We start from the raw sequence: 55,199 nt of genomic DNA on the forward strand, positions 1-55,199 counted from the left end.
ACGGGCGCCGCGCAGTCCGTCGGGCCGGTTCTGAAGGGAAATGGAGCCGCCATGATCGACGATGATGCGGTTCACGATGGCCAGGCCAAGGCCTGTCCCCTTCTCCCGCGTTGTCACATAGGGCTCGAGCAGCCGGTTGCGGACTTCAGCCGGAAAGCCGGGGCCATTGTCTTCTATGATGATTTCCAGCCCACGGACTTCCTGCTGGAGAATGATCCGGATATGCCCGGACACATCATGTTCGATGGGCTGCCCCTCAATGGCTTCTGCCGCATTCTTGAGGAGGTTTCCGAACGCCTGGCCAAGCAGGCGGTCATCCCCGAGATAGGGCGCGGTCTTGAGGTCTGTTTCCAGCATTATATCGATGTCAGGGGAGACAACGCTCTGCGAGAAGATTGCCTCCTGCAACAGGTCGCGCATGTCAAACGGGGCGACGCTGGGCTTGGGCATCCGGGCGAACGAGGAGAATTCCTCCACCATGCGAGCGATGTCATCCACCTTGCGCAGGATCGTCTCGATGCAGCGGTCAAACACACCGTCGGGATCGTCGATTTTCGGCCCGTAGCGGCGCTTGAGACGTTCCGTAGACAGCATGATCGGCGTCAGGGGGTTGCGGATTTCATGGGCAATCCGGCGGGCCACATCGCGCCATGCGAGCTGGCGCTGGGCGTTCACGAGCCGGGTGGTATCGTCAAATGTGATCACGCAGCCGCCTTCAGGACCAAGCGCTGTCTTGAGGCGGATGTTGCGCGTCTCTCCGCCGATGCTGAGGTCCAGCGTCGCATCGACCGGCGCGTCACGCTCGATCGTATCGCGGACATACCGCTCAAACTCCGGCGCGACCGACGAGAGCGGCGCGCCTTCGTCAATTCCTGGCAGGCCCAGCATTTCAGCGGCCGACCGGTTGGCCAAGCTTATCATGCCATCGGGGCCGACGCGCATCACCCCCGCGCCCAGTTCGGCCAACAGCGTCTCGACAAACCGGCGCCGGTCTTCTTCGTCATTCCGGGCGCGGATGAGCGCTTCGCGCTGGTTGGCTAGCTGCTCGGTCATGGCGTTGAATGAATGGCCCAGCGCATGCAATTCGTCGACCGGGCCGGAGACCGGCACGCGGACACTGAGATCGCCGTCGCGCACGGTATGCGCGGCCGATGCGAGGCGCCCGATGGGGCCCGTCACGCGCCCGGCTGCCTCCAGGCCAAGACGCCCGGCCAGCAACAGAACCAGGCCGGCAATCTGGGCATAGCCGATCACGAAGATGATTTGCAGCCGGCCGCCGCTTCGTTTAGCGGCGTAGTATTCTTCAAGCGCGGCTTCGGCTTCACGCAGCGAGCGCGCCGCGTTCCGGTCGAACACCTTCACGGCATAGATATAGCCGTCCGTGGGCGCGGAGATGCGAATGAGCGCCGTTGCAAGGCCGCGGCCCTCATAGAGCGTGGTCGCCACCGCGCCTTCATCGGCCTCGAGATAGGCTGACTTGGGTGGCAGCAGGAGAATGGGTTCCTGAACGCTCGCTTCGGCAACGAGATCGACCCCGTCTGCGCCGAGAATGGCGATGGTGAGAAACTCGCGGCTGGCCAGTTCGGAGCGCAGACCGTCGAAGAAGGTGGTGGAGGCATAGTCATAGATGGCCCCGTCCCCATCTTCGGTGGGCGGGGCAATGGCGAGGCTCTGGTCCACCTGGCGGGCGAAGCTTTCCACGTCGAGCGCTGCGAGGCGCATGTCGGAATCAAAGGTCGCCTGGAAGTTTTCGACATAGGTGCGGAAGATTTCCGCATTCTGTTCCATCAGATGGTCGACCCGTTCGCCCAGCCAGCGGTCCAGGCCGCGCGTGATGAAGGTGCCCATGAACACGGCCACGACCATCGCCGGGATCAGCGCCGAGAAACCGAACAGCAGCACGAACCGGCGGGCGAGTTTGCCACTGCCATCTTCCTTGCCGACGCGGATCTGCAGGTATTCGCGCGTTACGATGATGGCGAGTACGATGAGGAGAATGAAGTTCAGGCCGAGCAGCCAGGGCGTTGCGCCCGCCGTCGGATCGTCGGGAACGACCCCGGAAATGGCAATAAAGGTCGCAAACACCGCGACCAGGGCCGCAATGATGAAGAGCCCTTCAAACAGGGCCCAGCTTGCCTTGTTGGCCTGAGAGTTAGCTGCGGTCGTCGACACTCAATTCCGGCTCTGTTGGGGCCCCGCCCCGTTGCAATCAGGACACAGTTAAGTGTCCTGCCAGCAACAGTGGTGCACTTGAGCCACAGATTGGGGTGTCGTCAATCAGTCTTCTGCAATGCCGAGGGCGTTGATCTTGGCCCGCAGCGTGTTCCGGTTCATCCCCAATAGCTGCGCCGCGCGAACCTTGTTGCCCGAGGTAACCGACAGCGCGAGCCGGATCAGCGGCCGTTCCACGCGGTTAACAACGGATTCGTGGACATTTGAGCCCTCCCCTTCACCGCCGGAAACCAGATCGCCCATCACATAGCGGTGGAGGAGCCCCTCGATTTCGGCCTCGAAGCCGAGACTGGCGCCGGTCTGCTCGGCGACGCCCATCCGCATCTCGCGCTCGACATCCATCACCGTGATGACCGAATCGGAGCTGAGCACTGCAAGGCGCAGAACGAGGTTTTCGAGCTCGCGCACGTTGCCCGGCCAGTCATAGGCGGCCATCAGGTCGAGCGCGGACTTGTCGAAGGTGCGCGCGGCGAGGCCCTGGCGCTGGGCGCGGATCAGGAAGGCGCGGGCGAGTTCGGGGATGTCTTCCTTGCGCTGGCGCAGCGGCGGGATGGCAAGGCGCATCACGTTGAGGCGGTAATAAAGGTCTTCGCGGAACTTGCCGTCTTCCACGAGGCGGCCAAGATTGCGCCGGGTGGAGGCGATGAGGCGGGCGCCGCCGGGCTCGCGCAGGAGCTTGACGAGTTGGGCCTGGGCTTCAGCGGGAAGGTCGCCAATCTCGTCGAGATAGAGCGTGCCACCTTTCAGGTGAACCGCGCCGTCATTGCCATCTGTGCCGAAGAGTTCGCGGTTGATTTCGGCCGGCGGCATAGCGGCAAGGTCGAGCGCGATGAACTGGCCGCGCTTGGACTGGCCGAGCTGGTGGATGGCGCGGGCGGCGAGTTCCTTGCCGGTGCCGCTTTCGCCTTCGATCAGAACGGTGAGGTCGGTGTTCATCACCTTGGCGACGAGGCGGTAGACCTCCTGCATCGCATCCGACCGGCCGATCAGCGGCAGGCCCGCATCGGCGACCGCCTTCTGGGCGTCAGGGTGGATGGCGCGCTCCGGCGCCGGCGAGGATTTGAGCGCACGGCGAACGAGGCTGGATAGGACATCAATGTCGAAGGGTTTGGGGAGGTAATCGAAGGCGCCATGCTCGGCAGCAGAAGCGGCGGTCAGGATGGTGTTCTGGCCGCTCATCACGATGAAAGGCAGATCCGGCCGGGCGAGCTTCATCGAGGGCAGAAGATCAAAGATCGACGTGTCGCCGAGATAGACGTCGGTGACGACAACATCGCCCTCGCCATTGCGCACCCAGCGCTGGAGCGCGTCCGGGGAACTGGTGGCGCGCACCTCATAGCCTGCGGACACCAGGGTCTGGTTCACGACGAGCCGGATGCTGGCATCGTCTTCAGCGAGGAGAACAGTCTTGTCGGCCATGAGATTTACGCCTCCGAAAGCGGCAACAGAATGGTGAAACGGGTAGCGCCCGGCTGGCTGTCGACGCGGATCTGGCCGCCATGGGCATTGACGACTTCGCTGACGATCGAGAGGCCGAGGCCCCGGCCGCCGGATTTGGTGCTCTGGAACACGTCAAAGATCGTGGCCTGATGCTCGCGCGGGATGCCCTGGCCGTTGTCTTCAAAGGAAATCAGCATCGCGCGGCGCAGGCCGGACCCGAGCCGGGCCTGTCGCACGGCAAGGCCGGCGGCATAGGCGGTACGCAGGACGACCTCGCCTTTGCGTCCGCCTTCGGAGGCAGCTTCGGCGGCGTTGCGGACGATATTCTGGAAGGCCTGCTGAAGGTGATCGGGATCGCCCATCATGTTTGGCAAGGAGGGGTCAAAGTCCCGGCGGAACTCAACGCGCGCGCCCATCGCGGCGCGTTCCGAAGCGATCACCTTGTCGAGCAGCGCGTGGACGTTGCAGGCCTGCATGCGGGGCGCGGAGAACAGCTCGAACGCCGAGAGGCGGTTTACGAGGCGCTCGATGCGGCGGGCTTCGTCCTTGATAATGTCGAGCAGCTCGCTCTGACCGGCATGGGCCTGGCGCTCGAGCAGCTGGGCGGCGCCGATGATGCCGGCGAGCGGGTTTTTCACTTCATGGCCGAGGATGCGCCCGAACCCGGCTGCGCCGGCGACGCCTTCGCCGGAATCCCGCGACGGGGCCTCCGCCATGGCGAGGATGAAATTACCCCCTTCGACTGTGCGGATGCGAACGTCGCAGATGGTGCGGACCTGCATGGAGGGGCCGGACACCGGTGTGGAGGGCGCGGTGATCTCAGCCGGATCGCGCTCGGCCCGGTCGATCAGCTCGAAGAGAATGGAGTCGTGAAACACCACTTCGCTCAGCGGGCGCCCGACCAGCGCGCGGCGCGAGAGCTTGAACATGTCCTCAACCGCCGGGTTCACATTCGCGATGCGGCGGCGCTGATCAACATGCAGCAGCGCGATGGGGGACAGATCTGCGAGGCCGGAGGGCCGCTCGCCAGTCAAAGTCGTCATGAGGACACCGCCTTCTCCAACACCTTTCCAAGATAGACCTTACGCAGCGCAGCGATCAGCTCTCCGGCGTCCCCTATCCGGCAGAGATCGGCGCGCAGCTGCCGGCGTTCTGTGGCCGGCAGGTCAGTTTCCAGTTCGTCGATGGCGGCAGAGACATGCTTGCGCACCATCCTGAGGCCAAGGCTGGCCCCATAGAGATCGATCGAGTCAGTGATCTGCTCGCAGAGGCTGGCGAGCTGTTCATTGAGGGCGGGCCTGCGCCAGGCGCGGCCTTCCAAGGCGGCGGCGACTTCGCCCACCAGCCAGGGCCGGCCCATGGCCGCGCGGCCGAGCATGACGCCGTAAGCGCCGCTTTGCGCGAGCGCCTCACGGGCCGAGGCGGTATCGGAGATGTCGCCATTGACGATGACGGGCAGGCTGACGGCGTCCACAGTGGCGCGGACAGCAGCCCAGTTGGCGCCGCCTGTGTAGAACTGGCAGCGCGTGCGGCCGTGGACGGTGAGCATTTGCACGCCGCGGTCTTGCGCCATGACAGCGAGCTCGGGGGCGTTGAGGTTTTCATCGTCCCAGCCGAGGCGCATTTTCAGCGTGACGGGACGGCCTGCAGCGCCCTGGAGGGCGGCGTCGATGATTTCGCCTGCCAGCGGCAGATCCCGCATCAGCGCGGAGCCGGACTGGCCACCGGTGACCTGTTTGGAGGGGCAGCCCATATTGATGTCGATGACATCGACGCCCGCCTCGGCCATCAGAACGGCGCCTGCGAGCATGTCTTCAGGGCGGCGGGCGGCCAGCTGGACGATCCAGTAGCCTGCACCTTCATGGCGGCATGTGCGGCGCACAACGTCTGCCCGGGCCTTGGCGAGCATTTCGCCGGCGACCATCTCCGACACTACGGCCGGGGCGCCGAAATGCACCGCTTGCCGCCGCATGGGGGCGTCCGTTGCGCCGGACATTGGCGCCAGCCAGACCCGAGGTGCCTCAAAATTGATCATATCCTTTTGTTTCTCACTTTTCATTTTTTCGCAAGCGCACAAATCATGGGCATTTCTTTCCCTTTTCGGGACATTTCGGAGAGTAGCCAGCCGCGTGCGGGTCGCCTACAAGCCAGATCATGACCGAGACCGTCGCCATAATCGTTGCCGGAGGCCGGGGCCAGCGCGCAGGCGCAGAGCGCCCGAAACAGTGGCAAATGCTGCTGGGAAAGCGGGTGATCGACTGGTCAATTGCCGCATTTGTGGACCATCCGCAGATCTCGCAAGTGGTGATCGTGGCGGGGGATGAGCTGGGTGACTGTTCCGCGGAGCCCAAAATTATTCAAGCAAAACCGGGCAATACGCGCACCCAATCTGTGCTGAGCGGGCTGGCGGCGGCGACTATTTCGGAAGACGCCACTGTCGTTATACATGATGCTGCGCGGCCGGGTATTGATGCGGCAACTATCTCCAGCCTGATCGCGCGCCTGCAGGACCCATCTGTGTCAGGCGCGGCCCCCGCGATGCCAGTTGCGGACGCTTTGAAGACAAACTCGGGACAAAGCTGGACAAATGTGGACAGGACCGGCCTCGTCCGGGTCCAGACACCGCAGGCCTTCCGCCTCGGCGAGATCCGCGCGGCGCTTTCCGCGGCCGGTCCCGATCTGGTCGATGACCTGACCGCCATCGAGGCTGCCGGCGGGAGGGTCGAGATCGTCTCCGGCTCGGCGCGGCTGACCAAGATCACTTACCCAGAGGATTTCGACATGCTGGCCCGCCTCCTCTCCCCCACCGGCGCCCCGCGCATCGGCAAGGGCTATGACGTGCATGAGTTTGAGGCGGGGGATCATGTCACCTTGTGCGGGGTGGCCATTCCCCACATCGCCAAACTCAAGGGCCATTCGGACGCGGACGCGGCCTGGCATGCGCTGACCGATGCGATCCTTGGCGCGGTGGCGCTGGGGGATATTGGGGATCACTTTCCGCCATCGGACCCGCAGTGGAAGGGGGCTGACAGTGGCCTCTTTCTCAAAGAGGCCCAGAGGCTCGCCGAGGCGAAGGGCTATGTCATCGCCAATTGCGACATCACGGTGATCTGTGAAGCGCCCAAGGTGAAGCCCCACCGCGAGGCGATGCGGGCGCGGACGGCGGAGCTGCTCGGGCTGCCGCTGGACGCTGTGAGCGTGAAGGCGACGACGACGGAGGGGCTGGGCTTTACCGGGCGGCGCGAGGGGATTGCGGCGGAGGCTGTGGCGCTGCTGATGCCGAAGGGGTGAGGCAACGGAGCGAGCGAAGCCCTCTTGGGTATCGTCACTCCCGATGGCCGCAGGCCATCTAGGAGCCTAGCTCCTGCCATTGCCGACTGATCTGACGGAAAGTTCCGGAGATGGGCCCTCAGATGCGCTGGCGCGCATCGAGGGTGACGAACAAAAACAGCGTGGGGATATTTTCGGCATCCCCTGCCCTTACCTCGCGGCATTATTTTCAAGGCGGCGCCTTCATGAGAGCTTCCCCGGCAAAAGATAGCCGGGAGGAAGACATGGACGATATTCTGATCACCGAGAAACGCGGGCACGTGACGGTGCTGACGCTGAACCGACCTGAGGCGATGAATTCGCTCGATTATGAGCTTTATGACGCGCTGGAGAATGCGGTGCGCACCTCGGACGCGCGGGCGATTGTGATTACGGGGTCTGGCACGCGGGCGTTCTGCGCCGGGGACGATGTGAAGAAGATCCTCTCCAAGGGCGCGCCGGTGACGCCGGAGCGGGCGGCCAAGGCGAAAGATACCGGCGGGCTGACGCCTGCGGCCGACGCCCTTCTGCATACGGATATTCCGGTGATTGCGGCGATCAATGGCTTTGCGCTCGGCTGGGGCGCGGAGCTGGCGATCATGGCGGATATGCGGGTGATGTCTGACACCGCCAAGATCGGCGAGATTTTCGTGACGCGGGGGCTCTGCTGTGACGCGCCGGGGCTCGGGCGGCTGGCCCAGCTTGTGGGCCGCGAGAAGGCAAGCGAGCTGCTGTTCACCGGGGACGTGATTGACGCGGCCGAGGCCAAGGCGATTGGCCTGGTGGGCCGGGTGGTGGCGCCGGGGGACCTTATGCCGACGGCGCTGGCACTGGCGGAGAAGATCGCGGCGAACCCGCCCCAAGCGGTCAAATCGCTGAAAGCCGGTTTGCGCCGGACGCTGGACCCGGATTGGCGCGATACGGGCAAATGGGCGATTACCGAAATCCGCCGCCTGATGCAGACCGCCGACGCGAAGGAAAGCGCCGCGGCCTTCATCGAAAAGCGAACGCCGGTCTTCACGGGCAACTGATCGGGCGCTAGACAGGTGACCATGTTTCCAGATCGCCTTCGTAACCTCGCCATGCTGGTGCTCGATGATGCCGAGCGGGCCCGCCTGAAGATCGTGACCGCAGAGAGCTGTACCGGGGGGCTCGTCGCGGCGCTGCTGACCGATATTGCCGGCTCCTCCTCCGTGTTCGAGAGGGGCTTTGTGACCTATTCCAACAAGGCCAAGGAAGAGATGCTGGGCGTGCCCGGCGATGTGCTGGCCGATTTCGGGGCGGTCTCCGAGCCGGTGGCGCGGATGATGGCCGAAGGCGCGATGGCCAACAGCCGGGCGAACATCTCCGTGGCGATTACCGGCGTTGCGGGGCCGGGCGGCGGTACACGGATGAAACCTGTGGGCACCGTCCACATCGCCTGCGCGCGGGAGAACCGGGCCGTGCTGCACGAAATGCTGCAACTGGGCGACATTGGCCGCGAGGGCATCCGCATGGCGGCGGTTGAGACGGCGCTGAACTTGATTCAGGCGCAGACGCGGTAGGGTGGGCTGGCTGCCAACTGATTCATTCAAACGGTTTTCAGGGCTGAGAGCGCCCCCACCCTAGCCCTCCCCATAGTCATGGGGAGGGGACCTGTTGCGTTTTGGGAGAGGTAATGTTTCGACTTGGAGCGACGTGCCCCCTCCCCATGACTATGGGGAGGGTTGGGGTGGGGTCCAATCCGGTAAGATGGGTAACAAAACAGACCGGGGACATGGGTAACAGATTTGCGAGGATGACCATCTGGAGGAGATGGTCATGGGTTGGAGGCGGACAGATCCGATGAACGAGCGTGTTGAGTTCATCGCGGCGTGGCTGAAGGGTGAGGACAGTGTGACAGGGCTGTCTGTGCGGTTCGATATATCGCGCAAGACGGCCTACAAATGGATTGAGCGTTACAAGGCTGCGGGGCCAGCGGGGCTTTATGATGTGTCTCGAGCCCCGCTTTGCCCGGCGGGCGGCACGCCACCGGAGCTGGCGTCCCGTGTGGTGACGCTCCGGCGGGCGCATCCTGCCTGGGGGCCGCGCAAGTTGAAGGCGCGTCTGGAGATGGATGATCCGGGTGTTGCCTGGCCAGCGGCTTCGACGATCGGTGACATTCTCAAGCGCGAAGGGCTTGTATCTCCGCGGCGGTTTCGCCGGCGCGCGGCGCCGATGACAACGCCCTTTGCGCAGGCGCATGCCCCCAACGATGTCTGGTGCATGGACTTCAAGGGCTGGTGGCGTACGGGCGATGGCCAACGCTGTGAGCCGTTCACGGTCTCGGACGCCCTGAGCCGGTATCTTCTGGTCTGCCAGCCTGTCGCGCGCACGGGCTATGATACGGTCTGGCCGGTACTGGCAAAGGCGTTCCGGGACCACGGCCTGCCGCGCGCCATCCGGTCAGACAATGGTCCGCCTTTCGGGTCTGTGGCGGCCGGGGGCCTGTCCCGTCTGGCGGTCAACTTTGTGAAGATGGGCATCTTCCCGGAACGGATCACCCCTGGAAAGCCGCAGGAGAATGGGCGCCATGAGCGTCTGCATCTGACCCTGAAGCGCGAAGCGGCCGATCCGGTCTCCCGCACACTTCGGGCGCAGGCCGCGCGCCTTGTCCGGTTCCGGAAATCCTACAATCATGAGCGTCCGCATGAGGCGCTCGGCCAGAAACCCCCGGCGGCGGTCTATGTGCCAAGCCCGCGCGTATGGGACGGCAAGCTTCGCGCCCCGGACTATCCTGGCGCCACCGAAACCCGCGCGGTCAGGCACGCCGGCACCATTAGATGGCGCGGCGCGGAACCCTTCATCTCCGAAGTGCTGATCGGGGAGCGCGTTGGCCTCTTCCGGACCGGCGAAGACCAATACGACGTCTACTTCGGCCCCATCCTCCTCGGACACATCGACCCGAAAAAACGCATGAACCGCATCAAGCCTGGCAGACCACGGAACATACCATGAAAACTGTAACCCATCTCCCCGGTCTCAAATGTTACCTATGTCCCCGGTTGCACAGTGGGGTGGCTCTCGGCTTGATACCCAAGACGTGTTTCACGCAGCACGTTTGGCCGGACGCAGCGGGCGCTGGCCGGTTTGGAAGCTCAAATTCGGGGTGGCTTTATAGCTAGGAAGTGTCGGCGGTTGCCACGAGGGCGCATTCCCCCTTCGTCAGTCCGCTGCGCGGCCTGCCACTTCCCCCGCTTGCGCAGGGGAAGATAAAGCGTTGTGCTTCGGGGAGAAAGTCTGCCGGGACAGAGGTAGACTAGCATGGATCGCTCCACGGTTTGCGTGTCGGGGAAATTAATCCGTAGCCTGCCGGTTCTGTTCCGGCGACATAGTGAATGTCGATCCGGCCCCACCAGGTGATCGAGATGAGGGCGTCGCCGCGGCCGAGCGCATCGAGCCGGCCGGGCAGCTTGCACAATTCCCGGAAGAGGAACCACCAGAACAGCGGGTGCACAGCTTTGAAATAGCTGGCGAACACCGGATGTGCGCGGAGGCGGTTGAAGTGCGACATGGGCGGAGTTTACGCGCGGCGGCGGAGGGGGTGGACAGGATTTCCGGGAGTTTTTTGTAGGGGGTTGATCGGGATGGGGATTTTTTGGGCGGAGGGGCCGCGATTTGTTGGATAGGGTGGAAGCCCTCACCTCCCATCGCTTTGCGATGGCCTGCTCCGGGCGTTTGCAGCCTCTCCCACAGGGAGAGGAATTTAGGGGCTTTATGCCTTGGGCGCGGAGTAGCGCCGCTGCGCTTCTTCCAGAAAGGCGTTCAGTATACGGTCTACGGCCAGGTCGTGGTTTGCAGCCGCGAGGAAGCCGATGATGGGGTTTCTGAATTCGTAGTTGATTTCCAGCGACACATCGGAGGCGCCGTGGACGCTTTCGGTGATGCGCCATTCGGCAAAGAGTTTGCGGAAAGGACCGCGCACGAGCGAGGCAGTGACGCGGCGGGCCGGTTCGTCGGCGACCACGCGGGTGGTGAAGCGTTCGGTGAAGCCCTTGAAGCCGACGACCGCTTCGCCGAGGCATTCAATGACACCGGGGCCGGCGGCGCGCACTTCAGAGACGCGCAGGGCGGTGATCCATTTTATGAAATCAGGATAGCGGGCGATGTCTGACACCAGCGCAAAGCATTGCGGCGGCCCGTAAGGCACACGCAGGGTCTTGGTGAAGCGCGGCATGCCTTACGCTTTGCGGGCGGCGAGAAAGGCTTCGCGCGCGGCGCGCAGCTGGGCGAAGTCTTCGCCCGCATGGTGGCTGGAGCGCGTGAGCGGGCTGGCCGAGACCATGAGGAAGCCTTTGGCGCGGGCGATTTCTTCATACGCCTTGAACTCTTCGGGCGTGACGAAGCGGTCAATCGCGGCGTGTTTGCGCGTGGGCTGAAGATATTGGCCGATGGTGAGGAAGTCGACGCCGGCAGAGCGCATGTCGTCCATCACCTGCATCACCTCTTCCTTGGTTTCACCCAGGCCCACCATCAGCCCGGATTTGGTGAACTGGGCGGGGTCGCGGTCCTTCACCTTTTGCAGCAGGCGGAGGGAATGGAAATAGCGCGCGCCGGGGCGGATGGTGAGATAGAGGCGCGGGACGGTTTCCAGATTGTGATTGAACACGTCGGGCCGCGCATCGATGACGCGGTTTTCCCAGCCATCCTTGCGCAGGAAATCCGGCGTGAGGATTTCAATCGTCGTGCCGGGCGAGCGTTCGCGGATGGCGTTGATCGTATTGACGAAGTGCATGGCGCCGCCGTCTTCCAGATCGTCGCGGTCAACGGATGTGATGACGACATGGGAGAGGCCCATTTCGGCGACGGCCTCGGCCACGCGGGCGGGCTCGTCTTCTTCCACGCCGGGCTTTGGCTTGCCGGTGGCGACGTTGCAGAAGGAGCAGGCGCGGGTGCAGACCTCGCCCAGGATCATCATGGTGGCGTGTTTCTTGTCCCAGCACTCGCCGATATTGGGGCAGCCGGCCTCCTCGCAGACAGTGACGAGGCCCTTCGACTTCACGATATTGCGGGTCTCGTTATAGCCCTGCGAGGTGGGCGCCTTGACGCGAATCCAGTCCGGCTTGCGCAGAACGGGCGTGTCTGGCCGGGCCTGCTTTTCGGGATGGCGCGGGCGCGGGGCGCCGGAACGGGTGTCTATGAGATTGGCCATGGGGAGGAAATGGACCTTCGAGGCGATTCCATCAAGCGTCAGCGTCTGCAGACGACCCATGCAGGAGGTGGGGCGCACTGGCAATATCTGTTGCAGATATGACGCAACATGACAGAATATTACAAAATTCGGCTCAAGCCGGTATGATTCAGGGCGGAAACCTATGCAGCAATCGATCCAGCCACTGGTGCCCGCACCGCTTGCCTACAAGCCGCAGCGCACCCGCACGGACCTGTTTTCCGCGCTGCTTCGCGCCTCACGCGAGTTTGGCGGCGGCAAGACGATTGTGGTGGACGGCGACGAGCGGGCGCTGACCTATAAGGAAATCATCCGGGCGGCTTTCGGGCTGGGCTCGGCGCTGAAAAAAGGCACCAGGAAAGGCGAGGCGGTGGCCATCATGCTGCCGACCGGCGTGGGCGCGGTGATCGCGTTTTATGCCGTCAGCGCGTTCGGGCGCGTGCCGGCGATGCTGAATTTTACCGCTGGCTCGAAAAACCTGAAGGCGGCGATGAAGGCCGCCAAGGTGAAGCGGATCATCACGGCGCACAAATTTGTGGAACTGGGCGGGCTGGAGACGCTGATCGAGGATCTCTCGAAGGTTGCCGAGATCATCTATCTTGAGGATGTGCGGGAGAATCTGTCGCTCGGCAACAAGCTGACGGCGGTGGCCGGGACGCTGCTGCCGGGGCTGGTGGCGGCGGGGCCGAGCCACAAGAAGCCGGCCGTGATCCTGTTCACATCCGGCACCGAGGGCGAGCCCAAGGGCGTTGTGCTGAGCCATGAGAATGTGATGGCGAATGTCGAGCAGGTGCGCGCGCATATCGGGCTTGGTCCTGATACGGATGTACTGTTCAATCCGCTGCCGATGTTTCACTGTTTCGGGCTGACCGTGGGCGCGATCCTGCCTATTGTGGCGGGCATCAAGGTGTTCTTTCACCCCTCCCCGCTTCAGCCCAAGGAAATCGTGCGCCGGATCAGCGAGCACAAGCCCACGATCATGCTGGCGACCGATACGTTCATTTCGCAATATGCGCGGACGGCGGAAGACGGCGATCTCAGTTCCATTCGCCTCGCTGTTTGCGGCGCAGAGCGGGTGAAGGATGAGACGCGGGCTTATGTTCGCCGGAAGTTTGATATCGAGATTCTGGAAGGATATGGCGCGACCGAAGCGTCACCCGTGGTGGCGGCCAATCAGTGGGAAGATAACCGTCCGGGTACGGTTGGGAAGCTGATGTCGGATATGGAATCGCGGCTGGTGCCGGTGGAGGGCATGCCCGAGGGCGGGAAGCTGCATATTCGCGGGCCCAACATCATGCTGGGTTATCTGCGCCCGTCCAATCCCGGCGTGATCGAGAAGCTGATCGATGGCTGGCATGATACCGGCGACATCGTGACCGTGGACGAGGACGGGTTCATCCGCATCATGGGCCGCGTGAAGCGCTTTGCGAAGATTGGCGGGGAGATGGTGTCGCTCGCCGTGGTGGAGAATTGCGCGGCGGCTGTGTGGCCGGACAATATGCATGCGGCGGTTACCCTGCCCGACCCGAAGAAGGGCGAGCAGGTGATCCTGCTGACCGACGCGCCGGAAGCGACGCGGGAGCCGATCCTGAGCTGGGCAAAGCAGCATGGCGTGCCGGAGATTTCCGTTCCGCGCCGGGTGTTCCGTGTGGCCGAGATCCCCGTGCTGGGGACGGGCAAGGTGGATTATGGCGCCGTGGGGATTGCGGCCGAGCGGCTGATGAACGACTGAGCGCGGCTCAGGCGGCGTTGCTCAGCGGCGCCGCGTTTTCCTCATCCATGAATTCGCGGATCAGCGCGCCGGTTTCCTCGGCGCGGGTGACGAGGAAGAGGTGGCCGCCGCCCTTAATGATGCGCAGCCGAGAATCTGGCAGGGCGAAGTTCAGGATGTGGCCGTTGGCGACGGGCACGATGGAGTCTGCATCGCCCATGATGACCAGCGTTGGCATCTTCAGGAAACGGATGAAGGGAAGGCTCGACCAGCCCGCGAAGGCGAGGATCTGGTAGAGATAGCCTTTGGGGTCTGGCGGCATGAGATTGTCGATATGTCCGCCTGCGGATTCATCGGCCGCGTCGCCATAGAGTTTGGCGAAGTTTTCGCGCATGAATTCGGGATCTGAATAGCGGCGCGTATCGACCATTTTCGAGAGCGAGGCCGGGCGGCCGGGGATCATGGTGACGCCGGCTGTGGTGGCGCACAGGATGAGACGTTTGACGCGGCTGCGATACTGGAAAGCGAATTGCTGGGCGAGCGCGCCGCCCCAGGAGACGCCCATGACGTCCATCTCATCGATGCCGTAGCGGTCGACCAGTTTGCGAATCCAGCGGGCGAGCATCCAGTGGCGGTAGGGCCATTGGGTGACGGGGCTAAGGCCGACGCCGGGGACGTCCAGGGTGAGGATTTCCCGGTCCGGGAACATGCCGCCGAGACCGGAGGCCAGCTCCAGATTGGCGCCGATGCCGTTGAAGAAGACGAGCGGGCGGCCACCCGCCTGCCCTGTCGCGGGCCAATGAGCGACGCGCAGGGTGATACCGTCGATGGTTTCCATCGTGATGACGGGTTTGCGGGCGGTGGCGGGCATCAGCGTATCTTTCTCAAACGGCCTAGTCGTTGAAGACGTAGCGGCCTGGCGCTGCATAGATGGGGGGGAAGGCTTCGTTGCCAAGCACTTTAGGTGCAGCTTTCAGGGCGCCGGAGCGTTCTTTGAGCCATTGGCCCCAGAGCGGCCACCAGGAGCCGGCCTGTTCTTCAGCGGCCAGCGCCCATTCATCCGCCGTCGGTTTGATCTCCTTGCCCCGGAAATACTTCGCCTTCGGATTACCGGGCGGGTTGATCAGGGATTGGAGGTGACCGCTGGAAGAGAGGATGAATTCGACATTCTTCGAGCCGAGCAGAGACGGTGTGCGGTAGCAGGCTTTCCAGGGGGTGATGTGATCTGTGACGCCAGCAACGACGAAGGCATCTGCGGTGACCTTGCTGAGGTCTGCCATATGGCCGGAGACTTCAACCGTACCCGGATTATCGAAAGGTTGGCTGAGGGCAATATCCAGATAATCTGAATGCAGCTGGGCCGGGAGGTTGGTTGTGTCGTTGTTCCAGAACAGAACGTCATAGGGCGGAGGATCTTCGCCCATGAGATAGTTGTTGACGACATAGTTCCAAATGAGGTCGTTCGGGCGCATCCAGGCAAACATGCGGGCAAGGTCATCGCCCTTCAGGATGCCGCGGGATTTGGAATACTTGCGCGCGATTTCGAGGCTGCCATCCGACACGATCTGGCCAATGTCGCTGTCGTCGCGCTGGGGGTTGAGCACGCAGACCATGAAGGTGAGCGAGTTGATGCGTTTGTCATCGGCGGCGGCAAGAAGGCTCGCGAAGGTGGCCGTGGTGATGCCGCCCGAGCAGGCGCCGGAGACGTTGATCTTAGGCGACTTCGTGATCTTGCGGATGACTTCGCTGGCCTGGACGAGGCTGTCGATATAGTCGTTCATCCCCCAGTCTTTGTGCTTCTTGGTGGGGTTGCGCCACGAAATCACAAAGGTCTGCTGTTCCATCGCGAGGAGGAACTGGACCATCGACGTCATCGGCGTGAGGTCCATGGCGTAGAATTTGTTGATCTGTGGGGGAATTATCAGGATCGGGGTCTTGTGGACCTTCTCGGTGAGCGGGGCATACTGGATCAGCTCCAGCATCTCGTTTTTCCAGACCACCTGCCCTTTTGAAACGGCGAGATTTTCACCAACCTTGAAGGGACGTTTATCGACCTGGGACGGGAGACCGCCATTCTTGGTGAGGTCGTCGTAGAGGTTTTTCATGCCCTTGAGCAGGGAGAGGCCGCCCGAATCCACGACGCGCTTGGTGGCGGCCGGATTGCCCACGAGGGAGTTTGTGGGCGCGAGGGCATCGGTGATCATGCCCATGACGAATTTGGCGCGCGCCTGTTCCAGCTCGCCCATCTTGATCTCGTTGACCCAGGCGTGGAGGTGTTCCTGGGTGGCCAGATAGGTCTGCATGCCGCGCTTGTAGAAGGGATTATGCTCCCAGGCGGGGTCCTTGAAGCGGCGGTCTTTCTTGTCGGCTTCGCGCTTGGACTTGCCCAGCAGGATCTGGGTGTTTTCGGCCGTGATCTTGCCGGCGGTCCTGGCGGTGGTGACCGGGTTGGTCATCGTGGAGCGCAGCATCAGACCCACGGCGCCGAGCAGTTCCTGGCGGTTGAAGCCGCCCAGCAGCGGGTTCAGCGCGGCGGTGTTTTCAGCCGCATTGCGGGCAATCTCGTCTTTCGGTGACGTCATGGTAGTTCCTCCCCAAAGGCTTCCGGACGTTCACCGGGTTCCTTACCCAGCCGCCGGTTTTAACCATGATCCCTTTCTTTTCCTGAAAGAGAACATGACAAAGTTTATGACAAAATTCGTTCCACAGTCAGTTTTCTCTGTCAAACTACAGTTGTGGCCATGAAAACGCGCGACCGTATCCTTCAGGTGAGCCTGCTTCTCTTCAATGAAGAGGGCGAGGCGCAGCTTTCGTCTGTGGATGTGGCCAACGCGCTCGAGATCAGTCCGGGTAACCTCTATTATCACTTCAAGGGCAAGGACGCGATTATCCGCGCCCTTTACGAGCGGTTTGAAGAGGAGATGCGCGTCATCCTGCGCGGCTCCAGCGGGGGCGTTGCCTCGATTGAGGACAACTGGGTCTACATCTACATCCTGCTGGAAGAGATATACGACTTCCGCTTCTTCTACCGCGACCTTGCCGGGCTGATTGCTCGTTACCCCGATCTGGCTGGCCGCTTTCGCGCGCTGATCGCCGAAAAACGGCAGACTATCTTACGCATCCTGGATGATCTGGCGCGGCTGGACGTGATCGATATAGATCCGCGCCTGATGCCGCCCCTGACCGATCAGATCATCACCACACTGACCTTCTGGCTGGCGGGGGACAGTCTGACCCGGGAAAGCCATGATGGCCCTGCCCTGATCCATAAAACCGTATTCCAGGTGATGTGTCTGATCGTGCCGTATATGGGCAAGGACGGACATGGCGCGCTAAGCGGCATGATCCGCCACTTCAAGGAAACGCAATCTTGAAAAGGACGGTTTGAGAAGAGCGGGAAGCCGTTCTGGCTCCCCGCCCCGTCTCGGAACTGGCTTTAGCTCGCGAGTTTCTTCGCTTGCTTGGCCCACTCGTCCCGCAGCACGCGGCCACGGGCGCCGATTTCAGCGTCGAGCGCTTCAAGCTCGGCTTTCTTCATGGCGGCGATCTGAGCAAAGCGCGTGATGCCGGCTGCGTGCAGTTTCTTCACCATGGCCGGGCCAACGCCGTTGATCTGCGAGAGATCGTCAGCGACTTCCGCTTCGATGGGCTCCATCGCGGCCTTGACGGCCTTACTGGCGCGCGTGGCGACGCGCTTGGCGGTCTTGGCGACATCTGCGCCGGTTTCGGTGGCGACGGATTCGATCTCAGCAGTGAGGCGCGCGATGCGTTCTTTCAGGTGAAGGTCGTTTGCCTTGGTGCGGGCCTTGGCCGACACGGTGGCGACTTCATCTTCCAGCTTTTCTACGCGGCGGGCGAAGGCTTCACGGGCGGTGCCCATGCCTTTGACGCCGAGCAGGTCGCGCATGCGGTCCATGCGGGATTCGAACTGGCCCTGGGCTTTCGACTGGAAGTCGCGAGCCGTTTCGACGGCCTTGGACATGCGGCCGCTGGCTTTGGTGAAGCCTTCGTTGCCGGCGAGGCGGGCGCGAACGTCCTGCTCGATTTCGGCGCCGCGCTTGACGAGGTCTTCAAAGACTTCGGCGGACTGTTTGTTGACGACGGTGGCACCGGCCAGCGCGCTGTCATAGGCTTTGCCATAGGCGCCGACACCGGCGAGCCAGATCTTGTAGGCCATCTCGGTGGATTGGGCCTCGATTGCCTTGCCTGCAGCCTTTGCTTTGGCGCGAGCGGCGGTCTTGGGGGTCTTGGTAGCCATGAGTTTCTCCCTGGCGGCTTGGTTCATGGGATGGGATTTAGGGAAAAAGTCTAGAAAGCGCATACTAATCGCGGCTGCGTGCTTGAATCCCGTCGCGGAAGGCCTCTATCCACTGTGGCAGAGAAACAAAAGGAGACCTCCCATGAGCGCAGTTGATTATCAGGTGGACGGAAAGACCTATGAGGGCTGGCTGGTCATGCCCGAGGGCAAGACGAATGTTCCGGTCGTGGTGATCGCCCATGCCTGGGGCGGGCTGACCGACAATGAAAAACAGAAAGCCGGCATCATCGCGAAGGAGTTCGGCTATGCCGCCTTCGCGGTGGACGTTTACGGCAAGGGCAAGCGCGGCACGAATGTGGAAGAGAACCAGGCGCTGATGAACCCGCTGGTGGGCGACCGGGCCGAGTTGCAGAAGCGCCTTGCGGGCGGGCTGGCCGCAGCCAAGGCGCAGACAGGCGTAGACCCGTCGAAAGCCGCCGCGATCGGCTTCTGCTTTGGCGGTCTTTGCGTGCTGGACATGGCGCGGGCGAACCAGGACGTGCTGGGCGTAGCGTCTTTCCACGGACTTTTCCGCCCGGCGGAGAATATTCCGCAGCCGAAGATCAAGGCGAAGGTTCTGATCGAGCATGGCTGGCTGGACCCTATGGCGACGCCGGAAGATTTCCTGGCAATCTCCAAGGAGTTTGAAGGCGCAGACTGGCAGGCGCATGTGCACGGCAATGGCTACCACTCGTTCACGACGGTGGGCGCGAACAATCCGGACATGGGCACGGTTTACAATGCCGACGCTGACCGTCGCAGCTTTGCGTACCTCAAGACGTTCCTGACCGAACTGTTTGGTTAATCTGGAATCGGATTATCTGAATACGGAAAAGGCGGAAAACCCATCAGGGTTTTCCGCCTTTTTCTTTGGTTGTTTCTGAGGCTCAGTCTGCGCGGAGGGCGTAGCCGGCGGAGCGGACGGTGCGGATGGGGTCTTCCCCGCCGCTCTGGCGAAGCGCCTTGCGCAGGCGGCCGACATGCACGTCCACCGTACGGGCTTCAACATAGACATCCGAGCCCCATACTGTGTCGAGGAGCTGTTCGCGCGAGAAGACGCGGCCCGGATGCTGCATGAAATAGTCCAGCAGGCGGAATTCCGTGGGGCCGAGGTGGATGTCTTCATTGTTGCGGGAGACGCGGTGGGCGACGCGGTCGATCTCGATGTCGCCGACCGTGATGCGGTCTTCCTTGAGGCCGGGACGGATGCGGCGCAGGACCGCGCGGACGCGGGCCATCAGCTCGGTGGTCGAGAAAGGCTTGGTGACGTAATCGTCCGCGCCTGTATCAAGTCCGCGGATGCGGTCGCTCTCTTCACCGCGCGCGGTGAGCATGATGATCGGGAGGTTTGGATTGACACCGGTGGCGCGGACGCGGCGGCAGATTTCGATACCGCTGACCTTGGGCAGCATCCAGTCCAACAGCAGCAGGTCTGGTATGCGTTCGTCGATCATCATCAGCGCTTCCTCGCCATCAGCAGCGATGGCGACGTCATAGTCTTCCCGCTTGAGATTGTAGAGCAGCAGCTCGGAGACGGCGCTTTCGTCTTCTGCGACAAGCACGTAGGGTTTCATCATTCGGCTCCGTAAATTGTTCCGATGGACGTCAGACCTGGTCCAGCTTCGGCCGTTCCATGGTCGACAGGTATTCTCCCACTGCCTGGTAGTAGACGAATTCGGCGATGTTGGTGCAGTGATCGCCAATCCGTTCCAGGTTCTTCGCTATAAAGAGCATATGTGCCCCGGCGCTGATGCGGCGGGGGTCTTCGATGAGGTAGGTGACCATTTCGCGGAAGACCGCGTTGTAATGCTGGTCGATGTCGTCGTCGCTGGACCAGACGTTCTTGGCGAGCGCCGAATTGCTGGAGGCGTAGGCATCGAGCACTTCGTTGAGCTGGCGCGCGACGGGCCGCGACATGCGCAGGATGGCGTTGCGCATTTCCGCGCTGACGAAATCATCCAGGCGCAGGGCGCGTTTGGCGATGTTCTTGGAGAGGTCGCCAATGCGCTCAAGCTCGTTGGACGTTTTCAGGGCAGAGAGGATCATGCGCAGGTCGTGGCCCATGGGCTGGCGGCGCGCGATGAGGCTGACGATCTGCTTTTCGACTTCGGCTTCGATGACATCGACCTGCGGATCGCGGGCGATGACTTCCCTGGCAAGGACGGGATCATTGATGCTGAGCGCCCGGCAGGAGTCCGCGATCATCGTTTCCACGATGCCGCCCATGCGCATGATGTCCGAGGAGAGCTTGTCCAGCTCATCCGAATAGGCAGAGACGATATGATCCGACATATGCTTCTCCCTCAACCGAACCGGCCGGTGATGTAGTCTTCGGTCCGCTTTTCGCGCGGATTGGTAAAGATCTGTTCTGTCTCTCCCATCTCGATGAGATTGCCTAGGTGGAAGAAGGCGGTGCGCTGGCTGACGCGGGCAGCCTGTTGCATGGAGTGCGTGACGATGACGATGCAGTAGCGCTTGCGCAGCTCGTCGATCAGTTCCTCGATGCGGGCCGTTGCCACGGGGTCGAGCGCCGAACAGGGCTCATCCATCAGGATCACTTCGGGGCGCACGGCGATGGCGCGGGCGATGCAGAGACGCTGTTGCTGGCCGCCCGAGAGGCTGGTGCCGGGGGCCTGGAGGCGATCCTTCACCTCTTCCCAGAGACCGGCGCGGCGGAGCGACTTCTCGACGATGGCGTCAAGGTCTTCGCGGCTGGAGGCGAGGCCGTGGATGCGCGGGCCATAGGCGATGTTGTCGTAGATGGATTTGGGGAACGGATTTGGCTTCTGGAACACCATGCCGACGCGCGAGCGCAGGAGCACAGGATCAATCGAGTGATCGTTGATGTCCTGCCCGTCCATGAGGATCTGGCCTTCAACACGGCAATTCTCGATCGTGTCGTTCATGCGGTTAAGGCATCGCAGGAAGGTAGACTTGCCACAGCCTGACGGGCCGATCAGCGCGGTGACCGCGCGGTCCGGGAATGACAGAGAGACATTGTGAATTGCCTGATCCGCGCCGTAAAAAACGCGGATGTCGCGGCAATCAATCCGCGGCGCGGCGACTGGCGGGGCCTCGGCGGAGGGCGTCAGCACAGCCCCCTCGGCCTGCGGTCTGTGATCCGTATCCATTACCATCTCCGCTCGTATTTACGTCTGAGGAATACCACCAACCCGTTCATCAGCAAAAGCACCGCCAAAAGAATGACGATCATCGCGGATGTCATCGGCTCCCAGGCGCGTTCTGCATTGTTTGACCAGGAGAAGATCAGCACCGGCATGACGGTGGACTCATCCGTCGGGCTGGAAGGCACATCGCCCACGAAAGCGACCATGCCGATCAACAGCAGCGGCGCGGTTTCACCCAGCGCGCGGGCCATGCCGAGGATGGCGCCCGTGAGGATGCCGGGCGCCGCGAGCGGCACCACATGATGGAAAACGGTCTGCATCTGCGAGGCACCAATGGCCAGCGCGCCCGAGCGCACCGACGGCGGAACCGCCTTGAGCGCAGCGCGCGCGGCGATGATCACCACGGGGAACGTCATCAGCGCCAGCACAAGGCCGCCAACCAATGGCGCAGACCGGGGCATGCCGAGGAAGTTGATATAGACCGCCGCGCCGAGCAGACCGAACACAATGGAGGGAACCGCGGCGAGATTGTTGATGTTCACCTCGATGAAATCGGTCAGCCGGTTCTTGGGCGCGAATTCTTCCAGATAGACCGCCGCCAGAATGCCGATCGGAATGGCGACCAGCGCTGTGACGAGCATCGTGAACAGGGAGCCGACCAGGGCGGCGAGGCCGCCGGCAAGCTCGGGATAGGTGGAGTCCGAATGGGTCAGCAGGCTCCAGCGGGGCACGCGGGAAATCCGGCCCATCTCCTGAAGGGCAAGCGTCCAGGCGATCTGCTGGTCGGAGACAACGCGCTGAGCTTCGGGGAGCGCGATGATGCGAGCGGTCGCGGTGGCGCCCTGAAATGCGTCCAGCGTGCCGGTGAGCAGTTCCAGGCGAGCGGTGCCAGGCTCGATGCCTTGCAGGCGCCCTGTCGCCGCGCCGGCGGTGAGTAGGACCGAGCCATCTTCAAGGTTTACGCCATCTGATTCCAGCGTGGTCATGGCCGTGCGGATGGGCGTGAAAGCGCCCTGCCCTGTCAGCAGCACGCTGCCATCTTCCTGCGCGGCGACCGATGTGATGCCGCTGACGCGTACGCGGCGCTCGGCGAAGGCCTGACCTTTCAGGTAAAGGTCGAGATCGTCGTTCAGCGGCGCAGCAAGCTCTATCTCGTTTCCGATCAGCTGGGGCCGGGCGGCGACTTTCCGGGCGGCGGGAAGCACGGCCAGACGGGTAATGAATTCTGACACTTCCAGGCGCGTGGCGCGGTCGCGGTCCGATTCGGGGAAGGTTGCGATCAGATTGTCGCGCACCAGTTCCCAGAAGCCATCGACATTGCGGGCAATCTCTTCGGGCGTGTTTTCACCGGGCGGCGCGATGACAGCGGGGTCGAGCGTGATGTCGTAGCGCGCGACATGGTAGGTTGCCGCCGAAATGGCCTGCGAGCCGATGGACAGCGCCAGCATCACCAGCGCGCCGAGCGCCAGGAAGATCGCGCCCATGCCATACAGGCGGAAGCGCACATCCGACGCGCGGCGGCGCTTGAGGCGTTTCAGGGCATCGGGCTTTGAAAAGGGCGAGGCGGCCGGATCAGTCATACTTTTCCCGGTATTTCTGGACCACGCGCAGGGCGATCACGTTGAAGATCAGCGTTACGGCAAACAGAACGAGGCCAAGGGCGAACGCGGAGAGGGTCTTGGGATCGTCAAAACCCGTTTCGCCGGTCATCAGCGAGACGATCTGGACGGTGATGGTTGTGAGGTCAGACGTCGGGTCCATCGAGATGCGGGCGCTTTTGCCTGCGGCCATGACCACGATCATCGTTTCGCCGATGGCGCGGGAGACCGCCAGCAGCAGCGCAGCGATGATGCCGGGGAGCGCGGCGGGGACCACGACATTGCGGACGGTCTCGGACTTGGTGGCGCCGAGCGCATAAGCGCCGTCGCGCAGGGTCTGGGGCACGGCGTTGATCACGTCATCGGAGAGCGAGGACACAAACGGTATGACCATGATGCCCATGACAAGACCGGCGGCGAGCGCGCTGGTCGGCTGGGCCGCCAGCAGCGGTTCGGTGGCGAGACCGGTATTGATGAGCGTCTCGTTGATCCAGATCGCCACGGAGCGCACCGCGGGCGCGACGACCAGCAGCGCAAAGAAGCCGTACACCACGGTGGGAATACCGGCGAGGATTTCCAGGATCGGCTTGATCCACGCGCGGGCCCTGGGGCCGGCATATTCGGAGAGGTAGATCGCCGAGAAGAGGCCGATGGGCGCGGCGACGGCCATGGCGATCAGGGCGATCATGAAGGTGCCGAAGAAGAGTGGCAGGGCGCCGAACTCTGCCTCGGTCTGGGCGTTCCAGCGCGTGCCGAAGAGGAAATCCCAGATCGGGACGACGCGGAAGAACTGGATGCTTTCGTACAACAGGGACACCACGATGCCGACCGTGGTGGCGATGGCGACGACGGCGCAGAGGAACAGCACGCTTTCCATGCCCCGCTCGACCAGCGAGCGTGCCCGGAAGCTGGCGGCAAGGCGGCGGCGGGCAAAGACGAGCCCGCCCAGCGCGCCAAACACCATCAGCGCCAGGGCGCCGATGTTCAGGCCGCCCTGAATCTCGAGATACCGATTGGTGACCGCCGTGAAGACCAGATCCGTGCCGGCATAGTCCGTCGACCGGGCCGCTTGGGCCACGGAGTCGAGATAGGTCTGCATTTCGGCGGCGGAGAGAAGCTCGAAGGCGGGGGGCAGTTCACTTGTCAGCTGGCCGCGAGAGACCGCTTCGGCGCCCAGGGCATAAGCGAGCGCCACCAGAATGGCCGGAAGGACCGCCCACATGGCGACAAAATAGCCGTGATAGTTGGGCCGGGAGTGTAGCTCGGGGGCACCAGACAACAGAAGACGCTCGGCGCGGACGCGGCCGACGAAGAACGCTACGGATGCAAAGACCGCGATAAGCGCGATCAGTAGCCAGCCCATGGGCAGGAGACCGAGCTGCTGAAGCATGAACTTCCTTCCGGGGTGATACGAGCCCCAAATAGAAGAAGGCCGCGACAGTTATGTGACAATCTTCTGTATTTCCTGACGCAGGGGCCCTCTATTGCGTGGGCGCGTCAAAGACGCCATGTGTTCGCCATGACCAACCCTCAGGATTCAAAGGCCATCTGGCACGGAACGACGGTGCTCGCCGTGCGCAAGAATGGCAAACTCGTGATGCTCAGCGACGGCCAGGTGTCGATGGGTCAGACCATAATGAAGGGCAATGCGCGCAAGGTGCGCCGGATTGCGGGCGGGCAGATTCTCGCCGGATTCGCCGGGGCGACGGCCGATGCATTTACCCTGTTCGAGCGGCTGGAGGCGAAGCTGGAACGCTTCCCCGACCAGTTGCAGCGGGCGGCGGTGGAACTGGCCAAGGACTGGCGGACAGAGAAATACCTCCAGAAACTGGAAGCTTTGCTGATCGTGGCTGACAAGCACAGCACGCTGGTGATCACCGGCGCGGGCGATGTGCTGGAGCCCGAACATCATGTTGTGTCGATCGGGTCTGGCGGGAACTATGCCCTCGCCGCGGCGCGCGGCCTCTATGATTATGAGGAGGACGCCGAAACGATCGGACGCAAGGCGATGCAGATTGCTGCCGACATCTGCGTCTACACCAACGGCCATTTCAGCGTGGAAACCCTGGAAATCTGAGGCCGGCGCCGGAGCGGATAACGCTCCAAGGGCGGCGCCCATAAGCTCCATTCAGAGCGGCCATCATAAGGCCCCCACCAGATACAAGATGAGATCGATTAGATGAAACACCTGACGCCCCGCGAAATCGTTGCCGAGCTGGACCGCCACATTGTTGGCCAGAACGCCGCCAAGCGCGCGGTGGCCATTGCCCTGCGCAACCGGTGGCGGCGCAAGCAGGCCCCGGAAAATCTGCGGGGCGAGATTACGCCGAAGAACATCCTGATGATCGGGCCGACGGGCGTGGGTAAGACGGAAGTGTCCCGACGCCTCGCGCGACTGGCCAATGCGCCCTTCCTGAAGGTGGAAGCGACAAAGTTTACTGAAGTTGGCTATGTCGGCCGGGATGTTGAGCAGATCGTGCGCGATCTGGTTGAGGCAGCCGTCGGCATGATCCGCGAGCAGAAGCGCGCGGGCGTCGACAAGGCTGCACGGGACAAGGCGGAGGAGCGGCTGCTGGACGCGCTGGTGGGCGCCGAGGCGCAAAGCTCGACCCGTGAAGTGTTCCGCCGCAAGCTGCGCGCGGGCGAGCTGGACGACAAGGAAGTCGATCTCGACTTTGCCGACACGAACAACCCGATGCAGATGCTAGACCTGCCCGGCCAGGGTGGCTCAATGAGCATGATCAATCTGGGCGACATGCTGGGCAAGGCGATGGGCGGGCGCACCCGTCGGGTGCGAACGACAGTGCGCGAAGCCGCCAAGCCGCTAGTGACCGAGGAAGCCGACAAGCTGGTGGATGAGGAACAGATCGTCCGTGAAGCGATCATGGCCGTGGAAGAAGATGGCATCGTCTTCCTCGACGAGATCGACAAGATTGCCGCGCGCAAGGACCGGGGCGGCGCGGACGTAAGCCGCGAGGGCGTGCAGCGCGACCTGCTGCCGCTGATTGAAGGCACGACCGTTTCGACCAAGCGCGGCGCGGTGAAGACCGACCATATTCTGTTCATTGCGTCTGGCGCGTTCCACGTTGCCAAGCCATCAGACCTGCTGCCCGAGCTTCAGGGCCGCCTGCCGATCCGCGTGGAGCTGGAGCCGCTGACGCGGGACGATCTGCGCCGCATTCTGGTCGAGCCGCAGGCCAGCCTGATCCGTCAGTATGAGGCACTTATGGCGGCGGAGAATGTCACGCTGACCTTCGAGGACGGTGCCATCGACCGGATCGCGGATATGGCCGAGGCGGTAAACAAGTCCATCGAGAATATCGGCGCGCGGCGTTTGCAGACCATTCTGGAGCGGCTGCTGGATGACATCAGCTTTGACGCCCCCGACAAGGGCGGCGAGACCTTCACGATCACGGCAAGTTATGTGGACGAGAAAGTTGGTAGCCTGGCCGGGAATGCGGATCTGTCGAAGTTTATTCTGTAGCCTGGCGGGCTCAGCTCTCGATTGCCGCCCGCCGGATCGGCAGGTTTTTCTTGCCCCATTCCTTCATGATGGTGAGGGCTGGGCGGAGTTCCTCGCCCTTCGCGGTCAGCACATAATCATAGCGTTTCGGCGCTGTGGAATAGGCGTTGCGTTCCAGGATGCCGACTTCGACAAGGCGCTTTAGACGGTCCGCAAGAATGTGCCGAGTCATGCCGCCCGACTGGGCGAACTCTTCGAATTTGGTTTTGCCAAGGTAGCAGTCCCGCAGGATCAGCAATGTCCAACGGTCCCCGACGACGGAAAGGGTCCGGGCAACCGGGCACCAGTTATCGTTCAGCTCTGACCATTTCATTCCGCAAGTGTACCGCACCTTACGGAAAGTTCCAGAAAGAAACGCGAGCCGGGCGGGCGTATTTGGCGCCTTAAGCGCGAATTCCTGCCGTTTCGGCCAATTCCTTATAAGAAACAACCGGGCGGGGCCCGATATGCGAGATCACTTCAGCCGCTGCGATGTGGCCGAGGCGGGCGCAGGTGGCCAGCGGCAGCCCGCGCGCCACGCCGAACAGGAAGCCTGCCGCATACTGGTCACCGGCGCCGGTGGTATCAACAACTGATGCAACCGGCTCGGCCGGTACGGTGATGGGCGCGCCATCGCCGATGACGACGGAGCCCTTGGCGCTGCGGGTGACAGCGGCAATGGCGCAGTCGGCGTGAAGCGCGGCCAGCGCCGCGTCGAAATCTTCCGTTTCGTAAAGTGAGAGAAGCTCAGCTTCGTTAGCGAAGACGATGTCGGCAAAGCCCTTCACCAGATTGCGGAAGCTGGCGCGGTGACGATCCACACAGAAGCTGTCGGAGAGGGTGACTGCGACCTTGCGGCCCGCTGCCTTGGCGATTTCGGCGGCATGGACGAACGCTTCCTTGGCTTCGTCGCGGTCGAACAGATAGCCTTCCAGGTAAAGGATCTGGCCGCTGCGCACGAGGTCTGCGTCCACATCTTCCTTCGAGAAGAGGACGGAGGCGCCCAGGAAGGTGTTCATGGAGCGGTGGCCGTCTTCGGTGACGAAGATGATGGAGCGGGCGGTCGCCGGACCTTCTTCCAGCGGGCGCGTGTGGAAGGGTACGCCAGCCTTCATCATTTCGCGCATGAACTGGTGGCCCAGCTCATCATTGGAAATCTTGCCGATATAGGCCGCCTTTGCGCCAAAGCTGGAGAGGCCCGCAATCGTATTGGCGCCGGAGCCGCCGGAGGTGATGACAGCATCTTTCGCCAGCGCGGTGAGTTCTTCGGCGCGCGGCTCCTCGATCAGCTGCATGGCATCCTTGTGGATACCGAGGCGGGCGAGGAACGCGTCATCAGCGCGGGCAAGAACATCAACGATGGCATTGCCGAGGCCGACGACGTCAAATTTTGCTGCTGTCACGGGGAGCGGCTCCTTGGAAACTCGTGAAAACTCAGGTGGACCGCGCCTTGCCAGACGGGGCGCGTGGACACAAGGCCTGCGGGCCGCTAGAGCGCAGCGCAGGTCGGGATCGCCCCCGGCACAAGCACAAAGAGCCCTGCCCGCCCCATGAAAAAGATCGCTTATCTGGCCAGCCGCGTCACCATTCCCGGTTCAATCATTCGCCGCACGGATTCCTTCGAGCATGACTACACGATGGATGCCCTGCGCCCCGCCTTTGCCGCGCGCGGCATGGAGATGGTGGATGTCTGCTGGGATGATGACACGGTGGACTGGGCGAGCTTCGAGGCGGCCATCATCGGCACGACCTGGGACTATTGGGACAGGTTGGAGGAGTTCCTGGCTGCGCTTGCCGCGATCGAGGCAAAGACGCGGCTGTTCAATCCGGCGGCGCTGGTGCGCTGGAACTGCCGCAAGACGTATCTGCGGGACCTGGAAGCGCGCGGGGCGAAACTGATCCCGACGTTGTGGCTGGACCAGTGCGGCGAGGCAGAGGTCAACGCCGCGTTTGATACGCTGGGCGCGGATACGGTCGTGTTCAAGCGCCAGGTGGGCGCGGGCGCCAAGGATCAGCACAAGCTGAGCCGGGGCGACGCCATCCCCGAGATGAAACACAAGATGATGGCGCAGCCTTTCCTGCCAATGATCCAGAAGGAGGGTGAGCTCTCATTCATCTTCATTGATGGGGAATTCTGCCATGCGCTGGTGAAGCGCGCTCAGCCAGGCGACTACCGCATCCAGTCCAGCTATGGCGGGCGGGAGGGAGTGCTTCATCCGTCGGCGGAAGACCTGGCGGCGGCGCGCGCCATTCTGGGCGCGCTGGACGAGGCGCCGCTTTATGGCCGCGTGGACATGCTGCGCGGCGAGGATGGCGAGCTTCTGCTGATGGAACTCGAAGTGATCGAGCCGTACCTCTATCCCAAGGAAGGCCCGGAGCTGGGCGAGCGGATGGCAGCGGCGATCGCTCGGCGGATCAGCGCGGTTTAGTCTGTGGAGCGGCACGTTATGCCGGTGAGCGGAAACAGCTCACCGCTGGCGCGCTCCTGAACATAGCAATCCCCGTCCATCAGGACGATGTCGAAGATGGTGGGTACAGCCGGGCTGTTGCCCTCCATCGGGCCGGGCCGGGGCGGCAGAACGGAGATCACCGAATCCCTCGTCAGGTCGCCGGGCCCAAGTTGTATCTCGGCGCGGTCAACGGCCGCTGCCAAAACGCCGGTCACCGCCGCAACGGTTTCGGGGGACGGATCGGTCAGTATGGCGGGTTGGGGCGCCGTCTGGCAGGCTGCAAGGCCAGCCAATGCCGAAACACTCAGGATACGGTATTTCATGACGGAGAGGTCCTTATCTGCCGGGCGGCATGGTCATGTCGCGATTTATCTCAAGCGTGGACGGTGGCGGCAGGCGCAAGGGCGCGCCGGCGCCGAACGATTGGTTTTCATTTGCGCTGGCGACTGCCCGCGTGGCCTGGGACGGCACAGCCGGACAGGCAAGTGATCCGCGATAGCTGAGCGCTGCCGCCAGCAGGCTTTCACTCTCGTCGCCCAGTTCATGGCTGAGGTCATCCCCGACCTGGCAACCTGGAAGGCGAACGCCGAAGGACGCGGATGAATTGTTCGGAATGAAACCATCGGCATAATCGCCAAAGCCGGCATTGTTCACGCCCTGGAACTGGATCGTGTAATAGGTCTCGCCGCAATTGTCGGTGGGGTAGAAGCCAAAGGGTTTGCCGCAGGTGGTGTCGCCGATGAGGATGACCTCGACGCCGGCGCCGCGCAGGCCGTTGACCACCGCTTCGCTGGCGCTGCAGGTGCCGGATGTGGAGAGCACGAAGACGCGCGGCAGGTTCAGCGCTGGCAGCGGTGTGCCGTCGGCGAGCGTGAACCCGACGCCAGTGGAATAGAACGGGATGGGATTGTTGACCTCGCCGGTCACCGGGTTGCGGTTGCCGGCAGCGGCGTTGAAGCGGAGGCGTTCGAACACGCGGTTCTGGGTGCGCGCATTGCCGGCGATCATATAGCTGAGCTGGGAGGCGACGGCGAGCAGCCCGCCGCCATTGTACCGCAGGTCGAGGACGAGATCGCTGACGCCGGCCGTCTGCATTTGCAGCATGGCGTTATAGATTTCCTGTTCGCTGGCGAAGGGGCTGAATGTGTTGAACAGGATGTAGCCGACATCGCCCGATGGCGTGTTGATGATCCGGGTACGGTTTACAGGTTTGGGCGCCAGGTTGACGGAAGTGAGGGACACGGTGCGGTTAGCACCATCTGCGTCCTCGACCGTGAAGCTGTTGGTGAGGCCCGGCGTGGCGGGAAACAGGGCGGCGTTGAGCTGGTTGATCTCTGTCTGTGACGCCGTGTTGACAAGGTCGATGCCGTTGATCTGGAGAATACGCGAGCCGCGCTCCAAATTGGACTGGCCGCCGGTCTGCGCCGAAGCGGGTGAGCCCGGTTCGGTGTAGCGGATGCGGAAGTCGCGCGGGGGCGTTGTGGAGAAGGCGATGTAACTTGCGCCATAGGTGGCCGTGGGCGCGGCATTGCGCGCGGCGAGATATTCCTCCGTAGGCTCACTGAAATGAAAGTCGTCCTTCTCCTTACCAGACGCGGTGGTGGCAAAGGTGCGCAGGACATCGAAATAATCGAGCCGGTCTGAAAAGCCTGCCGGGTTCCGGTCCGTCACTTCGGTGTTCCAGAGATAGGTTTCGTTCGTCCATGAGCGCAGCCAGAAGAGTTCTTCCAGAAGCGTGCCCTGAACATCCGGGTAGGTGTTGCCTTCGATATCCTGGCCAACGCGGCGGACTTCGCAGCGGTTCTTGAAGGTACTGGCGGGGTCAAACACACCCTGGGTCCAACTCGGGCCCGCTGGCGGAGGGGGCGGCGGCGGTGGGGGTGGAGGCGGAGAAATGGCGGTGCCGCCGCTTCCGCCCCCACCGCCGCCGCCCCCACACGCCGCCAGCCAGACAGGCGCGGTGAATGTCAGCAGCGCAAGCGCAATAACTTTGGCAGCCCCTGCCCCGAACAGCTTGCTGCGCATGGTTCCAGTCCTTTTCACATCACACCTCAAAAAGGTTTGCCGAGGCAGCCCGCAAGGTCAATTCACTTTGCGGCGCCAGCGGATTTGCGGGGTTTTTTCGGCCCTAACGCGGCCTGGGCCGCCGGGTCGGGCGTTTTCGGCTTGAAATCACAGAGATCCTTGATCGCACAGTGCCAGCATTCGGGGGTACGCGCCTTGCACACATACCGCCCGTGCAGGATCAGCCAGTGATGGGCGCCCTTCTTGAATTCCGGCGGGGTAATGCGCTCGAGGCCCGTCTCGACATGGTCGGGCGTCTTGCCGGGCGCGAGCCCGGTTCTGTTGGAAACACGGAAGATGTGAGTGTCGACGGCGATCGTGGGCTCACCGAAGGCTTCGTTCATGACGACATTTGCGGTCTTGCGGCCCACGCCCGGCAGGGTGGTGAGTTCATCCCGCGTGCGCGGCACCTCGCCGCCGTATTCCTCGATGATCCTGCGGCTGAGCGCGATGACGTTCTTTGCCTTGTTGCGCCAGAGGCCGATGGTCCGGATGTGGCTGGCCACCCCTTCCTCACCAAGGGTGAGCATTTTTTCGGGAGTGTCGGCGACAGCGAACAGCTTCCGCGTGGCTTTATTCACACCGACATCGGTGGCCTGCGCGGACAGGGCGACGGCGACGAGCAGGGTGAAGGGGTTTACGAACTCCAACTCGGTCGCTGGATCGGGGCGGTCTGCGGCAAGCGCGGCAAAGAGCTCCGCCGCCCTCGCGCGGGTGAACTTTGAGCGCGGGACGGCTTTGGCGGGCTTGCGGGCAGGTTTGGAAGCATCAGGCATAGGCTGAGGCATAGAGCGCCCTTCCCGCAGCGCAAGGGCGTGCTATTTCTTCCGTTCATGACACCCCCGCATGAAACCGTCTACATGGACGCCGTGCTGACCCCCAACCGGTCGCTCAGCCGGAAAGGCTTTCTGATCGCGATGACGGCGATTGCCGTTACCTTCTTCATGACGGGGCTGATGTTCCTGTCGATGGGGGCGCTACCGGTTCTGGGCTTCATGGGGCTGGATGTTCTGGCGATCTGGCTGGCATTTCGCATTTCCTTCCGGCAGCAGCAGGAAGAGACGCGGGTAACCGTGACCGCGCGCGCCATCTGCCTGCATCACAAGGACGCCAAGGGCCGGGAGAAACGCGCCGAACTTCCCTCCGCCTTTGCCCGCGTCGAGCTGGAAGAGCCCGCTGGCCCGGCGAGCTGGCTGCGAATCGAGCATGGCAAAACCGCCTGGATCATCGGCCGGTTCCTGACGCCGCCAGAGCGGAGTGACTTTGCCAAAGCCCTGCGGCAGGCCCTTCTGGCGGCCAGAGCAGAGCGTTATCCTGCCTGAAACTCAAAAAAATGACGCAAGCGTCATGGTTTTTTGAAAAAGCCTGTGTTAAAACTTTCCCCAGCGACGCGATACGCCCCGCCAAGAGGGTGGGATTCCTGGAGGATTGAACATGGCCGCCGATACCGTTTCTTTCGTCAATCACCCGGCGCTTGAGCGCCCCAAGGTGACGGAGCGCGAGCCGCTCCACCCGCACAATCTGCGCTTTGGCGCGAACATTCCGCCCGCCGCCGACATCGACCTTTCGACGCTCGACCTGATCGATGGCGAACTGTGGCGCCAGGGCAAATACTGGGACCGGTTCGAGCGTCTGCGTAACGAAGACCCGCTGCATTATTGCCCGGACAGCTTCCCCGGACCATTCTGGTCTGTCACCCGGTATGAAGACGTTATGGCGATCGACACCGATCACAAACGCTTCTCCTCCAGCTGGGAATATGGCGGCATCACGCTGGGCGAGCCGATCAGCGATTTCGAAATGCCGATGTTCATCGCCATGGACGAGCCGCGCCATTCGGAGCAGCGCAAGACTGTGCAGCCTGCCGTGGCGCCAGACATGCTGAAAGTTTACGAGCCCCTGATCCGCTCGCGCACGCAGGGCCTGCTCGACAGCCTTCCGGTGAATGAGCCGTTCGACTGGGTGGACAAAGTTTCGGTCGAGCTGACCACGATGATGCTGGCCACGCTGTTTGATTATCCGTTCGAAAACCGCCGCGACCTGACCCATTGGTCAGACGTTGCCACCGGCATGCACAATCCCGACATCTGCCCCGGCGGTGAGGAAGAGTGGAAGGCCACCATGATGAAATGCCTCATGACGTTCATGGGCATCTATCAGGAGCGCCAGCAACAGCCGCAAAAGCCAGACCTGATGAGCCTTCTGGCCCATGGCGAGAAGACCAAGAACATGACGCCGATGGAACTGCTCGGCAACGTCATCCTGCTGATCGTGGGCGGCAACGACACGACGCGCAACTCGATGACCGCCTCGGTCTTTGCGCTCAACAAGTTCCCCAAAGAGTATGAGAAGCTGAAAGCTGATCCTTCCATCATCCCCAACATGGTTTCGGAGACGATCCGCTGGCAGACGCCGCTCGCCTACATGCGCCGCACCGCGCTGGAAGATGTCGAGATGCACGGCAAGACGATCAAAAAGGGCGACCAGGTTGCCATGTGGTATGTCTCCGCCAACCGCGATGAGCGGTTCTGGGACAAGCCCAACGACTTTATCGCGGACCGCCCCGAGGCGCGCCGCCATATCTCCTTCGGCTTCGGCATCCACCGCTGCGTCGGCAACCGTCTTGCCGAACTGCAACTGCGCATTCTCTGGGAAGAGATCATGGAACGCTTCGAGCATATCGAAGTTCTGGCCGAACCTTCCCTGAACCAGAACGCTTTCGTGAAGGGCTACAACTGGATGCCGGTCGTGCTTCACCCGAAGTAAGGCTTGGCGGTAGCTGCCTCTCCTGATTAGACCTCCTGTCAGATCTGACAGGAGGTTTTTTTTCATGGACGTTTCCAAAGCCGTTGAGCAGCGGATTTCGACGCGGGGCTTTCTTCCCGACGCGCTTCCGCTTGAAGAGGTCAAAGCCTGGCTGACAACCGGCCAGCGCGCGCCTTCGGGCGGCAACACGCAGCCATGGCGCGTGATCGTTGTGACCGGCGAAGAGAAGAACAAGGTGATCGAGATTGCGCAGGCGAAACTTGCCGCCAATCCGGGTGGCGAGCCAACCGACCGGCCGATCTATCCCAAGGGCCTCTGGGAACCGCATGAAGCCCGCCGCCGCCGCGTGGGCGAAATGCTGTATGAAGCCCTCGAAATTCCGCGTGAAGACAAGGCCGGGCGCCTACGCTGGTTCTCCAACAATTTTCGCTTCTTTGGCGCGCCGGTGGCGGTGTTCCTCGTGATCGACGAGCGGATGGGCCATGGCCAGTGGGGCCATGCGGGCATGTATCTGCAGACGCTTGCTCTACTCGCTGAAGAACGCGGCTGGGGCACCTGTTTCCAGGAATGCTGGGGCATCCTGCGGCCGACGCTGAAGGAGCATTTCGGGCTTGGCCCGACGGAGATGATCTGGTGCGGGGTCGCCGTGGGCAAGCCCGACCCGAATGAGAAGGCCAATACGCTGTATGCCGAGCGCGCCTCTGTCGACGAAATCGCCGAGTTCCGCGGTTTCTAGACACCGGCCCGCCTGAATACCGCCACAAGGGCGCGGTTTGATCTCTATCATGATCACGCGCCGCGCCCTTCTGGCCACGGGCCTTGCCCTGCCCCTGCTGCCTTCAGCGGGCTTTGCAGATACAGCGCCAGACTGGACGGGAAAACTGCTACGCGCGGCGCGGGCACAAATCGGTGTGACCACGGGGTATGACCCGGCATATGTGACGCTCGATTATCCCGGCGGCGACATTCCCCGCCAAACCGGTGTGTGTACGGATGTGATCATCCGCGCCTATCGCGACGCCTTTGACATGGACCTTCAGGAACTTGTCCACATGGACATGAAGGCGAATTTCCCAAGCTATCCCCGAACCTGGGGCCTGACGCGCGCCGACCGGAACATCGACCATCGCCGGGTGCCTAACCTGGAGCGCTACTTTGAACGGCAGGGCCTGAAGCGCGAGGCACCAGGACGGCGCGAGGACTGGCAGGCGGGCGATCTGGTGACCATGCGCCTTGGTGGGCGCCTGCCTCATATTGCGATCTTCTCAGGGCATGATCTGCTTACGGAGCGTGCGCTTTACATCCATAATATCGGCGGGGGCACGCGGGAGGAAGAAATCCGCACCGATTATGATAGCCCCATGCGGTTTCGCTTTCCGCCACCGGAGGCGTGAGGGGCGCCGCTAGAGATCGAACACCCAGTGCTTGAGCGTGAGGCGCAGCGGCCGGGTTGTCCGCACCGCAATGGCACCCGTGAAGCCGGGCATGGGGTCGAACGCCAGAAGCCGCCAGGCCTGCGTGTCTTCGTTCGCCCAGTCGGCTGCGATGAGCCGAGGGGCGGCGGCCTGCGACACATCAAGGGTGAAGCTGCGCCCGGACACTGTAAGCCCGGTTCCGAGCGCCTTGAGCACGGCTTCCTTGGCGGCCCAGAACTGGAAGAATTTTTCCGCTTGGCGGGTTTCGGGCTCGGCCTCAAGCGCAGCAATTTCCGGCGGCGAAAACACCATGCCGGCCACGCCCTCTGGCAAGGCTTTGATCTGCTCTACATCCACCCCGACAACAGCGTCACAAACCGCAAAGGCCGCAAGCGCATTGCTGTGACTTAAGTTGAACGAGTACGGACAATCCGGTGATGTCAGGTATGGCCGCCCATGCTTTCCCAAAGCAAATACCGGCGCGTTAGGCCGCACGTTGAGCACAGTTCCGAGAATTCCGCGCATCCCTGCCCGCGCAGCAATCCAGCGGCGCTGCAATTCTGACGTAGCGAAAGCGGCGGCGCGCTGGCGTTCGTCCGGGGAAAGCCAGCCTGACAGCGCCGCAGCGGTGGGTGCGTCAATGTCGAGATCCCACACCCAGACGCTGACGGGGAGTTCATCGGCGGGGATCACGGGGCTCTCTTGCTGCACGGGGCGGGCCTATTCGTCGTCGCGCCAGCTATCCATCGGTTGCTGCGGCACGCGGGTTTCCTTACGCAGGCGCATGACAGCGGCCTTTATGTCGGCCCCGTCAAATTCGTCCGTCTCTTCTTTTGTGCGTTCTGGCGCGCGGGTGTAGGCGAAGACGCTGACAGCGCCGTCATCCTCGAATTCGTCTTCCTCGATGGCTTCCGGCTCAGCGGCAGAAACCTGCTCCGCCTGCGGCGCTTCTGCGACGGCCTCGTCTTCAACTCCATCCTCGTCGGACACAAAGTCAGTCACGAAGGATTCAGTATCGGCCAGTTCGCCGAGATCATTGATCAGCACATCATCTTCGGTGAGCGCTTCTTCATCCGGCATCTGGAAACCCGACGGGATCACGTCAGAGAGCAGACCTTCGGCTTCAAGGTCCGCCTTGCCCGGAAGGGTGTCGAGGCTTTCGAGGCCAAAATGCTCAAGGAACTTGTCAGTCGTGCCGTAGCAGATCGGTAGGCCGGGCGTTTTGCGGCGGCCGCGTGTGCGCACCCAGCCGGTTTCCAGCAGTGTATCAATCACCGTCTTGGCGACAGCAACGCCGCGTACCGCTTCGATTTCGGCGCGTGTAACGGGCTGGCCATAGGCGATGATCGAGAGCGTCTCCATCGCGGCCTGGCCGAGCTTCTTCTGGACCTGACGTTCCTCGACAAACAGCCAGGAAAGGTCCTGCGCTGTCTGGAAGCGCCACTTGCCGGCGACCTCGACGAGGTTCACGCCGCGCTTGGCATAAAGACTGCGCAGCGCCATGAGCACTTCGCCCGCCTCAATGCCTTGGGGCAGCACCTGTGCCACCTGCTCGGCCGAAAGTGGCTGGCCCGCAGCAAACAGCACGGCTTCAGCCCGGCGAACGCCCTCCGCCACGAGCTCCTCGCGCGTGCCTTCAAAGGCAGGTGTCGTCAGTCCCGGAAACTCCGCCTGCGGATCGTGAGCGTTCTGCTCTTGTGCGGTGTCATCGTTCATCTGGTACATCTCAAGCGACTGCATCGGCCATCTCCGACGGGCGGACGGCGATGCGGCGCATATAGATCGGCGCGAAATGCGTGTCCTGGCGCAGGTCTACTTCGCCGTCGCGCGTCAGCTCCAACGCGGCGGAAAAGACGCTGGCGGTCACCGAGCGTTCGGGCACTTCGGGATTGATGTCGGTCATCGCCGTGCGAATGTCAGCCAGGCTTGCCCATTGGTCGAGCTGTTCGCGCAGGCCACGCAGGGTGGTGCGCGCCTGTTCCAGCGGCAGGACGAGCTGCTGCTCGATCCGGTGGGGGCGCTCTTTCTCGCGGCGGTCGCGGATGGTGCCCAGCGCCGTGGAGAGGTCGTAGAGCGAGGCGGTGTATTCCATATGCTTGACGACTTTGGGCTGTTCGGTCTCGCCGCGCAGGAAGACCACACGGTCGAGCACCGGGCCCGCTTCGAGCTCGCGCACGGCCTGGCGCATGGCATCAAGGCGCTTCAGGCGGAAAGCGAGCCGCGCGGCCATTTCCTCGCCGGTGGGTTCGTCTTCTTCAATGGCTTCGGGCTTGGGCAGCAGCAGGCGCGACTTCATGAAGGCGAGCCAGGAGGCCATCAGCAGATAGTCTGCCGCGATGTCGATCCGCTTGGTGCGGGCGTCTTCGACGAAGGAGAGATACTGCTCGGCCAGACGCAGCATGGAAATCTGCAGCAGGTTTACCTTCTGGCGGCGGGCAAGTTCCAGCAACAGGTGGAGCGGGCCTTCATAGCCGCCGATCTCGACATTGAAGATGTTGACGCCTTCGGCGTCTTCCGCCCCGGCGGAGAGGGCATCAATGGAGATCGTGTCGCTGCTCATGCCATGGCTCCCGGCGGAGGGATCAGTTCGTGAAACCGCGCCCAGGCGGGGGCGGGCTCGAAAGGCTGGACTTTCTTGGCGATGGCGTCAGCCGCCGCCGCGCGGGATGCAGCCTTGCCGGAGAGATGGGGAGCGGCCTGGGCTACTTCTGTCATCTCGGCAAGGATGGCGCCTGCGTCCTTCAGAAAGCCCGAGCAATGCAGCAACACATCGCAGCCCGCCACGATGGAGGCGTCCGCGCGTTCTGTCAGGCTGCCACCCAATGCCTTCATCCCCAGATCATCTGTCATCAGAAGACCATCAAAGCCGATTCGGTCGCGGATGATCTGTTGAATCATGACCTTGGAGACCGTGGCGGCCCGGCCGGGATCGTAGGCTTCGTAGGCAATATGCGCCGTCATCGCCATCGGCGCGTCAGCCACGCGGGCGAAGGCGTCAAAATCCTTGGCGAGTTCATTTTGCCCGGCGGTGACGCGGGGAAGCTCAAGATGGCTGTCAGCAACTGACCGGCCATGACCAGGTATGTGTTTGATGACGCCGGCGACGCCGCCTGCTGTGAGGCCCTCAAGGGCCGCGCGGGCGAGATCTGCGGCCTGTTCAGGCTCCGTGCCGAAGGCCCGGTCGCCGATCACGTCATGGGCGCCGGGCACAGGCAGGTCGACGACCGGCGAACAGTCTGCATGGATCGAGAGGGCCGCCAGCTCCGAGGCAATCAGGCGATGGCCCAACCAGGTGGCTTCCCGGCCGAGTGCCTTGTCCCGCTCATAGAGAGCTGCATAGTCGGCGCCGCGGGGAAACAGCGGCCATTCGGGCGCCTTTAGGCGCGCCACACGGCCGCCCTCCTGATCGATGAAGATCAGCGTTTCCCGGCCTGTGGCATTCCAGATGTCTGCTATTAGCTTGCGCACCTGCATACGCGAGACACAGGAGCGCCCCATCAGGATCACGCCCCACGGATCTTCAGCCGCAAAAAGCGCAGCTTCGCCTGGGGTCAGTTCCGGCCCCGATACGCTGAGAATACAGGCTTTCACGTCTTATCCCGTCACCACGATGCAATTTGCCCCGGATTCCTTAATCGCGTCACAGAAGGCGACCGCTTCGGACCGTTCGGCAAATGCGCCAACGCGGAGACGGTAGAAGACACCTTCAGAGCCGAGATCTGCCCGTTGAATCCGTTTCGACGCGCCATGATACAGCTCCGGGGCCGAAGAGGTCACGCGGTTCCATGCAGTTTCCGCTGCCTCTTCCGAGCGCAGAGCGGCAATCTGGACGAGGAATGCGCCAGATTCGGTGAAGGTGAAGCGCGCCTGCGACGACAGAGGCTCGATGGGCTCAGGCGGTTTGATCGTCACAGCGGCGATCTGCTGCTTGGACTCGGAGGGGCCGGGTGGCAGCTCCTGGACCGGAAGCGGCTGCGGCGCGGTGCTGACGGCTTCGTCTGCCGGCGCATCCAGCGGGGCCGGACGCAGGTCGCGCGGCGGGCCACCTGCCAGCGCGCCTCCTGTAGTACCTGCAGCAGAAGCGAGCGTAACGTCCGCCTCGCGCTCGGAAGCATCCATGGCGTCGTAAAACTGTTTGTCAGTATGCTCGATGGGATTTCCGCCCGGATCGGCCGGCAGCTGTTTGAAAGGCTGCGGCTCGGCGATCACGCTGGGCAGGCCGTCTGTGGCGGGGCGCACGCCCTGCCGGTAGGTGTTCCAGACCACGCCGCCGAAGATCAGCAGAACGCCGATCGCCAATGTAAGAATCAGCGGTCCGCGCGCGGCTTCGTCTTCGCGCACGTCGAATCCGCGATAATCGTCCTCGAACGGGTTTTCGCGGCCTGCCATGTCCGATCGGCTCATGGAAGAACTCCTTGGAATCAATCACCTAGGTTAATTTTTACGGGAGTTTCCTTAACGAGCCTTGAAGAGGCCGCCTCACAACCGTGGAAAACCGGCTTTTTGCCTAGGTCAGGGCGCTGGTATCGAACAGGCGGCGATGCTCTTCCAGGGCGTAGGTATCGGTCATTCCGGCCATATAATCGCAGACGATCCGGGCTCTACGGGCCCCCTCTTCCTTCATGGCGGCGCCATTCCAGGGCGGCGGCAGGGTCTGGGGCTCGTTCAGGAACACCTCAAACAGGTCTGCCAACACGCGCTTGGCCTTCGAGCGCATCCGGTTGACCCTGTAATGCTTGTACATTCTGGAATAGAGGAACGTCCGCAAGGCGCGCTGAGGGCCTTCGAGGCCCTCGGAGAACCCGATCAGCGGCTCGCCAAGGGCGCGCACTTCGGCGGCCGAATGCGGCTTCAGGCGTTTTACGCGTGCGCCGGTTTCCAGAACGAGGTCGTTTATCCACAGGCCGATGAGGCGGCGGACGGCTTCATAGGTCACCATCCGGTCGTCCAGATCGCGGAATTCCATGCGGACGCCGCGAAAAACATCCCCAACAACAGGGAGTTCCAGCAGGTCATCGACTGTGAAGAGGCCGGCGGCGATGCCGTCGTCTATATCGTGGTTATTATACGCAATGTCGTCCGAGAGCGCGGCGACCTGGGCTTCTGGGCCGGCGAACTGGTCGAGTTCGAGCTGTTCGAGGGGGGCGAAGTCGCGGAAGGCGATGGGGAGGGCGGTGACGGGGGTGTCCGGGCCGGTCAGCGGGCCGTTGTGTTTGACGAGGCCTTCGAGGGTTTCCCAGGTCAAATTCAACCCATTAAACAGGGGATAGCGGCGCTCCAGACGCGTCACGATGCGCAGCGACTGCGCATTGTGATCGAAGCCCTCATAGGGCTCCATGCAGGCATCGAGCTGGTCTTCTCCCGCATGGCCGAAGGGCGGATGGCCGAGATCATGGCTGAGCGCGAGAGTTTCGGCGAGGTCTTCATCGAGCCCCAGCGTGCGCGCGATGGACCGGGAAATCTGAGCGACTTCAAGGGAGTGGGTGAGGCGCGTGCGGAAATGGTCGCCCTCATGGGCGACGAAAACCTGGGTTTTCTGCTTCAGGCGGCGGAAAGCGGTGGAGTGGATAATCCGGTCCCTGTCCCGCTGGAACGGGGTACGGGTGGCCGAGGGGGCCTCCTCAAAAAAGCGCCCACGGCTGTCTTCGTGACGTGTTGCGTAAGGGGCTCTCTTTTCCATTCAGGAATTCGTCCTTATGTTAGGCCCATGACCGAGACCATTGCCCCGGATGTGACACTGACTGCTTCTGCTGCGAAGCGGATTAATGCGATTCTCGCCAAACAGGACGGCGCCGCCTATCTGCGCGTGTCCGTAGAAGGTGGGGGATGTTCGGGCTTTTCCTACAAGTTTGACTTCGCGCCTGCTGTAAATGCGGATGATGTCGTGATCGAACGCGACGGGGCAAGTGTGCTGATCGACGAGATGAGCCTGGAGTTTCTGCAGGGGTCGGAGATCGACTTTTCCACAGAGCTGATCGGCGCGGCGTTCAAGATCAAGAACCCGAACGCGACCGCGGCCTGTGGCTGCGGGACCAGTTTTTCGGTCTGAAAAAGCTCTAAAAAACTCCAACGGTTCCTCCAACGAGGGGGCAAAAACTCCAACGCGGTTGGAGTTTTTTTGTGTGGCAGTTTTGGTCACACGGGGGACACCGCCGGGACAGATCGGGACACTTTAGGACATCTTGGGACACCGTGGGACATCTCGCGCCCTTCGGGCGCCCCTCACCTCCCACGCTCTTTCGAGCGCGGGTCCCTCCTCTCCCACTTCATGGGCGAGGGGTTAAGGGGTCTTGCCGCTGGGGGATGGCTTAGCTGGAACGAGGGTGTGGGCTAGGCTCGTCTGGCCAGATGAGGGGACATGCCATGCCAGTGCCGACACCATTCAAAGTTCAGGTTCCAGACGCAAAGCTTGCCGAGATCCGGGCGCGGGTGGAGGGGTATCGGTGGTTCCCTGCCCCGGCCAATGAGCAGGGCTTTGCCTATGGCATGTCGACCGAGGTGATGAAGGACATTCAGCGTTATTGGCTGGAGACGTATGACTGGCGGGCGGCCGAGGCCGAGCTGAACCGGTGGCCACAATTTAGGGCTGAGGTGGACGGGCTGCCGATCCATTTTGTGCATGTGGTGGGGGAGGCAAAGGGGAAGCGTCCGCTGCTGATCACGCATGGCTGGCCGGGCAGCATCTATGAATTCTGGCAGGCGATCGGGCCGCTGGCCTTCCCGTCCCAGCATGGCGGCAAGGCGGAGGATGCGTTTGATCTCGTGATCCCGTCCCTGCCCGGTTATGGCTTTTCCGGCAAGCCTGCCTCGCCGCTGGGCCAGCGGGCGACGGCGGCGATGTGGGACACGCTGATGCGGGAGGTGCTGGGCTATTCCAGCTATCTGGCGCAGGGCGGGGATTGGGGGTCGATGGTCACGTCCTGGATCGGCAAGAACCATGGGCTGAGCGAGGGCAAAGGCGGGGCGAAGGCGATCCATCTCAATATGATGGGCTTCCGGCCGACACCGGCAGTTCCTCAGACGGCGGAGGAAACGAAATGGCTGCAGCATTCGCAAATGATGATGCAGGCAGAGGGCGCTTACCTGATGCAGCAGGCGACCAAGCCGCAAACGCTGGCGATGGCGCTGATGGATTCGCCGATGGGCACGGCGGCGTGGATTCTGGAGAAGTTTCACGGCTGGAGCGATCTTACGGAGCGCGGCCTTTTTGAGGTTTACACGCGCGACCAGCTGCTGACGAATGTGATGATCTACCTCGTCAATGACGCGATTGCGACGAGCGTCTGGTATTATAACGCCCTCTTCCAGGAAGGCGGCAATGGCCTGCCCGAGGGCGAGCGCTGCGAGACGCCGACGGCTTTTGCGAGCTATCCAGGTGAACGCTACATCGTGGCGCCGCCGAGGAGCTGGGCGGACCGGGCGTATAATATTACTCGGTGGACGGACATGCCGCGCGGGGGGCATTTTGCGGCGATGGAAGCGCCGGAGGTTTATGTGGAAGATGTGCGGGCTTGGGCGCGGGAGGTGGGGTAATTCCATCTGTACGCCGCGCTTTCCATAGTGCGCCGGGTAATGGGTTGCACCTTCAGCTGACCCGACTTACGATTTCTGGTGTGGAACAACTATGGTAAGCACGTAGGGGAACTTCATGCAAAAATTCGCCATTTTCGCGCTGGGCGCATCCATTCTGGCAACAGTCGCTAATGCGCAGGTTGTGGAGTTGCCGGAATCCTTCAACCGCTTTGACATCTCAGGCGTGAAGCTCGGCGATTCGCCGGATACCATCATCGCCACGCTCACCGAAAGAGGGTTCGAATGCGATTTTTCCAAGATGATGAATTCCGATGGCACTGTTATAAATTCCAATGGACATGCCGGGACGATGGAGTGCGAGACCACCGATCATGTTCAGAGCCACCGAGGCCCGATTCACAGGGCCGAAATGACATTGGATTTCGGCAATCTTGATCTGTCCGGGACCGGAACGGATGCCAGCAAGGTGTTCGCCACCTACATCAAATTCAGCGAGAACTACCCCGACCAGCCAAACATCGAGACGATGAATGCGCGCCTCACCGGCAAGTATGGGGAACTAGACTATAACAATTACAACAAGACGTGGTCCAAGACCGGAAGTTCTTCCCCTGATCTCGAAGAGAGGCACGCCGCTTACACAGACCAAGAGAAACAATGTGACGGTCTGCCGAGAGCTGAACGCATCGCCAAGTTCGAATGTTCACTCAAGGAGGCTGAATTGCATTACGCTTACCTGGCCGGCCGGCCGGCGAATCTTACTGCGAGATATTGGATCGGCAGCAACAGCTATTACTCCAGCATCGAAATCACGGCGCACTGGACTCACTGGGATGCAGTCCGGAGCATACGCCGGACAGCGGCAGTCACCGAAGAGTTGCTTGCCGAGGCAAAGGCAGCCCCCCCCGAGATCGACGAGAATGTCGAAACCACTTTCTAGGTAATACGTCGTTGAAGAACTGACAGATGGCAGGGTGCGCCTTCAGGCAACCCTGAACTGTTGCTTCTCAGCCCCCCATGGCTTCGTTACGCTCTATGGCCAAACGCCATCTGAGCGCCCAGCTTCTGACTTCACCGATTGCACCTGCGAAGGTGTCTGGCGATGGGCCCTCAGACGCGCTGCACCGGTCGAGGGTGACGATGGAGTGGAGGGAGGCGTAGGAAACGCTCCTTAAGCGCGCAAATCCCGGCCCATGTTTTGCAGCACGGCGTTGGCGAATTTGGCGTCGCCTTCGTCGAAGAAGTCGTGGGCGAGGGAAACGTATTCGCTGAGGATGATCGCGTCAGAGAGTTCCTGATGGGCGATGAATTCGGCGGCGCCGGCGCGCAGGAGGGCGCGCATGGTGGCGTCGAGGCGGGTGAGTTTCCAGCCCTCGGCGAGGCGCGCGAGGATGGCGGTGTCGATCTTCGCCTGATGTTCGACCACGGAGTTTACGATGGATTTGAAGAGGTCGGGGTCTGCGTCTTCAACGGGCGTGCCATCCGGGCCGAGGCCCAGACGGTCTTCCATGAATTCGCGGATGGTGGCGCGGGCGGATTTCTCCGTCTGCTCCATTTCGTAGAGTGCCTGAACCGCCGCAAGGCGCGCGCCAGCGCGGCGCGCGCGTGTGACGTCGAAGGGCATTTCCTGGGTCATCAACCGATCAGCTCTTTGCGGAATTTGATCATCGCAAGGCAGGCATTGGCCGCTTCGGCGCCCTTGTTCTTGCGTTTGCGATCCGCGCGGGCGAGCGCCTGCGCTTCGTTTTCAACCGTGAGGATGCCGTAGCCGATGGCCTGGCGGCGCTGGACGATGAGGTCCATCAGGCCGCGTGCGCTCTCGCCGCAGACATAATCATAATGGCTCGTCTCGCCGCGGATGACGCAGCCAAGCGCGACGGCGCCGTCAAACCGGCCGGAATCGGCCGACATGGCAATCACGCCGGGGATTTCGAAAGCGCCGGGAACTTCCATGACGGTGATCTTGGCGCCGGCAGCTTCGAGCACTTCGAGCGCGCCTGCTTCCAGCTCGTCGCTGATGTGTTTGTAATAGCGCGAAATCGCGATCAAAACGCGGTCAGCCATCTTAAGTATTCTCCTCGCTCAGGTGGCGCCAGCCCTCTATTGTCAAACCGTATCCGTCAAGCCCCGCAAGGCGGGTGGGCTGCGTATCGGACAGGTAAATCATGCTGCGCACGCCCAGTTCCCGCAGGATCTGCGCGCCGATGCCGTATTCGCGGATGGGCGCGGAGGGGTCGCGCGCGGCGCCGGATTTGAGGCCCAGGCGCTCTGCGATGGAGCCGGGCTGCATCGCGTTAACGAACACAACGACGCCGGGCTCGGGCGCTTTGGCGATCAGGCGCATGGCGCGGGCGACCAGGCCAGAGCGCGGGCCCTTCTCGCCGAGGATGTCGGAAAGGATGTCTGTACGGTGGACGCGGACAAGGGTTGTCGCGTCGGGCGTGATGTCTCCGTGGACGATGGCGATGTGTTCGGAATTGTCCATCGTGTTGCGGAAACAGACCGTGCGGAAGCCGCTGCCATAGTCAGATTCCAGCGCCGTCTCAATGCGGCGCTCCAGGAACCGGTCGTTCTGGCGGCGCCAGGCGATCAGGTCGGCAATGGTGCCGATTTTCAGATTGTGAAGCTGGGCAAAGGCGACGAGCTCCGGCAAGCGGGCCATGGAGCCGTCATCATTCATGATTTCGCAGATCACGCCGGCGGGATAGAGCCCGGCCATGCGGGAAATGTCGACCGCTGCTTCAGTATGGCCAGCGCGGACGAGCGTGCCGCCTTCCTTGGCGATCAGCGGGAAGATATGCCCTGGGCTGACGATGTCGTCATCGTCCTTGGTCGGATCGATGGCCACGGCAATTGTCCGGGAACGGTCATGGGCGGAGATGCCGGTGGTGACGCCCTCTTTCGCTTCGATGGAGACGGTGAACGCCGTCTGCATGCTTTCGCGGTTGTTGCGGGTCATCATGTCGAGGCGCAGCGTGTGGCCGCGCTCCTGCGTCATGGCGAGGCAGATGAGGCCCCGGCCATGCTTGGCCATGAAGTTCACCGCCTCGGGCGTGGCGAAGGTGGCCGGGATGATGAGGTCGCCCTCATTCTCACGGTCTTCGGCATCCACCAGGATGAACATGCGCCCGTTGCGGGCGTCTTCGATTATTTCCTCAATCGAGGAGATGGCGGCGGTGAACTCGCTGCTCATTATCTAACTCCCTTGTGGCGCGTCCGCACCGATCATCCGCGCCACATAGCGCGCAAGCATATCAATTTCGAGGTTTACCTTTGTGCCGGGCTTCAACGCGGCAAGCGTGGTGACTTCCCAGGTATGCGGGATGATGGCGACCTGGAAGTCTCCATTCTCCAGCGCGGCGGCGACCGTGAGCGAGACGCCATCAACGGCGGCCGAGCCCTTGGTGGCGAAGTAGCGCGAGATGGCGGCGGGCGGGCGGATGGTGACGCGGAAGGACTGGCCTTCGGCCTCGACCGAGACAATCTCGCCGACGCCGTCGACATGGCCGAACACGAAGTGTCCGCCGAGTTCATCGCCGAGCTTGAGGCTCTGCTCGAGGTTGACGCGTGTGCCTTCCTGCCAGCCGCCGAGGATGGTTTTCGACAGGGTTTCGGGGACAGCTTCGACCGCAAACCAGGCGCCTCGCTCGGCTTCGCCTTTGTCTACGACGGTGAGACAGACACCGGAATGGAGAATGGACGCGCCCATGGCGATCTGGGCGAGCGGGTAGCCGCTTTCGACCTCAAACCGGGTGAGGCCGTTGCGGTGCTCTGCCTTGCGGACAGTGCCGACATCGGTGACGAGACCTGTGAACATGGTTCTTATCCTGGGTGCCTATTGCTCAGATCGAACATAAGTATCGAGGACGTCATCCCCAATCCGTTCCGTCGCGACAGGGCGCCAGCGTGCCGCAGATTTCAGGTCTGACAGGCCCAGCGCCCCGAGGGCGGGCAAGCCATCGCCGCCGATCAGGATGGGGGCGCGAAACCAGGCGATCTCGTCCACGAGGCCGGCGCGCATGAAGCTGGCGGCCAGCGTGCTGCCCCCTTCGATGAGCAGCGTGCGCAGACCCTCGGCTTCGGCGCGGCGGACGAATTCGCCCGCGTCCATGCGAACACCGTTGCCGCAGCGCCAGATGTCGACCCCGGCAGCGGCGAGGGCGTCGCTGCCCTGCCCCGCCGTGACGGCGACAACGCGGCCAAGATCGGTGGAGCTGGCGAGGCGCGAGGCGGTGGGCAGGCGGGCGTTGGAATCGGCGACGATGCGGACGGGTTGTTTGGCCGGGAGCGGCACGGTGCGGGCGGTGAGCAGCGGATCGTCCGCCAGGGCTGTGCCGATGCCGACCATGATGGCGTCGTTTTCAGCGCGCATCTGGTGGCCGCGGGCGCGCGACGCGCTGGAGGTGATCCACTGGCTGGTGCCATCGGCCAGCGCGATGCGCCCATCCAGTGAGGACGCAATCTTGAGGGTGATGCGGAGGTTTTTCATTTCCCGTCCGCGTCGTCGTCTTCGTCTTCGAGGGCGGCTTTTTCGATGAACTGGGCGAAATCGCTCGGGTCTTTGAAGTCGCGATAGACGCTGGCGTAGCGGACATAGCCGACGGGATCGACGCGCTTGAGCGCTTCCATCACCAACTCGCCGACCTCTGAGGAGGGCACCTCGGTTTCCCCGCCGCTTTCCAGCTTGCGGACGATGCCGGAGACCATCTGGTCGATCCGGTCTCGGTCCACTGGGCGTTTGCGCAGGGCGATGAGGATGGAGCGTTGCAGTTTTTCCCGGTCAAACAGGCTGCGTTTGCCATCGCGTTTGACGACGATGATTTCGCGCAGCTGCACACGCTCGAAGGTGGTGAAGCGGGCGCCGCAGCTTTCACAGACGCGGCGGCGGCGCACAGCGGTATCGTCTTCAGCGGCGCGGCTGTCTTTTACGGATGTATTGTCAGAACCGCAGAATGGACAGCGCAAAGCCGATCAGCCCCCCAGCCCCTCATAGATGGGGAAACGCGCCGTGAGCGCCTTCACCTCTTCGCGGACGCGGGCTTCAACCGCGTCGCTGTTGCCATTGGCCAGAGCGTCTACGATCTCGCCGATCCAGGTGCCGATCTGGATGAACTCTTCCTCGCGGAAGCCGCGCGTGGTGCCCGCAGGCGAGCCGACCCGGATGCCCGAGGTGACCGTCGGCGGGGCGGGATCGAACGGGATGCCGTTCTTATTGCAGGTGATGTAGGCGCGCTCGAGAGCGGCTTCGGCGTCGCGGCCGGTGACGCCTTTGGGGCGCAGGTCAATCAGCGCGAGGTGGGTGTCGGTGCCATCGGAGACGACATCGAGGCCCGCCGTGCGGCAGGCTGCGGCCATGGCGCGGGCGTTGGAGACGACCTGCTCAACATAGGTCTTGAATTCCGGCATCAGCGCCTCGCCAAAGGCGACCGCCTTGCCGGCGATGACATGCATTAGGGGACCGCCCTGGATGCCGGGGAAGATGGCCGAGTTGATCTTCTTGGCGAGAGCTTCGTCATTGGTGAGGATCATGCCGCCGCGCGGGCCCCGAAGGGTCTTGTGCGTCGTGGTGGTGGCAATGTGGCAATGGTCGAGCGGGTTGGGATGGGCGCCGCCGGCGACGAGACCAGCAAAGTGGGCCATGTCGACCAGGAAGATGGCGCCGACATCATCGGCAATCTCGCGGAAGCGTTTGAAGTCAATCTGGCGCGGATAGGCAGAGCCACCGGCGATGATCATCTGCGGGCGGTGGGCGCGGGCAAGGCGCTCAACCTCATCAAAGTCGATCAGGTGGTCTTCCGGGCGCACGCCATACTGGACAGCGTTGAACCATTTTCCGGACTGGTTTGGCTTGGCGCCGTGGGTGAGGTGGCCACCGGCGGCGAGGCTCATGCCGAGGATGGTGTCGCCGGGCTTCAGGACCGCCTGGAAGACGCCCTGGTTGGCCTGGCTGCCGGAGTTTGGCTGGACGTTGGCAAAGCCGCAATTGAACAGCTTCTTGGCGCGCTCGATCGCGAGTTCCTCAGCGATGTCGACGAATTCGCAGCCGCCATAGTAGCGTTTGCCGGGATAGCCTTCGGCGTATTTGTTGGTGAGGATCGAGCCTTGGGCTTCGAGCACGGCGCGGGAGACGATGTTCTCCGAGGCGATCAGCTCGATCTGGTGCTGCTGGCGGGTGGCTTCCTGGTTGATCGCAGCGGCCAGCTCGGGGTCGCGCTCTGCAAGACCAACGGAGAAAAAGCCCCCGGCCAGCGTTTCTGGAACATGCGCCGAATCTGCCATGGGAGCCTCCTTTGCGACGGTCTGGGGCTGTTTACGCGGTGCAGGCAGGCTCGGCAACTGCGACTCGAAGTTCTACAGAAATTCAACTAGAGTGGAAGAATAATCGCCGCCGCGATGAAAAAGATAGGCCGATACTTTACGAGCCGTATCGATTATACTTAGACAAGCGAAGAATTGCGAGAATCGTTGCAGCAATTACAGGATGCATGGGGTGGACGATGACTGATCCGGAAGACTTGGACGCTTTGGACATGACCGTCGAGATCGTCTCGTCCTATGTGGCGAACAATGCGATACAGTCGGATCAGCTGCCCGCTCTGATCAAGAGTGTCCACGCAACCTTGAGCGATCTGACGAATACTGTGCCAGTTCCGGCCGAGAAGCTGGAGCCGGCGGTTGCGATCAACAAGTCTGTTACGCCGGAGTTTCTGATCTGTCTGGAAGATGGCGCGAAGCTGAAGATGCTGAAGCGGTATCTGCGCACGCGGTTTGACATGACGCCGGAGGATTACCGCGCCAAATGGGGCCTGCCGGCGGACTATCCGATGGTGGCGCCCAATTATGCCAAGCTTCGGTCGAAGCACGCCAAGCAGATCGGGCTGGGCAAGAAGCGTTGATTTCAAACGCAAAATGGCCCGGCAGAACCGGGCCACTCTAAGCACTTTCCAGGACAAACCGGGACACTTTGGGACAAAACGCGCCCTTAAGCGGCCTTGTCGAGACCCAGCTGTTTCCAGACCGCGAGGATGGCGGCGACCAGTTCATCCATCATCACTTCGTCATGCACGGGGCTGGGCGTGAAGCGCAGGCGCTCGGTGCCACGCGGGACGGTGGGATAGTTGATCGGCTGAACGTAGATGCCGAAGTCGAACAGCAGGGTGTCGGACAGCGCCTTGCAGCGTTCGGGATCGCCCACCAGCAGCGGGACGATGTGCGAGGGCGACTCCATCACAGGCAGGCCCGCATCGCGGAACTTCTGTTTCAGGGTGGCGGCCTTGTCCTGATGGATAGCGCGCAGGCGGCGGCCTTCATCGGCGCGCAGCTTGCGGATGCTGGCGAGGGCGCCGGCAGCCATGACCGGACAGGTCGAAGTGGTGAAGATGAAGCCCGAGGCCATGGAGCGGATGGCATCGATGACGCTGGAATGGCTGGCGATATAGCCGCCCATGACGCCGTAAGCCTTCGCCAGGGTGCCTTCCATGATGTCGATCCGGTCAGCCAGCCCGAGCATTTCGGCCACGCCTGCCCCCTGCTCTCCGTACATGCCGACGGCATGCACTTCATCGAGATAGGTGATGGCGTTGAATTCCTGGGCGAGGTCGCAGATCTCTTCCATGCGGCCAAAGTCGCCGTCCATGGAATAGACGCTTTCGAACGCGATCAGCTTGGGACGGTCAGCGTCGTCGAGCTCCAGAAGCGCACGCAGATGGTCCACGTCGTTATGGCGGAAGACGCGGTATTCGGCGCCAGAGCGGCGGATACCCTCGATCATCGAGGCGTGGTTGAGCGCGTCGGAATAGATGATCAGGTTAGGCAGGATCTTGCCGAGCGTCGACAGGGTCGCTTCGTTGGACACGTAACCTGAGGTGAAGAGGAGCGCGGCTTCCTTGCGGTGAAGGTCAGCAAGCTCCTGCTCCAGATCGACGTGGAAGCGCGTGGTGCCGGAGATGTTGCGGGTGCCGCCCGAACCGGCGCCGAAGCTGTCGATCGCTTCGTGCATGGATTTGATGACATCGTCATCCTGGCCCATGCCCAGATAGTCGTTCGAGCACCAGATGGTGACTTCGCGCTCGCCCGCTTCAAACCGGGCGGTGGCCTTTGGAAAGCGGCCCTTGTGACGGTGAAGATCAATAAAGACCCGATACCGTCCTTCGCTGTGAATGGCGCCAAGGGCGTCTTCGAAGGCTTTGAGATGCTGCATGGCGCTACTCTGAACTCTTTTCGACTATGACCATGTTTAACTTGGGTTACCGGAGGCTTATTCCGGCAACCCATTTAGTCTAATCAGGGAAAATACCTATGCGGCATAACCGGGCAGATCCCGGTCGAGCTTGCGCAGGAGCGCGGGCCAGACGAGCATGTCGGTCAGCTTAGCCATGCCGTTGCTGTGCTCGGTCATCCCACCCTGCCCGGCGACCTTCTGCTGAAGGCCGGTATCGCACTCCAGAACACCGTCGCGGCCTGCCGAAAGCGCCATGATCTGCATGGTGCAGGCCCGCTCCAGGAAGAACATGCGGCTGAAGGTGATGGCCGCCGTGGCGCCGCAGGTGAGCGTGCCGTGGTTGCGCAGGATCATCGAATGCTTCTTCTCGCCAAGGTCGCGCACCAGGCGCTCGCGTTCGTCCAGATCAAGGGCGATGCCCTCGTAATCATGGTAAGCGACATCTTCGCGCACGATCATGGCCGTCTGGCTGAGCGGGAGGAGACCTTCTTTCTGGGCGGAGACCGCCACGCCCTGATCGGTGTGAACGTGCATGACGACATGGGCGTCGTCGCGCGCGGCATGGATGGCCGAGTGGATGGTGAAGCCGGCTGGATTGATCATCGCATCGGTTTCCTGAACGATGTTGCCGTCCAGATCGACCTTCACCAGCGAGGAGGCGGTGATTTCCTCGAAGAAATAGCCGTAGGGATTGATCAGGAAGTGGTGTTCCGGGCCGGGGACGCGGTGGGAGATGTGCGTGAAGATCATATCATCCCAGCCGTAAAGCGCGGTGAGACGGTACATCGCCGCGAGATCTACGCGCGCCTGCCATTCGGCTTCGCTGACAGAATTGCGGATGTCGATTTTACCTGCGCCGTCGGCCATGGTGATAGTCTCCCTCAATGCGTTTCTCTGGGCGTGATCTGCGGTTTCGCAGGCGAAAGTAAACGAGTTTGGCCGTCAGCGCCAGATTCAGATGACGCGCGCGTCACTTTTTGCCGCGAGGGAAGGCCTGCCCCGCTTGGCAGACCCCATTCCCGGCCCCTGTTCGGGGCCCGCCTTGACGGGTGGGGCAAAACATTCCCACATGCCGCCGCATGACCCCGCTGCGTATTGCTTTTTATGCTTCCAAACGGCCAGAGGCGCAGCAGGTGCTGCCGCAGCTGCGCGACAAGTACGGCCATTATTCCGAGGAAGAGGCCGACGTGATCGTCGCCCTGGGCGGAGACGGCGCCATGCTGGACACGCTTCGCAGGCGCTTTGACGATGGCAAGCCGGTCTATGGCATGCATCTGGGCACCGTGGGTTTCCTGATGAATGACTTTCATGCCGATGGCCTGCCCGAGCGAATCGAGGCGGCCGAGCGGGCCACGCTGTCACCCCTGCGGATGCAGGCGACGGACCTGGACGGCACGGTTCACCGGGCGATGGCGATCAACGAGATTTCGCTGCTGCGCCAGACGGCGCAATCGGCCCGGCTGAAGATCATCGTGGATGGGCGGGTGCGGATGGAGGAGCTGGTGTGCGACGGGCTGATGGTCGCGACGCCCGCCGGATCGACCGCGTATAATCTCTCCGCCCATGGCCCGATCCTGCCGATCGGGGCAAAGCTGCTGGCGCTGACGCCGGTGAGCGCGTTCCGGCCCCGGCGCTGGCGCGGCGCGCTGCTGAAGGCTGAAGCAAGGGTAGACATTGAAGTGGTGGCGCCTGACCGGCGGCCGGTGTCTGCGTCTGCGGACAATGAAGAAGTGCGCAATATTGCCAAGGTGACGGTGGAAACTGACCCAGCGCGCACCCTGAAGGTGCTGTTTGACCCCGGCCATGCGCTGGATGAGCGAATTTTGCGGGAGCAGTTTGCTTTCTGAAGCAGTTTCAACGGCTCGCGTCAGCGTAATGTTAAATCTTGTTGGTTAATCCTGCCCCTCAAGAAACGAGGGTGGAGTGATGCTGGGTAAATTCCTGAAAGGTCTCGAAACGGGCAAACTTGGCCGCAAGCCGGCACAGGCCGTAGCCGCGCCAGATATTTCGCGCGTCATCAAACCTTCCCTGGCTACAACTTATCATGAGCCCATGCCTGCCGCTTGGTATGAGGCCGACGATGAGGAAGCGCACGCGCCTGAACCAGCCGCCTTCGCGCTGGCCGAGTTCATTACCGATCCCCAGGTGATGGAGACCCAGGCTGAGGAAGCGCTCGACGCACTGACCGAAGAATTTGAAGGCTGGATGCGCAACGATCTGGAAAAGATGCGCGACGCCTGGCGGATTGCGCAGAAGCCGGAAGCCGACGCCGACGATTACCGCACGCTTTACACCTGCGCGCACAATATTCGCGGCGCGGCGTCGTCCTACGGATACCCGGCCGCCTCACGCCTCTGCGGATCGCTGTGCGACCTGCTGAGCGGGACGCGCCCCGGCGAGAACAGCGCGCTGATCAACCTGCATATTGAAGCCTGCCGCGCCGCCGTTGGCGCGGGCCCTCAGGGCGAGGGCTCAGAGTCGGTTGCCGACGCCGTGTGCGAGGCGCTGGAAAAGCGCGTGGCGCTCAAAGTTTCCTCGGCGGGCTAAACCTTCACATTCGACAGCAGCTCGACCGTCTGGCCATAGCCAGCCTCTTCGGGAATGAAGAGGCAGGGCGCGCCGGTTTCGGTTTTACCCGGTTCTGGCAGGACGGTTACCACCGGCTGGCTGGAGAAGCGTGTTTCAGCATCTGACAGGGTTTGCGCCTGGGCGAGCTTCACAAGGTTCATCCGTGTGGGGAAGATGATGGTGGCTTTGCCGGATTTTTCCTGTTCCAGCGCTTCAGTTGCCGACAGCCACACAGCGTCCGTCGTTTCGCGGCCATCATGGGCAGCGATCTGACCGCTGGGGGCGCGGGCAATATAAAAGTGCGTGTCGAAGCGTTTGGGCATCATCACCGGCGTGATCCAGTGGCCGAAATGGACGAGCCGGTCGAGCGCCAGGGCGAGGTCATGCTCGCGCACGAGATCGAGGAACGGGATTTCGCCCCGGTCGACCGCGGCGCGGTGGGGGGCGAGCTTGTCGGCAATGTCTGCGCCCACGAGCGGCGCCCCTGCCCCGAGCGATTTGCGGTGGCGGGCGAGGACGATGCCGGATTCTTCGTATGCCTCGCGGATGGCGGCGATGCGCGCGTCCTGCTGGATGGGGCCGAAATCGCCGTCCGTATACGAATCCCAGCCCGGATCTGTGTCGCCCGCATTGGCTTTTCCGCCTGGAAAGACCAGCGCGCCAGCGGCAAAGTCGATCTCGTAATGGCGCTTCACCATCAGGACTTCAGGCGCGCTAACCCCTTCTCTCATAAGGAGAATTGTTGCGGAAAGGCGGGCTTCTGGCAGGGTCTGGGCGGTCATTTGATGCCTCTTTATGTCCAATTTCCGGCAAATTCACCGGGTCTCTTCCGCGTGATGTTCAGCTTGCTCCGTTAGGGAAGGCAATAGCTTAGAAACTGTTTCGGAGACGCCCGCGTGACTTCCCTCAATACCCATTCCGCTTCCCCGCGCCTTGAGCAGAGCCGTGTTCGCCTTTTGCCGGTTGTGCATCTTGTGGCCGGAGACATGCTGGGCATGGTTGCCGAAGAGGCGATGGAGTTTGAAGAGCGCGTGCGCTTTGGGCCGGTGACGGGCTCCGCCGCCGATACTGACCCGGCCAAATGGCTGGCTGACCGGTTGGGACGCGTGGCTTCAGCCGCCTGGGCGGATGGCGCGACGGGGCGGCCGATCCTGGTGCCTGCGCCGATGGCCGCGCTCGCCAATGCAAACACCGCTGTTGCCTGTGACGCTGCCGTGCGCCGCACGACGATGTGTCAGCAGGAGTTCTGCCTCATGTTTTCTGACGCCGCCTTTGCGGGCGAAACGGTGGATTGCTCCAGCCGTGTGGCGCGCCTGCGCAAGGCGGGATTCCGCGTCGGCATCGACATGCGCCAGTCCTGGCATACGGCGCTCAGCGAGAGCCTGCGCCTGATGATCGATACGATCCGTGTAGATGCAGATGCACTGGAAGCCTCGCCTGACCTTCAGGAATTAGTGATGATCGCGCGCGAGAGCGGCATCCTCGTGGTGGCAGACAATGCCAACTGGCGCGATGGCGAGTTTCTGGAAGAGACCGGTGTTGCGGGCGCCATTGCTCCGCGCACTGACGCTTAAGCAGCGTCGAAACCGCTATTGCTCGCCTCTTCGCGGGCAGCCATTTCGGAGTAGAAATCGAGCTTGTCGAGCAGATAGTCGAGGTCGTCCTTGGGGATGGCCTGGAACTGGGTGAGGACGCGTTCGATCATCCGGGCACGGAAGCGGGCGCGGTCGTTCGGGCCGCCGTCATGCTCAATCTCATGATAGACATTCACCGCCGC

58 protein-coding genes (2 of these 58 only partly in view) are annotated in these 55,199 nt (G+C 62.5%); 21 read left to right on the forward strand and 37 right to left on the reverse strand.

All coding sequences use genetic code 11. The features are described from left to right. From HNE_RS09950 to HNE_RS09965, 4 genes are all read right to left on the reverse strand, one after another. Window positions 1-2,172, reverse strand: the 5' portion of a protein-coding gene (locus HNE_RS09950; RefSeq protein ID WP_011647009.1) for a sensor histidine kinase. It extends 108 nt beyond the left edge of the window; the window shows 2,172 of its 2,280 coding nt (coding positions 1-2,172); its start codon is at window positions 2,170-2,172; the stop codon falls past the left edge of the window. A gap of 105 nt (window positions 2,173-2,277) precedes the next feature. After that, window positions 2,278-3,651 (reverse strand): sigma-54-dependent transcriptional regulator, encoded by a 1,374-nt coding sequence (locus HNE_RS09955; RefSeq protein ID WP_011647010.1) that lies wholly within the window; start codon window positions 3,649-3,651, stop codon window positions 2,278-2,280. A gap of 5 nt (window positions 3,652-3,656) precedes the next feature. Beyond that, entirely contained in the window at window positions 3,657-4,715 is a 1,059-nt protein-coding gene (locus HNE_RS09960; protein WP_011647011.1) for a two-component system sensor histidine kinase NtrB, read from the reverse strand. Continuing rightward, a complete protein-coding gene (locus HNE_RS09965; RefSeq protein ID WP_035592457.1) occupies window positions 4,712-5,707 on the reverse strand; it encodes a tRNA dihydrouridine synthase in 996 nt (331 codons plus the stop codon). The genes HNE_RS09960 and HNE_RS09965 overlap by 4 nt, the downstream gene beginning before the upstream one ends. A gap of 119 nt (window positions 5,708-5,826) precedes the next feature. Here HNE_RS09965 and HNE_RS09970 point away from each other — a divergent pair, with 119 nt between their 5' ends. The 4 genes from HNE_RS09970 (at window position 5,827) to HNE_RS09985 (ending at window position 9,957) form a co-directional block, all read left to right on the forward strand. Next, complete coding sequence (locus HNE_RS09970; protein ID WP_011647013.1) at window positions 5,827-6,963, forward strand: bifunctional 2-C-methyl-D-erythritol 4-phosphate cytidylyltransferase/2-C-methyl-D-erythritol 2,4-cyclodiphosphate synthase; 1,137 nt, start codon at window positions 5,827-5,829, stop codon at window positions 6,961-6,963. Between the two features lie 263 nt (window positions 6,964-7,226). Beyond that, window positions 7,227-8,012 (forward strand): enoyl-CoA hydratase/isomerase family protein, encoded by a 786-nt coding sequence (locus HNE_RS09975; RefSeq protein ID WP_011647015.1) that lies wholly within the window; start codon window positions 7,227-7,229, stop codon window positions 8,010-8,012. A gap of 21 nt (window positions 8,013-8,033) precedes the next feature. After that, window positions 8,034-8,525 carry a CinA family protein gene (locus HNE_RS09980; RefSeq protein WP_035592438.1) on the forward strand — a complete coding sequence of 164 codons (492 nt, stop codon included), beginning with the start codon at window positions 8,034-8,036 and terminating at the stop codon, window positions 8,523-8,525. A 256-nt stretch (window positions 8,526-8,781) separates the two neighbouring features. Then, window positions 8,782-9,957 carry an IS481-like element ISHne2 family transposase gene (locus HNE_RS09985; protein WP_011645512.1) on the forward strand — a complete coding sequence of 392 codons (1,176 nt, stop codon included), beginning with the start codon at window positions 8,782-8,784 and terminating at the stop codon, window positions 9,955-9,957. 301 nt (window positions 9,958-10,258) lie between these two features. On the opposite strand, the gene HNE_RS09990 is transcribed toward HNE_RS09985, so the two are convergent. The 3 genes from HNE_RS09990 to lipA form a co-directional block, all read right to left on the reverse strand. Further along, entirely contained in the window at window positions 10,259-10,513 is a 255-nt protein-coding gene (locus tag HNE_RS09990; RefSeq protein WP_011647017.1) for a hypothetical protein, read from the reverse strand. 201 nt (window positions 10,514-10,714) lie between these two features. Beyond that, the gene (locus HNE_RS09995) at window positions 10,715-11,176 is read right to left on the reverse strand and encodes a type II toxin-antitoxin system RatA family toxin (protein WP_011647018.1); all 462 of its coding nucleotides are present in this window, start codon (window positions 11,174-11,176) and stop codon (window positions 10,715-10,717) included. A gap of 3 nt (window positions 11,177-11,179) precedes the next feature. After that, window positions 11,180-12,151, reverse strand: coding sequence for a lipoyl synthase (gene lipA, locus HNE_RS10000; RefSeq protein ID WP_035592790.1), 972 nt, complete (start codon window positions 12,149-12,151; stop codon window positions 11,180-11,182). Window positions 12,152-12,314: 163 nt separating this feature from the next. Here lipA and HNE_RS10005 point away from each other — a divergent pair, with 163 nt between their 5' ends. Next, window positions 12,315-13,901, forward strand: a complete 1,587-nt coding sequence (locus HNE_RS10005) for an AMP-binding protein (RefSeq protein ID WP_011647020.1) — start codon at window positions 12,315-12,317, stop codon at window positions 13,899-13,901. A gap of 7 nt (window positions 13,902-13,908) precedes the next feature. Here the strand turns inward: HNE_RS10005 and HNE_RS10010 are convergent, their stop codons facing one another. After that, the gene (locus HNE_RS10010) at window positions 13,909-14,751 is read right to left on the reverse strand and encodes an alpha/beta fold hydrolase (RefSeq protein WP_011647021.1); all 843 of its coding nucleotides are present in this window, start codon (window positions 14,749-14,751) and stop codon (window positions 13,909-13,911) included. Window positions 14,752-14,773: 22 nt separating this feature from the next. After that, window positions 14,774-16,462, reverse strand: a complete 1,689-nt coding sequence (locus HNE_RS10015; RefSeq protein WP_011647022.1) for an alpha/beta fold hydrolase — start codon at window positions 16,460-16,462, stop codon at window positions 14,774-14,776. A 159-nt stretch (window positions 16,463-16,621) separates the two neighbouring features. Between HNE_RS10015 and HNE_RS10020 the strand changes: the two genes are divergently transcribed. Next, window positions 16,622-17,254 carry a TetR/AcrR family transcriptional regulator gene (locus HNE_RS10020; protein WP_011647023.1) on the forward strand — a complete coding sequence of 211 codons (633 nt, stop codon included), beginning with the start codon at window positions 16,622-16,624 and terminating at the stop codon, window positions 17,252-17,254. A 62-nt stretch (window positions 17,255-17,316) separates the two neighbouring features. Here HNE_RS10020 and HNE_RS18015 read toward each other — a convergent pair whose 3' ends face one another. Next, window positions 17,317-18,138 (reverse strand): phasin family protein, encoded by an 822-nt coding sequence (locus tag HNE_RS18015; RefSeq protein WP_049755105.1) that lies wholly within the window; start codon window positions 18,136-18,138, stop codon window positions 17,317-17,319. A gap of 142 nt (window positions 18,139-18,280) precedes the next feature. Here HNE_RS18015 and HNE_RS10030 point away from each other — a divergent pair, with 142 nt between their 5' ends. Next, window positions 18,281-18,982 (forward strand): dienelactone hydrolase family protein, encoded by a 702-nt coding sequence (locus tag HNE_RS10030; protein WP_011647024.1) that lies wholly within the window; start codon window positions 18,281-18,283, stop codon window positions 18,980-18,982. 82 nt (window positions 18,983-19,064) lie between these two features. Here the strand turns inward: HNE_RS10030 and phoB are convergent, their stop codons facing one another. From phoB to pstC, 5 genes are read right to left on the reverse strand one after another with little or no spacing between them, the layout of a single operon-like run. After that, a complete protein-coding gene (phoB, locus tag HNE_RS10035) occupies window positions 19,065-19,751 on the reverse strand; it encodes a phosphate regulon transcriptional regulator PhoB (RefSeq protein WP_011647025.1) in 687 nt (228 codons plus the stop codon). A 31-nt stretch (window positions 19,752-19,782) separates the two neighbouring features. Next, a complete protein-coding gene (gene phoU / locus HNE_RS10040) occupies window positions 19,783-20,469 on the reverse strand; it encodes a phosphate signaling complex protein PhoU (RefSeq protein ID WP_011647026.1) in 687 nt (228 codons plus the stop codon). 11 nt (window positions 20,470-20,480) lie between these two features. Next, window positions 20,481-21,308, reverse strand: a complete 828-nt coding sequence (pstB, locus tag HNE_RS10045) for a phosphate ABC transporter ATP-binding protein PstB (RefSeq protein WP_011647027.1) — start codon at window positions 21,306-21,308, stop codon at window positions 20,481-20,483. Continuing rightward, window positions 21,308-22,885 carry a phosphate ABC transporter permease PstA gene (gene pstA / locus HNE_RS10050; protein ID WP_011647028.1) on the reverse strand — a complete coding sequence of 526 codons (1,578 nt, stop codon included), beginning with the start codon at window positions 22,883-22,885 and terminating at the stop codon, window positions 21,308-21,310. Before pstA ends, pstB begins: the two co-directional genes overlap by 1 nt. Continuing rightward, on the reverse strand, window positions 22,878-24,293 hold the full coding sequence (gene pstC / locus HNE_RS10055; protein ID WP_011647029.1) for a phosphate ABC transporter permease subunit PstC: 1,416 nt from the start codon (window positions 24,291-24,293) through the stop codon (window positions 22,878-22,880). Before pstC ends, pstA begins: the two co-directional genes overlap by 8 nt. A 129-nt stretch (window positions 24,294-24,422) precedes the next feature. Here pstC and hslV point away from each other — a divergent pair, with 129 nt between their 5' ends. Then, window positions 24,423-24,980, forward strand: a complete 558-nt coding sequence (hslV, locus tag HNE_RS10060; RefSeq protein WP_011647030.1) for an ATP-dependent protease subunit HslV — start codon at window positions 24,423-24,425, stop codon at window positions 24,978-24,980. A gap of 102 nt (window positions 24,981-25,082) precedes the next feature. Beyond that, window positions 25,083-26,387, forward strand: coding sequence for an ATP-dependent protease ATPase subunit HslU (gene hslU / locus HNE_RS10065; RefSeq protein WP_011647031.1), 1,305 nt, complete (start codon window positions 25,083-25,085; stop codon window positions 26,385-26,387). Window positions 26,388-26,397: 10 nt separating this feature from the next. Here hslU and HNE_RS10070 read toward each other — a convergent pair whose 3' ends face one another. Both HNE_RS10070 and HNE_RS10075 read right to left on the reverse strand, forming a co-directional pair. Beyond that, on the reverse strand, window positions 26,398-26,739 hold the full coding sequence (locus HNE_RS10070) for a winged helix-turn-helix transcriptional regulator (protein WP_035592779.1): 342 nt from the start codon (window positions 26,737-26,739) through the stop codon (window positions 26,398-26,400). Between the two features lie 70 nt (window positions 26,740-26,809). After that, on the reverse strand, window positions 26,810-27,808 hold the full coding sequence (locus HNE_RS10075) for an adenosine kinase (protein ID WP_011647033.1): 999 nt from the start codon (window positions 27,806-27,808) through the stop codon (window positions 26,810-26,812). A gap of 147 nt (window positions 27,809-27,955) precedes the next feature. Here HNE_RS10075 and HNE_RS10080 point away from each other — a divergent pair, with 147 nt between their 5' ends. Then, complete coding sequence (locus tag HNE_RS10080; RefSeq protein WP_011647034.1) at window positions 27,956-28,834, forward strand: ATP-grasp domain-containing protein; 879 nt, start codon at window positions 27,956-27,958, stop codon at window positions 28,832-28,834. Here HNE_RS10080 and HNE_RS10085 read toward each other — a convergent pair. From HNE_RS10085 to nth, 3 genes are all read right to left on the reverse strand, one after another. Next, complete coding sequence (locus HNE_RS10085; RefSeq protein WP_011647035.1) at window positions 28,831-29,178, reverse strand: hypothetical protein; 348 nt, start codon at window positions 29,176-29,178, stop codon at window positions 28,831-28,833. The two genes, HNE_RS10080 and HNE_RS10085, sit on opposite strands and share 4 nt — an antisense overlap. Before the next feature lie 13 nt (window positions 29,179-29,191). Next, a complete protein-coding gene (locus HNE_RS10090; RefSeq protein WP_011647036.1) occupies window positions 29,192-30,880 on the reverse strand; it encodes a S41 family peptidase in 1,689 nt (562 codons plus the stop codon). 62 nt (window positions 30,881-30,942) lie between these two features. Next, entirely contained in the window at window positions 30,943-31,707 is a 765-nt protein-coding gene (gene nth, locus HNE_RS10095) for an endonuclease III (protein ID WP_011647037.1), read from the reverse strand. Between the two features lie 45 nt (window positions 31,708-31,752). On the opposite strand from nth, the gene HNE_RS10100 reads away from it, so the two are divergent. The 4 genes from HNE_RS10100 (at window position 31,753) to HNE_RS10115 (ending at window position 35,079) form a co-directional block, all read left to right on the forward strand. Next, window positions 31,753-32,241: a DUF2244 domain-containing protein gene (locus HNE_RS10100; protein WP_011647038.1), complete on the forward strand. Its 489-nt coding sequence runs from the start codon at window positions 31,753-31,755 to the stop codon at window positions 32,239-32,241. Between the two features lie 112 nt (window positions 32,242-32,353). Continuing rightward, on the forward strand, window positions 32,354-33,685 hold the full coding sequence (locus HNE_RS10105) for a cytochrome P450 (protein ID WP_083759068.1): 1,332 nt from the start codon (window positions 32,354-32,356) through the stop codon (window positions 33,683-33,685). Window positions 33,686-33,749: 64 nt separating this feature from the next. After that, window positions 33,750-34,421, forward strand: a complete 672-nt coding sequence (locus HNE_RS10110) for a nitroreductase (protein WP_011647040.1) — start codon at window positions 33,750-33,752, stop codon at window positions 34,419-34,421. Between the two features lie 49 nt (window positions 34,422-34,470). After that, window positions 34,471-35,079, forward strand: a complete 609-nt coding sequence (locus HNE_RS10115; protein ID WP_011647041.1) for a DUF1287 domain-containing protein — start codon at window positions 34,471-34,473, stop codon at window positions 35,077-35,079. 9 nt (window positions 35,080-35,088) lie between these two features. Here HNE_RS10115 and HNE_RS10120 read toward each other — a convergent pair whose 3' ends face one another. The 6 genes from HNE_RS10120 to HNE_RS10145 all read right to left on the reverse strand — a co-directional run bounded on the left by HNE_RS10120 (window position 35,089) and on the right by HNE_RS10145 (window position 40,780). Further along, window positions 35,089-35,793, reverse strand: a complete 705-nt coding sequence (locus HNE_RS10120) for a 4'-phosphopantetheinyl transferase family protein (protein WP_011647042.1) — start codon at window positions 35,791-35,793, stop codon at window positions 35,089-35,091. A gap of 27 nt (window positions 35,794-35,820) precedes the next feature. Next, on the reverse strand, window positions 35,821-36,840 hold the full coding sequence (scpB, locus tag HNE_RS10125; protein ID WP_011647043.1) for an SMC-Scp complex subunit ScpB: 1,020 nt from the start codon (window positions 36,838-36,840) through the stop codon (window positions 35,821-35,823). Then, window positions 36,827-37,660: a segregation and condensation protein A gene (locus tag HNE_RS10130; protein ID WP_011647044.1), complete on the reverse strand. Its 834-nt coding sequence runs from the start codon at window positions 37,658-37,660 to the stop codon at window positions 36,827-36,829. Before HNE_RS10130 ends, scpB begins: the two co-directional genes overlap by 14 nt. After that, window positions 37,657-38,691, reverse strand: coding sequence for a beta-N-acetylhexosaminidase (gene nagZ, locus HNE_RS10135; protein WP_011647045.1), 1,035 nt, complete (start codon window positions 38,689-38,691; stop codon window positions 37,657-37,659). Before nagZ ends, HNE_RS10130 begins: the two co-directional genes overlap by 4 nt. A 3-nt stretch (window positions 38,692-38,694) precedes the next feature. Then, window positions 38,695-39,504, reverse strand: coding sequence for an SPOR domain-containing protein (locus tag HNE_RS10140; protein WP_011647046.1), 810 nt, complete (start codon window positions 39,502-39,504; stop codon window positions 38,695-38,697). Window positions 39,505-39,607: 103 nt separating this feature from the next. After that, complete coding sequence (locus HNE_RS10145) at window positions 39,608-40,780, reverse strand: deoxyguanosinetriphosphate triphosphohydrolase (RefSeq protein ID WP_011647047.1); 1,173 nt, start codon at window positions 40,778-40,780, stop codon at window positions 39,608-39,610. Window positions 40,781-40,807: 27 nt separating this feature from the next. On the opposite strand from HNE_RS10145, the gene erpA reads away from it, so the two are divergent. The 3 genes from erpA to HNE_RS10160 all read left to right on the forward strand — a co-directional run bounded on the left by erpA (window position 40,808) and on the right by HNE_RS10160 (window position 43,573). Next, entirely contained in the window at window positions 40,808-41,149 is a 342-nt protein-coding gene (erpA, locus tag HNE_RS10150) for an iron-sulfur cluster insertion protein ErpA (protein ID WP_011647048.1), read from the forward strand. 314 nt (window positions 41,150-41,463) lie between these two features. Continuing rightward, complete coding sequence (locus tag HNE_RS10155; RefSeq protein WP_011647049.1) at window positions 41,464-42,633, forward strand: epoxide hydrolase family protein; 1,170 nt, start codon at window positions 41,464-41,466, stop codon at window positions 42,631-42,633. 115 nt (window positions 42,634-42,748) lie between these two features. Then, window positions 42,749-43,573, forward strand: coding sequence for a hypothetical protein (locus tag HNE_RS10160; RefSeq protein ID WP_011647050.1), 825 nt, complete (start codon window positions 42,749-42,751; stop codon window positions 43,571-43,573). A 231-nt stretch (window positions 43,574-43,804) separates the two neighbouring features. Here HNE_RS10160 and nusB read toward each other — a convergent pair whose 3' ends face one another. The 7 genes from nusB to glyA are packed head-to-tail and all read right to left on the reverse strand — an operon-like array spanning window position 43,805 to window position 48,912. Then, a complete protein-coding gene (gene nusB / locus HNE_RS10165) occupies window positions 43,805-44,269 on the reverse strand; it encodes a transcription antitermination factor NusB (RefSeq protein WP_011647051.1) in 465 nt (154 codons plus the stop codon). Beyond that, on the reverse strand, window positions 44,269-44,697 hold the full coding sequence (ribH, locus tag HNE_RS10170) for a 6,7-dimethyl-8-ribityllumazine synthase (RefSeq protein WP_011647052.1): 429 nt from the start codon (window positions 44,695-44,697) through the stop codon (window positions 44,269-44,271). Before ribH ends, nusB begins: the two co-directional genes overlap by 1 nt. Before the next feature lies 1 nt (window position 44,698). Beyond that, entirely contained in the window at window positions 44,699-45,826 is a 1,128-nt protein-coding gene (gene ribB / locus HNE_RS10175) for a 3,4-dihydroxy-2-butanone-4-phosphate synthase (protein WP_011647053.1), read from the reverse strand. 3 nt (window positions 45,827-45,829) lie between these two features. After that, window positions 45,830-46,450: a riboflavin synthase gene (locus HNE_RS10180; RefSeq protein ID WP_011647054.1), complete on the reverse strand. Its 621-nt coding sequence runs from the start codon at window positions 46,448-46,450 to the stop codon at window positions 45,830-45,832. An 18-nt stretch (window positions 46,451-46,468) separates the two neighbouring features. Beyond that, on the reverse strand, window positions 46,469-47,122 hold the full coding sequence (locus HNE_RS10185; RefSeq protein ID WP_011647055.1) for a RibD family protein: 654 nt from the start codon (window positions 47,120-47,122) through the stop codon (window positions 46,469-46,471). Beyond that, window positions 47,119-47,598 (reverse strand): transcriptional regulator NrdR, encoded by a 480-nt coding sequence (gene nrdR, locus HNE_RS10190; RefSeq protein WP_011647056.1) that lies wholly within the window; start codon window positions 47,596-47,598, stop codon window positions 47,119-47,121. The genes HNE_RS10185 and nrdR overlap by 4 nt, the downstream gene beginning before the upstream one ends. 6 nt (window positions 47,599-47,604) lie before the next feature. Further along, window positions 47,605-48,912, reverse strand: a complete 1,308-nt coding sequence (glyA, locus tag HNE_RS10195) for a serine hydroxymethyltransferase (RefSeq protein ID WP_011647057.1) — start codon at window positions 48,910-48,912, stop codon at window positions 47,605-47,607. A gap of 206 nt (window positions 48,913-49,118) precedes the next feature. Here glyA and HNE_RS10200 point away from each other — a divergent pair, with 206 nt between their 5' ends. Beyond that, the gene (locus HNE_RS10200) at window positions 49,119-49,529 is read left to right on the forward strand and encodes a MucR family transcriptional regulator (RefSeq protein ID WP_233351894.1); all 411 of its coding nucleotides are present in this window, start codon (window positions 49,119-49,121) and stop codon (window positions 49,527-49,529) included. Window positions 49,530-49,615: 86 nt separating this feature from the next. Here HNE_RS10200 and hemA read toward each other — a convergent pair whose 3' ends face one another. Together hemA and HNE_RS10210 are read right to left on the reverse strand one after the other, a co-directional pair. Then, the gene (gene hemA / locus HNE_RS10205; RefSeq protein WP_011647059.1) at window positions 49,616-50,833 is read right to left on the reverse strand and encodes a 5-aminolevulinate synthase; all 1,218 of its coding nucleotides are present in this window, start codon (window positions 50,831-50,833) and stop codon (window positions 49,616-49,618) included. 96 nt (window positions 50,834-50,929) lie between these two features. Beyond that, complete coding sequence (locus HNE_RS10210; protein WP_011647060.1) at window positions 50,930-51,721, reverse strand: class II aldolase/adducin family protein; 792 nt, start codon at window positions 51,719-51,721, stop codon at window positions 50,930-50,932. Between the two features lie 212 nt (window positions 51,722-51,933). On the opposite strand from HNE_RS10210, the gene HNE_RS10215 reads away from it, so the two are divergent. Both HNE_RS10215 and HNE_RS18020 read left to right on the forward strand, forming a co-directional pair. After that, window positions 51,934-52,701, forward strand: coding sequence for an NAD kinase (locus HNE_RS10215; protein WP_011647061.1), 768 nt, complete (start codon window positions 51,934-51,936; stop codon window positions 52,699-52,701). A 79-nt stretch (window positions 52,702-52,780) separates the two neighbouring features. Further along, window positions 52,781-53,401, forward strand: coding sequence for an Hpt domain-containing protein (locus tag HNE_RS18020; RefSeq protein ID WP_011647062.1), 621 nt, complete (start codon window positions 52,781-52,783; stop codon window positions 53,399-53,401). Here the strand turns inward: HNE_RS18020 and HNE_RS10225 are convergent. Then, on the reverse strand, window positions 53,398-54,204 hold the full coding sequence (locus HNE_RS10225) for an NUDIX hydrolase (RefSeq protein WP_011647063.1): 807 nt from the start codon (window positions 54,202-54,204) through the stop codon (window positions 53,398-53,400). The genes HNE_RS18020 and HNE_RS10225 overlap by 4 nt on opposite strands. Window positions 54,205-54,318: 114 nt before the next feature. Here HNE_RS10225 and HNE_RS10230 point away from each other — a divergent pair, with 114 nt between their 5' ends. After that, window positions 54,319-54,996, forward strand: a complete 678-nt coding sequence (locus HNE_RS10230) for an EAL domain-containing protein (protein WP_011647064.1) — start codon at window positions 54,319-54,321, stop codon at window positions 54,994-54,996. Here HNE_RS10230 and HNE_RS10235 read toward each other — a convergent pair. After that, on the reverse strand, window positions 54,993-55,199 hold the 3' end of the coding sequence (locus HNE_RS10235; RefSeq protein WP_011647065.1) for a DUF2336 domain-containing protein. Its footprint extends 957 nt past the window's final position; only the last 207 of its 1,164 coding nucleotides appear in the window; its start codon lies off the right edge, out of view; it ends in the stop codon at window positions 54,993-54,995. The genes HNE_RS10230 and HNE_RS10235 overlap by 4 nt on opposite strands.

The organism is Hyphomonas neptunium ATCC 15444, assembly GCF_000013025.1.
GTDB lineage: Bacteria > Pseudomonadota > Alphaproteobacteria > Caulobacterales > Hyphomonadaceae > Hyphomonas > Hyphomonas neptunia.

Bases quoted from the DNA above. Each gene is read 5' to 3' on its own strand.
- HNE_RS09955 (WP_011647010.1), bottom strand. From the start codon at position 3,651: ATGGCCGACAAGACTGTTCTCCTCGCTGAAGACGATGCCAGCATCCGG.
- HNE_RS09960 (WP_011647011.1), bottom strand. From the start codon at position 4,715: ATGACGACTTTGACTGGCGAGCGGCCCTCCGGCCTCGCAGATCTGTCC.
- HNE_RS09965 (WP_035592457.1), bottom strand. From the start codon at position 5,707: ATGATCAATTTTGAGGCACCTCGGGTCTGGCTGGCGCCAATGTCCGGC.
- HNE_RS09970 (WP_011647013.1), top strand. From the start codon at position 5,827: ATGACCGAGACCGTCGCCATAATCGTTGCCGGAGGCCGGGGCCAGCGC.
- HNE_RS09975 (WP_011647015.1), top strand. From the start codon at position 7,227: ATGGACGATATTCTGATCACCGAGAAACGCGGGCACGTGACGGTGCTG.
- HNE_RS09980 (WP_035592438.1), top strand. From the start codon at position 8,034: ATGTTTCCAGATCGCCTTCGTAACCTCGCCATGCTGGTGCTCGATGAT.
- HNE_RS09985 (WP_011645512.1), top strand. From the start codon at position 8,782: ATGGGTTGGAGGCGGACAGATCCGATGAACGAGCGTGTTGAGTTCATC.
- HNE_RS09990 (WP_011647017.1), bottom strand. From the start codon at position 10,513: ATGTCGCACTTCAACCGCCTCCGCGCACATCCGGTGTTCGCCAGCTAT.
- HNE_RS09995 (WP_011647018.1), bottom strand. From the start codon at position 11,176: ATGCCGCGCTTCACCAAGACCCTGCGTGTGCCTTACGGGCCGCCGCAA.
- lipA (WP_035592790.1), bottom strand. From the start codon at position 12,151: ATGGCCAATCTCATAGACACCCGTTCCGGCGCCCCGCGCCCGCGCCAT.
- HNE_RS10005 (WP_011647020.1), top strand. From the start codon at position 12,315: ATGCAGCAATCGATCCAGCCACTGGTGCCCGCACCGCTTGCCTACAAG.
- HNE_RS10010 (WP_011647021.1), bottom strand. From the start codon at position 14,751: ATGCCCGCCACCGCCCGCAAACCCGTCATCACGATGGAAACCATCGAC.
- HNE_RS10015 (WP_011647022.1), bottom strand. From the start codon at position 16,462: ATGACGTCACCGAAAGACGAGATTGCCCGCAATGCGGCTGAAAACACC.
- HNE_RS10020 (WP_011647023.1), top strand. From the start codon at position 16,622: ATGAAAACGCGCGACCGTATCCTTCAGGTGAGCCTGCTTCTCTTCAAT.
- HNE_RS18015 (WP_049755105.1), bottom strand. From the start codon at position 18,138: ATGGCTACCAAGACCCCCAAGACCGCCGCTCGCGCCAAAGCAAAGGCT.
- HNE_RS10030 (WP_011647024.1), top strand. From the start codon at position 18,281: ATGAGCGCAGTTGATTATCAGGTGGACGGAAAGACCTATGAGGGCTGG.
- phoB (WP_011647025.1), bottom strand. From the start codon at position 19,751: ATGAAACCCTACGTGCTTGTCGCAGAAGACGAAAGCGCCGTCTCCGAG.
- phoU (WP_011647026.1), bottom strand. From the start codon at position 20,469: ATGTCGGATCATATCGTCTCTGCCTATTCGGATGAGCTGGACAAGCTC.
- pstB (WP_011647027.1), bottom strand. From the start codon at position 21,308: ATGGATACGGATCACAGACCGCAGGCCGAGGGGGCTGTGCTGACGCCC.
- pstA (WP_011647028.1), bottom strand. From the start codon at position 22,885: ATGACTGATCCGGCCGCCTCGCCCTTTTCAAAGCCCGATGCCCTGAAA.
- pstC (WP_011647029.1), bottom strand. From the start codon at position 24,293: ATGCTTCAGCAGCTCGGTCTCCTGCCCATGGGCTGGCTACTGATCGCG.
- hslV (WP_011647030.1), top strand. From the start codon at position 24,423: ATGACCAACCCTCAGGATTCAAAGGCCATCTGGCACGGAACGACGGTG.
- hslU (WP_011647031.1), top strand. From the start codon at position 25,083: ATGAAACACCTGACGCCCCGCGAAATCGTTGCCGAGCTGGACCGCCAC.
- HNE_RS10070 (WP_035592779.1), bottom strand. From the start codon at position 26,739: ATGAAATGGTCAGAGCTGAACGATAACTGGTGCCCGGTTGCCCGGACC.
- HNE_RS10080 (WP_011647034.1), top strand. From the start codon at position 27,956: ATGAAAAAGATCGCTTATCTGGCCAGCCGCGTCACCATTCCCGGTTCA.
- HNE_RS10085 (WP_011647035.1), bottom strand. From the start codon at position 29,178: ATGAAATACCGTATCCTGAGTGTTTCGGCATTGGCTGGCCTTGCAGCC.
- HNE_RS10090 (WP_011647036.1), bottom strand. From the start codon at position 30,880: ATGCGCAGCAAGCTGTTCGGGGCAGGGGCTGCCAAAGTTATTGCGCTT.
- nth (WP_011647037.1), bottom strand. From the start codon at position 31,707: ATGCCTCAGCCTATGCCTGATGCTTCCAAACCTGCCCGCAAGCCCGCC.
- HNE_RS10100 (WP_011647038.1), top strand. From the start codon at position 31,753: ATGACACCCCCGCATGAAACCGTCTACATGGACGCCGTGCTGACCCCC.
- HNE_RS10105 (WP_083759068.1), top strand. From the start codon at position 32,354: ATGGCCGCCGATACCGTTTCTTTCGTCAATCACCCGGCGCTTGAGCGC.
- HNE_RS10110 (WP_011647040.1), top strand. From the start codon at position 33,750: ATGGACGTTTCCAAAGCCGTTGAGCAGCGGATTTCGACGCGGGGCTTT.
- HNE_RS10115 (WP_011647041.1), top strand. From the start codon at position 34,471: ATGATCACGCGCCGCGCCCTTCTGGCCACGGGCCTTGCCCTGCCCCTG.
- scpB (WP_011647043.1), bottom strand. From the start codon at position 36,840: ATGCAGTCGCTTGAGATGTACCAGATGAACGATGACACCGCACAAGAG.
- HNE_RS10130 (WP_011647044.1), bottom strand. From the start codon at position 37,660: ATGAGCAGCGACACGATCTCCATTGATGCCCTCTCCGCCGGGGCGGAA.
- HNE_RS10140 (WP_011647046.1), bottom strand. From the start codon at position 39,504: ATGAGCCGATCGGACATGGCAGGCCGCGAAAACCCGTTCGAGGACGAT.
- HNE_RS10145 (WP_011647047.1), bottom strand. From the start codon at position 40,780: ATGGAAAAGAGAGCCCCTTACGCAACACGTCACGAAGACAGCCGTGGG.
- erpA (WP_011647048.1), top strand. From the start codon at position 40,808: ATGACCGAGACCATTGCCCCGGATGTGACACTGACTGCTTCTGCTGCG.
- HNE_RS10155 (WP_011647049.1), top strand. From the start codon at position 41,464: ATGCCAGTGCCGACACCATTCAAAGTTCAGGTTCCAGACGCAAAGCTT.
- HNE_RS10160 (WP_011647050.1), top strand. From the start codon at position 42,749: ATGCAAAAATTCGCCATTTTCGCGCTGGGCGCATCCATTCTGGCAACA.
- nusB (WP_011647051.1), bottom strand. From the start codon at position 44,269: ATGACCCAGGAAATGCCCTTCGACGTCACACGCGCGCGCCGCGCTGGC.
- ribH (WP_011647052.1), bottom strand. From the start codon at position 44,697: ATGGCTGACCGCGTTTTGATCGCGATTTCGCGCTATTACAAACACATC.
- ribB (WP_011647053.1), bottom strand. From the start codon at position 45,826: ATGAGCAGCGAGTTCACCGCCGCCATCTCCTCGATTGAGGAAATAATC.
- HNE_RS10180 (WP_011647054.1), bottom strand. From the start codon at position 46,450: ATGTTCACAGGTCTCGTCACCGATGTCGGCACTGTCCGCAAGGCAGAG.
- HNE_RS10185 (WP_011647055.1), bottom strand. From the start codon at position 47,122: ATGAAAAACCTCCGCATCACCCTCAAGATTGCGTCCTCACTGGATGGG.
- glyA (WP_011647057.1), bottom strand. From the start codon at position 48,912: ATGGCAGATTCGGCGCATGTTCCAGAAACGCTGGCCGGGGGCTTTTTC.
- HNE_RS10200 (WP_233351894.1), top strand. From the start codon at position 49,119: ATGGGGTGGACGATGACTGATCCGGAAGACTTGGACGCTTTGGACATG.
- hemA (WP_011647059.1), bottom strand. From the start codon at position 50,833: ATGCAGCATCTCAAAGCCTTCGAAGACGCCCTTGGCGCCATTCACAGC.
- HNE_RS10210 (WP_011647060.1), bottom strand. From the start codon at position 51,721: ATGGCCGACGGCGCAGGTAAAATCGACATCCGCAATTCTGTCAGCGAA.
- HNE_RS10215 (WP_011647061.1), top strand. From the start codon at position 51,934: ATGACCCCGCTGCGTATTGCTTTTTATGCTTCCAAACGGCCAGAGGCG.
- HNE_RS18020 (WP_011647062.1), top strand. From the start codon at position 52,781: ATGCTGGGTAAATTCCTGAAAGGTCTCGAAACGGGCAAACTTGGCCGC.
- HNE_RS10225 (WP_011647063.1), bottom strand. From the start codon at position 54,204: ATGACCGCCCAGACCCTGCCAGAAGCCCGCCTTTCCGCAACAATTCTC.